This is a genomic window from uncultured Draconibacterium sp. (genome assembly GCF_913063105.1).
Lineage (GTDB): Bacteria > Bacteroidota > Bacteroidia > Bacteroidales > Prolixibacteraceae > Draconibacterium.
Genome location: NZ_CAJXYQ010000018.1, coordinates 1 through 57671, shown reverse-complemented (window position 1 = coordinate 57671; position 57671 = coordinate 1). Strand labels below are relative to the sequence as shown.

Genomic DNA, 57671 nt, shown 5'->3' with positions numbered 1-57671 from the left:
TGTTTACCACTAAAATTGTTTTTCCTTTGTAGGCATCCATTGTAATTTCTTTGCCTTGTATACTGTTTGCTTTAAATTGATAAAAACTGTTTTCCATTGTTCAATTTTATAATCGTGAATGAATAAATCGCTTGCGATACAAATATAGATAATAATTATTGTATCGCAAGCGATTTAAAAAAAATGAAAAAAATGGCAGAAATTGTTTGCACATAATAAGGTTGTTCGTATTTTTGCGAACAACGAACAAGAAGCAAATGGAAGTACAAATTTTTTCAGACGAGCAACAAAAGCTGGCACGTTACGCAAAAGCACTGGGGCACCCGGTTCGCGTGTATGTGTTGCAGTTATTAGGCAAACAAAGTTGTTGTTACAGTGGCGATTTAAGCAATGAATTACCCATTGCCAAATCTACACTCTCGCAACATTTAAAAGAATTAAAAGAGGCCGGTTTAATTCAGGGAGAAATTGAAGCTCCCCGGGTAAAATATTGTGTAAATAAGGAAAACTGGGAAGAAGCCCAGCGCTTGTTTAAAGGATTTTTGAATGTTTAAAAAATTTTGAATTAGTTGTTCGTTAATTGGCGAACGGCGAATAAAAAGAAAAAAAATATGGAAATTAAAGTATTGGGAACAGGTTGCGCGAAATGCAAACAGTTGGAGAAAATGACGCGCGAAGTTGCAGCCGAACTAAATTTGGATGCGAACATTGAAAAGGTAGAAGATATTTATAAAATTATGCAAGCCGGGGTAATGACAACACCTGCACTGGTAGTTGATGGAGAAGTGGTTTTAAAAGGGAAGTTACCTTCGGTAAAAGAATTGAAATCAATTTTGAGTTAGCCAATCTGAGTGGCTGATTAATAACCTTTAACTTGTAAAAAAATAAAAAACAAAAACAATCATGAAAAAACTACTAACACTTTTAGCGCTTGTAATCGTGGCCGGAGTTTATACCGCTTCAGCACAATGTTGTAATTCAAAAAATGCTTTGGCTGATGCCTCAATAACAGAAGCATGTTGTGATGCCAAACAAACCGACACGAATGTAAAAGCATACTATTTTCATGCAACTCGCCGTTGTGCAACCTGCGAAGCGGTAGAGAAAGTTACCAAACAAACTATTGCTGAAAACTATAAGGGAACGGTTGAGTTTGTGTCGATTAACCGCGAAGAAGCAGAGAACAAAGCATTGGTAGACAAGTATAAAGTTAGCGGACAAACATTGTTGTTGGTAAAAGGCGACAAAGCTGTAAACCTAACCAGCCCTGCGTTTATGTATGCCCGTAATAAGCCAGAAAAGCTGGAAGCTAAATTAAAATCGACAATCGACTCGCTGTTGTAGTTTCTGGTTCGGACACAGTTCAACTCTGCTTACAGCAACTGTTAATTCAGGTGTCAGTTAAAGCATAGTGAAAAGCTGAAAATGCAGTACAAAATTATGGAAGTATTATTAAACTTGTTTGAGAACTCGCAGGTGCCCATTCTGTCGGCATTTTTGCTCGGACTGATGACAGCCATTAGTCCGTGTCCGTTGGCGACCAATATTACTGCCATCGGTTTTATCAGTAAAGACATTGAAAGCAAGCGTAAGGTTTTTACCAGTGGTTTGGTTTACACATTGGGGCGCGGAATTTCATACACAGCAATTGGGATTTTATTCTTTTTGGGAGCCAGCCAGTTTAATCTCGAAGGATTTTTTCAAACCTGGGGCGAAAAAATACTGGGGCCATTATTAATTGTAATTGGGTTATTTATGCTGGGTGTGCTTAAATTGACGATTCCAGGAATTGGTTCATTAACCGAGAAAATGGAGAACAAGCAGAATAAAGGATTTTGGGGCGTGCTGTTGTTGGGTATTGTATTTGCCCTGGCCTTTTGTCCGTACAGTGGAGTGTTGTATTTTGGTATGCTAATACCCATGACCATAAGTAGTGCCAGCGGTTTGTATTTACCCATGGTTTTTGCGCTGGCCACCGGAATTCCGGTAATTATTTTTGCCTGGCTGATTGCATTTAGTGTTGGCTCAATAGGTGGCTTTTACAATAAAATGAAAAACTTCGAAATATGGTTCCGGCGCGTGGTGGCAGTGCTTTTTATTGGCGTAGGGATTTATTATTGCGTGGTTATGTTCTTATGAAAGATGATTAGAATTTGAATCGTTCAAATACCTTCTGGCCTCCCTTTTTTTGCGGATTGTCCACTTTCGGGGACAGGAGTCCTGAGGAAGCGACAGGGGTGAACAAAATGGCTGAATAATTTTGAAAGAGGAAAACACCTCAAAAATTTTTGACAACAATGTTCGTAATTCTACGAAAAACGAAATGAAAAAATGAATACGTATAAAATAGCAATTGAAAATAAGGAGGAGAAACATGAGAGGAGAAGACGGATTGGACTGATTGCATCAATTGCAGTAGTTTTACCGGCATTGTTAGGGGTATATTATTTTCTTCCGGGTTTTGTTGATTACCTGACCTATAACATATTTACCTTAAAACGGGAGTCGCACCTGGGAGAAGCCATAAACTTTTTTATTTACGACACCATCAAAATTCTGATTTTGCTTTTCCTTATCAGTACGCTTATGGGGGTGGTAAATGCCTATTTTCCGGTTGAACGTTTGCGCGTTTACCTGACTACCAAAAAAATGTATGGCCTTGAATATTTCTTTGCCTCGTTTTTTGGCGCGGTAACACCATTTTGCTCGTGTTCATCTATTCCTTTGTTTATTGGCTTTGTACAAGGCGGAATTCCCTTGGGAGTTACTTTTTCGTATCTCATAACTTCGCCCTTGGTAAACGAAGTTGCCGTTGCCATGTTCCTTGGGATGTTTGGAGTAAAAGCTACCTTAATTTATGCGTCAAGCGGAATTCTTTTGGGGATGACTGGTGGCTACATTTTAGGAAAACTAAAACTCGATCGTTATCTGAGTGATTGGGTACGTGAAATTCAACAAAATTCATCTGCCGAAAATGCCCGGTGGGAGGGCGAAAAAACACCGTTCATCGACCGATTACCGTCCATTATTAACGAAGGCTGGAATATTGTTCGAAAAGTGTTGTTATATGTTCTTATTGGTATCGCCATAGGAGCGGCTATGCATGGTTATGTACCTGAAGATTTCTTTACGGAATTCCTTTCAGCAGATAAATGGTATGCCGTACCGTTGGCTGTAATACTTGCCGTGCCAATGTATGCCAACGCCGCCGGAATTGTTCCGGTAATTCAGGTGTTTGTGGCTAAAGGCGTGCCCCTGGGAACTGCCATTGCTTTTATGATGGCAGTGGTAGGGCTTTCGTTACCCGAAGCTACTTTACTGAAAAAAGTAATGAAATGGAAACTCATCGGGATTTTCTTCGGAACAATTACCTTGTTTATCATCCTGCTGGGTTACCTGTTCAATTTTATCTTGTAAACTGCAAATAAATCAACCAAAACAAAAAAACTGAAACCAAAATGAAAACAAAAACCATTGGCTTTATCGGTGGCGGAAGGATTACCAAAATTTTTCTGCAGGCGTTTCAAAACAAAAACACAGTTTTTGATAACGTAAAAGTATTCGACCCTAACAGCGAAACGCTGAGTGAACTGAAAGAATTATTTCCGGAAATTGAATTAGCCCAATCGGCGGAAGAAGCTGCCGGTCAGCAAATGGTAGTTCTGGCTGTTCATCCACCTGTGATGGGGGAAACGCTCGCCAACATAAAAGATGTCGTCTCGGAAGAAACTCTGGTGCTTTCACTTGCCCCAAAATTTACCATTGAAAAGATAGCTGCAGTTTTAGGAAATGTAAAAATTGTACGAATGATTCCCAATGCAACTTCTTATATAAATAAAGGCTACAATCCGGTTGCTTTTTATCCTGAAGCAAAGAAAAAGTGTAAAAAGCAATTCATGAAAATGGTAAAAGCTTTAGGCAAAAACTTTGAAGTGGAAGAAGGTAAGTTAGAGGGCTACGCCATTGTTTCGGCCATGTTGCCTACATACTTTTGGTTTCAGTGGGAAGAAATGCAAAAGATTGCCGTAGCCACAGGCCTGGATGAAAAGGAGGCTGCAAAAACCATTGAGGCAAGCCTGAAAAAATCGATGGCTATCTTTTTCCATTCAGGATTATCGGCTGATGAAGTAAAAGACCTTATTCCGGTTAAACCAATTGGTGAAGCCGAGGAATCGATTAAAGAAATTTATCAAACCAGATTGATGGGGCTGTACAATAAAATTAAGGCCTAAATCCTGGTTAATATTTTTTTCACATTAACTTAATAATTTATTAAACGTATGTATACGTCAATATTGGATTTTGACGTATATTTGCGTCATAAAGAAAAGGAACAACAAAATGGTACAGTCAAAAACAGAATTGTTCGACCGGGAATTAACGGAGCAGGCTGCTTTTTTTAAAGCGTTGGCACATCCGGCACGCTTACGGATATTGCAATACCTATCAGAAACCGATACCTGTATAACCGGCGATATTTCAGATGAAATTCCGTTGGGAAGAACTACTGTAAATCAGCATATTAAAGAGCTAAAGGATGCTGGTTTAATTCAGGGGCACATTGAAGGCGTGAAAACAAAATACTGTTTAAACCCGGAGAAAATTGAGCTGTTAAAAAATTTGACCAGAAAATTCACTAATGGTTTGAATTGTTCCTCAAATACATGTAGTTAAGTTAAAATAATACGAATAAAAATATTAAATAGTTTAAAATGAAAGTACTAATACTTTGTACCGGAAACAGTTGCCGCAGCCAGATGGCACACGGCTTTTTACAATCGTTCGACAAACGCATTCAGGTTGAATCGGGAGGAACCGAAGCATCAGGAAAATTGAATCGGGGCGCGGTGAAAGCCATGGCTGAAATTGGTATCGATATCAGTGGACATAGCTCTGATTCGGTAAATAAATTTTTAAACGATGAGTGGGATTATGTAATAACAGTTTGTGGTGGTGCAAACGAAAATTGTCCGGCATTTTTCGGGAAAGTAAAAAACCGTTTGCACATGGGCTACGACGATCCATCGCATGTCGAAGGAACTGACGAGTTTATTTGGAGCGAATTCCAACGCATACGCGACGAGATTAAAGAAGGTTTCATCAAACTATACGAAGAGGAGATTAAGCCGCAACTTGCGTAAGTTTAGAGTTCAGAGTTAAAGTAGGCAGTCTTCGGTCGGCAGAATTGCTAATATTCGTTAGCACTTCACTCCGATTTTGTTTCCGAGTCTTTATTAAAGAGATACTGAAATAAGTTCTGTTTAACGGAAGATAATATTTGCCAATTGCAATCTTGCCTACTGCCAGTTTAAATCTAAAAATCTTGTGTCTCATAGTCTAAAAATCTAAAAAAATGCCATCAAAAAAACGCTTAAAATTTCTCGATCGTTACCTCACGCTCTGGATTTTCCTGGCAATGGCTGTAGGAGTTTTGTCAGGATATTTTTTCCCGGGTATTGCCGAATTTTGGGAAGGACTAAAACCTTCGGAAGAAAGTACCACAAATTTGCCCATTGCCATTGGTTTAGTTCTGATGATGTATCCGCCGCTGGCAAAAGTCAGGTACGAGGAACTGGGCGATGTATTTCGAAATTATAAGGTACTCACACTTTCCCTGGTTCAAAACTGGGTAATTGGCCCGGTGTTGATGTTTGCACTTGGGATTTTGTTTTTTAAACTTTTCCCGGGCGAGAATAATGCCAACCTGCCGTATATGTACGGAATTATAATGATTGGTTTGGCACGTTGCATTGCTATGGTAATTGTTTGGAACGACCTTGCCAAAGGTGACACACAATACGCTGCCGGATTGGTAGCTTTTAACTCCATTTTTCAGGTATTGTTTTTTTCGGTTTACGCTTACTTTTTTATTGCCGTTTTACCCGGCTGGTTTGGCGTTCCAACAAACAGCGCGGTTGAAAACATTACTATTGCACAAATTGCCGAAAGCGTTTTAATTTATCTTGGTATTCCGTTTGCAGCCGGTTTTATTACCCGTTTTGTGTTGGTACGGGTGAAAAGTAAACAGTGGTACGAACGAAAATTTATTCCTAAAATAAGCCCCGTAACATTAATTGCCCTGTTGTTTACCATTGTGGTAATGTTCTCGTTAAAAGGCGAGTACATTGTGAAAATTCCGCTCGATGTGGTACTAATTGCAATACCGCTGTTAATTTATTTTGTGGTAATGTTTTTACTTTCGTTTTTTATGAGCAAGAAAGTTGGTGCCAACTACGAGCAAAGTACAACCTTATCGTTTACAGCTGCCAGCAACAATTTTGAGTTGGCTATTGCGGTGGCTATTGCCATTTTTGGAATGAACTCGGGCGAAGCGTTTGCCGCCGTAATTGGCCCCTTGGTTGAAGTACCCGTAATGATTGCTTTGGTGAATGTGGCTTTGCGTTTTCGCAAAACGTATTTTAAGCATTAAGGCTGTTTGCAAAGGTTACCTGATTGTGGTTTTTGCCTTTGAAAACGTAATTGTGACAGAAGTTTCATGCACAACTTTTACCTTTGCAGCCTTTAAAAAATACACCAAAAATGATCGATTTTAAAATTGATAAAGCTAAATGTACGCAATGTGGCTTGTGTGCCGCTGATTGCCCGGTATTAATCATTAATCCAAAAAGTGAATTTCCTGAAATAAAGTACGGGAAAGAAGCCCAATGTATAAAATGTCAACATTGTTTGGCGATTTGTCCAACAGCGGCACTTTCAATCTGGGGCAAAAAACCGGAAGACAGCATAACGGTTAAAAAAAATATTGTAGAACCGGAAGCCCTGACTCAGTTAATAAAAACACGTCGCTCTATTCGCAAATTTAAAGTTGATGAGTTAGAACCGGCGTTTATTCACGAATTGCTGGCAACAGCGGCCTACGCGCCAACCGGACATAATAAAAATTCGGTATTGTTTTCGGTTACCGAAACAAAAAGCGAATTAAGTAAATTTCGCAACGCAATTTACCATGCGATTAAAGAAGCGAACGCTGCAGGAAAAATACCCGAGCGAATGGCTTTTTTAAACGATTTGCAACGTTTGTGGGAAAGCAAACAAATTGATGTACTGTTTCGCGATGCGCCGCATGTTTTAATTACATCGGCTCCAAAAAATGTGGCCTCACCCGATGCCGATTGTCATATTGCTCTTAGTTACTTCGAGTTGCTGGCCAATTCGTATGAAATAGGAACGCTATGGAATGGGTTTATAAAAATGGTATTGAAAGTTCTTGCTCCGGAGCTGGCAAGCCAAATTGGTATTCCTGAAAATCATGAGTTAGGCTATATTCTTCTTTTCGGAAAACCGGCAGTAAAATATGCCCGCTCTGTGCAAAGCGAAGGGCTTCATTTTAACAAAATAAACCTTTAGTGCTTTTAGACTGTTAAGCTCCATACATTTTGTTGCAAACCTGAAATGATATGTAATGGGCTTTTAATCCCAATTATCAACAAGTGTTATCTGTTCAATTGAAGATGTTTTTACGATTAAAACCTTCAGAAAGACCATCTTTTAAATAAGTAATTATATTTGCTTACTATTCGTGTTTAACTGAATACGAATATACCGATAGCTAAACGAAATAGAAGATGCACCATAATAACAGGTGTGTACAAATGTGTATGGAAAGACAACGAGTTGTAATAACCGGAATGGGTGCCTTAACACCAATCGGAAATACGATAAACGAATTTTGGGAAAATGCAGTGAATGGCACCAGTGGGGCTGTTCCGATTACCCGTTTCGATACCACCAAATTTAAAACCAAATTTGCCTGCCAGTTAAAAAATTATAACGTAAAAGATTATTTGGATCGAACAGACATTAAACGAACCGATCTGTTTTCGCAATATGCTTTAATTGCTACTCAGGAAGCCTTAAACGATAGTGGTCTCGATTTGCAAAGTATTTCGCCGTACGACATTGGCGTAATCTGGGGCTCCGGTCAGGGGGGAATGGATTACTACGAAAAAGAGGTGAAAATTTATGCAAAAACCGGCGAACCCCGTTTTAGCCCGATGTTGGGACCTAAAATGCTGATAAATATGGGAGCAGGAATGATCTCATTAAAATTTGGCCTAAAGGGAATGAGTTACACCACTGCATCGGCATGTGCAACTTCAAATACGGCCATTATGGATGCCTACAATTACATCCGTTTGGGTAAAGCTAAAGTTTTTGTAACCGGTGGCTCTGAAGCAGGAATTATTGAAATGGGGATTGGTGGTTTTAATGCCATGCGTGCTTTATCGGTTAATAACGAGCATCCTGAAAAAGCTTCTCGCCCGTTTGATGTGCAACGCGACGGTTTTGTGATGGGTGAGGGAGCAGGAACACTGATTCTGGAAGATTATGAACACGCCAAACAGCGAGGTGCAAAAATTTATGCTGAAATTGTTGGTGCCGCAATGACCTCTGATGCCTACCATGTGGCCGCATCGCACCCCGAAGGAGAAGGGGCTGCAAAAGCAATGGAACTGGCCCTGGCGGAAGCAGGTGTGGCACCCGATGAGGTGGATTACCTGAATGCACACGCAACTTCAACACCTATTGGCGATATAAGTGAGATAAATGCAATCCGTAAACTTTTTGGCGAAAGTCCTGAAAACTTGAGAATCAGCTCATCAAAATCAATGACCGGGCATTTGCTGGGAGCTGCGGGTGCGGTAGAGTCAATACTGTGCATAAAGGCCATTGAAACAGGCTTAATAACGCCAACAATAAATACTACTGAAATTGATCCTGTAATACCAAAATCGATAAATATTGTTACCGGAAAAAGTATTCAGGCCGAAGTAAAAGTGGCCATAACCAATAGTTTTGGCTTTGGCGGCCACAATGCCACACTGGTTTTTAAAAAATGGGAAGATTAAACCCGAAGTAGTCCGAATAAATAATTGGCCACTCCTTAAACTAAGCTGCATTTGCATACTTATTTTACGGAAGTAAAAAGCTGGTTTTTCCATCTGCCAAGTCCATCCATACGAGAAATGAAAAAATACCGGCCAATAGAATTATCAGATCTGAAAGCATAACAAAAATTATCATTCCAAACGGTCTTTTCCATTCGTTTTTTAATTTAAAGAATTGATAATGAGTGAATACTATCCAGGTTGGAAGCAATGCAAATTGAAGAACAAAAAGTATTGGTCTCAATATTTTGTAATCCGCAATTCCATCCAAAGAATTAGAAAAGAGAATAGTGTTAAAGCCAGGCACATTACAATTTGTATAAAAACCTGAATGAGCAGTCGGGGTGTCATTATCGTTTTCGTTGTATTTTTCCGTTTTTTGTTCTTGGAATTTTTTCCAGAAAGATAATTCGTTTGGGCCGTTCGTATTTGCTTAGGTACTTCTTGCAAGTGGCGCTAATTGCTTTTTCCAATAGTTCATCTTTTGCGTGTTCAACAAACAATACTATTTTTTCTCCCAGGCCATCATCGGGTTCTGATCCTACAAAAAAAGGCAGCAATAGCTGGTTCTCAAGTTTTGTTTCCAGCTGCTCTGGTATAAACTTCATGCCGCCGGAAATAATAACATTATCAATTCTACCTAAAATTTTAAATTGGTTGCCGGCCAAAATTTTGCCAAGGTCGTTGGTTTGAATTGAATTTCCGGGTAACCCAGGCATAAAAATTTTTATACAGCCGCGTTGGTCCAACTCAACTGAAATGTCCTCAAGGCACTGGTAATTATCTGTTTTATCCGGGCCGTTTAATTGTTGTAAAGCAATGTGTGTGGCAGTTTCAGTCATTGCATAGCTCGAATAGCACTGTGTTGAAATAGATTGCAGGCGTGTTTTTAAATCCTCAGTTATAGCAGAGCCACCAATAAGCAACTGTTGTATGTTGCGATGGGGAAGTGCCAGGTATTTGCTGACCTGGTTTATAACCATAGCTCCAAATTTTATGGGTTTCGCTGCACTCAGGTTGGTAAAATCCGATGCCGGATCAATTAGGTACAAATCCAGTTTGCCCAAAAGTGCACGCACTGTCATTAGCTTTCCGGCAATAAATTTATGGGGCAAACAATGTAAAATGCGGTCGCTTTCTATTAAATTAAAATAGCGGATGGTACGCATTGCGCTTGCTGCAACAAATTGTTTTTTCAATGAAATGGTTTTTGGAGTACCCGTACTACCTGATGTTTGCACTTCAATAAAATCGTTTTTGTTGTACCATTGTTTTAAAAAATCAATAAACTCTTGTTGCCAGGCAGTTTCGCCCGTTTGCTGCAACAGCTTTTCAACGCTTTGTTGGTGGCCGTTAAGTGTGATATTTGCAGGAAACAGCTCCATTAAATTTCAAAATATTTAGAGGGATTATACCATAGTTTTTCGCCCCTTATTTCAAGCGGAGAAGCAAAATTGTTGGTAAAAAGTTGACCGGTTCCCAGTCCCTGGTGCAAGGCCGATTGTTTGGTGAAAGCCCACTGCGCAATGGCATTTAAGCCGATATTTGATTCGAGGTACGAGGTAATCCACCAGCCAATTGCACGTTCATTAGCCAATTCAATCCATTCGTTGCAGCCCGATATTCCACCGTGCAAGCTGGGTTTTAGTACCAAAAACTGCGGTTGAATGGTATCGAGTAATCGCTTTTTATCATCTGGGGTATTGATGCCAATCAGTTCCTCGTCGAGGGCAATGGGTAGGGGAGTTGTTTGGCAGAGTCTGGCCATTTCTTTCCACTGTTCGGCCGCAATGGGTTGCTCAATGCTATGAATATCAAATTCGGCCAATTCTTGCAGCTTGTCACTTGCTTCGCCAGTTTTGAATGCCCCGTTAGCATCAACGCGCAGCATTATTTTATCGCTTGAAAACTGCTTGCGGATGGCAGCTAAAAGCGATAGCTCTTCTTTAAAACTTTTAGCACCTATTTTTAATTTAATGCAAGAAAAACCGGCCTGCAGTTTCTCGTGTATTTGTTGTTGCATGTGAGCAATTTCGCCCATCCAAATCAATCCATTAATTTTTATACCCGCTTTACCTGCCGAAAATGCGGATGGGAAGATAAGCTGTTTACCTCCGTTTTTCAGATCCAAAAGCGCTGTTTCTAAAGCAAGTTTTACCGAAGGAAATTCGGCTAATAAATCAATATTTTGTTGAAAGGTGGCGGGATTACTACAAAGCTTAACAAGCAACTTTTCAACATCGGCAGGAGTTTCTTTGCTTAATCCGGGCAAGGGAGCACATTCCCCAATTCCGGTAATTCCATTTTTTTCGATAAAAAGCAACCAAACAGGCCTTTTTTTTAACACTCCCCGCGAGGTGCCTGCAGGCTGTTTAAACAGTAAATCGTATTTTTTGTAGTATGCCTTCATTGTGCAATTAAAAAGCCTAATGCGAAAAGCAGTGTTAATGCCAATGTTTGTAGCGCCAACCGTTTAAGAAAAGGATCAAGCTGGCGTCCGTCTTTTATCTTTAAAATCTTGAAGAGGTCGAGTAAGGTAAGCGGCAAAATCAACACGAAAAGCCATTGTCCTAATGCCTTATGTTGTTGTACGGTAAACACAATAAGTGCCAGCCAGGCGAAAATAACCAGCAAGGCCTGGTAAATGCGACTGTAAACCGGCCCCAGTTTTACGGCAATTGTTATTTTCCCCGATTGTTTATCGTTATCGATATCGCGCGTATTATTCAGGTTTAGCACACCAGTGCTTAACAGGCCAATGCTAATGGCCGGGAGCCAAACGGACTGATCAATGGTTCCGGCGTGTAAAAAAAATACGCCAGTAACCGGTAGCAGCCCAAAAAACAAAAATACAAACAAATCGCCCAGGCCAATGTAACCGTACGATCGTTTGCCAGCCGTATAAAAATAAGCTGCCAGCAAGGCCAAAACACCCAAACCAATAAAAATAAAGAAAACCAGAGGCCCGTTTTGTCGGGTACCTGCAAAAACCAGGGCCAGGCCAAACAAAAAACTTAAGCTGCCAATTAGCCACATCCCTTGTTTCATTTCGCTAATGGTAATTTCGCCACCCTGCATGGTGCGGGTTGGGCCCAATCGTTGGTGGTTGTCGGTACCTTTTTTAAAATCGCCGTAATCGTTGGCAAAATTCGAAAATACCTGTATTAACGTGGCAGTGAGTAGCGCAAGCACAAAGATGATGGCGTTAAATTCTCTCCAAAAAGCTGCCAGGGCCGAACCCATTAAAATGCCCGATAATGCCAGGGGTAGTGTACGCAGTCGTGCTGCTTTTATCCAGCTTTTCGCTTTCGCCATAATAACTGAAATCTAATTTATTTATGGGAATTTTGGGTATTTGTTAAAGTCTGGTTTACGTTTTTCAAGGAAAGCATGTTTACCTTCCTGTGCTTCTTCGGTGAGGTAATACAAAAGCGTTGCATTTCCGGCAAACTCCTGTATTCCAATCTGTCCATCCAATTCGGCATTCAAACCAAGTTTTAACATTCGTAAAGCCAATGGGCTGTGTTCCTGCATTTTTTGTGCCCAGGCTACCACTTCATCTTCCAGCTGGCTGAGAGGAACAACTTTGTTTACAAGCCCCATTTCTAATGCTTCCTGAGCGGAGTATTGCCGACACATAAACCAAATTTCGCGGGCTTTCTTTTGCCCAACAATGCTGGCCAGGTACGACGAACCCAGTCCGGCATCGAAGCTGCCAACTTTTGGCCCTGTTTGTCCGAAAATGGCATTCTCGCTGGCAATACTTATATCGCAAACCACATGCAACACATGGCCGCCGCCAATGGCAAAACCATTCACCATTGCAATTACAGGTTTTGGCATACTGCGAATCTGTTTTTGCACCTCCAGAATATTGAGGCGAGGAATGCCGTTTTCGTCGATATACCCTCCTGTTCCTTTAACATTTTGGTCGCCACCCGAGCAAAAAGCTTTATCGCCGGCGCCGGTAAGTACAATCACATTAATGCGCTGGTCTTCACGACAAATTTGCAGGGCATCGCTAATGTTGTTAACGGTTGTTGGCCTGAAAGCGTTTCTTACTTCCTCGCGGTTGATGGTAATTTTTCCTATACCATCAAAGTAGTCGAAATAAATATCTTCATATTTCTTAATGGTTTCCCATTTACGTGCTGTACTCATGTTATTTTTTTTATTGTTTTACAAAGTTAAAAAGTCCGCGAAAGGTGTTTGTGTTCACTTCTGCGTCGGTAAAAATTTCTAAAATTGTGGGCTTCTTTCGCCCGGGATGATACAAATCATTCAAAGCGGTATTTAAGTTCGTTTCGTTGTCGGCGCATAAATAATCCAACCCAAATGTTTGGGCTATTCCTGCCGCGCTGTATTTATTTTCAGCATAAAAATACTGCTTAAATGCCGGCGATTCTCCAGGCCCTTTAATCAGGCTGAAAATATTTCCTCCACCGTTATTAATAACTACAATCCTTAGGTTTTTGCCCACATAGTTATTCCACAGTGCGTTAGAATCGTAGAAAAACGACAGGTCGCCAATTAAAACGGTATTTAATTTTTCTGATACGGATGCAAAGCCAACAGCCGTTGATAAGGAGCCATCAATTCCGCTGGTACCCCTGTTGCCATAAAACGTGATGGTAGTGTTAAAATTCGCCAGCAAGGCATAGCGAACAGGTGTGCTGTTTCCTAAATGCAGATCGCTGTATTCCGGTATTCTCCGGGCAAGTTCCAGAGTTACTTTCAGGTCGGAGAACGGAAGTGTTTCCACATATTTATTTTGCAGGCCAATTACTTCTTCTTCCTTGTTTTTCCAGCGCTGGAAATATGGGCTTTCTTGTGTAAAAATCTTAGAATGTAAGTGGCTGAAAAAGCTGGCTGCATCAGCTTGAATTACACGGGTTAGCGATTGATAGGTATCGTAATAATCGTTTGCTGGTGAAAGGTGCCAATGTGCACAAGCTTTATTTTTACGTAAAAACTGTTTTAATGATTTTGAAACAAAATGTCCGCCAAAGGAGATTAACAAATCAGCTTGAAAATCTTCCACCTTATTGTTTAATATGGCGGCCATCATTGTATCAATATTGCCGCAAAACTGCGTGCTATTCAAATTCGACAGGTGTTCTTTTAAAACAACTGCACCTGTTTTTTTTGCAAATGCGGTTAAAAGCGTATCCAACTCTTTGTTGGCATTCTGCTGCCCGGCAAGTATTACTATTTTTTTCGAGTTATTAATCTCGTCAACCAGTTTTTGCGTAAGATCCGCGTCAACTGTGGGTATGTTTTGCGGTTCATTTATTTCTTTTACATCAGGCAAATCAATGTCTGCCAATTGGTGCAATGGCTCCTCAAGCGGTACATTAATGTGCACAGGTGCAGGTTGTCCCGAAAGGCTAATGTTCAGGCATTGGTTTATCTCGTTTGCTGCCTGCCATAGTTCAGTTTCGGTTTCGCCAAGTGGCAGCTGGTATTCTTTTTTTACAAAATTTGAATAAATGCCTTTTTGGTTGATACACTGATTCTCGCCCTGGTCAATCCAGTATTCGGGGCGATCGGCAGTAATAACCACCAGTGGAACTTTCAAATAAAAAGCTTCGGCAACGGCTGGTGCATAATTTAAAGTGGCTGTGCCCGAGCTGCAAACAATTACCACCGGCTTTTTATTAGCCTGTGCCAAACCAAGCGCAAAGTATGCTGCGCTGCGTTCGTCAACAACAGTACGGCAATTAAATAAGCCCGAGCCGGAAAAGGTATGAATCATTGGGCCGTTTCTCGATCCGGGAGAAATCACAACATCGCTAATACCTTTCTGTTGCAGGAGCGCTGCCAGTTGCTGAACGTGTTTTTTGTCTGAAATCATTCTATTGTATAGCTTCTATTGCCGATAACAATGTTTTTGCCTTGTTATTGGTTTCTTCCCATTCTTGTTCGGGCACTGAACGCGAAGTAATCCCTCCGCCTGAATACAGCATGTATTGTTGAGGCAAAATTTCCATGCAGCGCAAATTTACAAATAATCTTACTGAATCTTTAAGTTGCCAGGGACCAAGAAACCCACTGTAGTACCTCCTGTCGTGTTTTTCAATCTGCCGTATAAATTTATCGGCTTTTTGTTTGGGATAGCCACATACCGCAGGCGTTGGATGCAATTCGGCAATAAAATCACCCAGACTGTCTTCAAGCTTCTTTTTTGCAAATTGGAAGCTGGTTACCAGGTGAGCGACTTTGCCGCTTTCGAGTGTTTCGGGGCCACGCGTGGTATACGGATGTATGTTAAACTGGTAAAATACATCAAGCAGGTAGCGCGAAACAAAGGCCTGCTCTTCAATGTCTTTGGTGTTCCATGCGTACTCTTTTTTATTATGGCGGGCTTGTGTTCCGGCCAGCGAAACAGTTTCCAGTGTTTTTCCTTCTGATTTTAGTAAAATCTCAGGTGTTGCTCCCATCCAAATGCCGGCTTTGGGCAGATTTACCAAATACACAAAAGCATTTGGGGTTTGGTTCAACAGCTGAACATATAATTTACCCAGCGATTCCTCGTTTCTTTTTACCGGAATAATACGTGAAACAATCGCTTTTGATAGCTTGGTGTTTTTTATGGTATGTACAGTTTCCGAAATGTCGTTCAGGTAGTCTTCTTTATCAATAATAAAATGAGATTGGCAGCCCTCATTCTTTTTTTGGCACCTTGGAATTGTTTCAATATCCAAACGAAGTATTTGCTGTATTCCTGTTTTGTAAATATCAGGTTTTAACAAAATAAGAGGTGTGGTTTCGCTAATGTGGTATGGGGCAAAAACAAAACCTTCCTGTCCGTTTAAACGGTTAAATTGCCTGGGATAAATAAGTGCTTCCTGGCATGAAATGAGCAACTCAAGTGTACTATCGCCGGGCACCGACCATAGCGCAAAGGAGCAGTTTTTTTCAAGAAGTTTATCAATAAAAAGTATCAGTTTTTCCTTATCGCTCATTCTTTTCAGTAATCATATTGGTAACACGTACAGCCGAAATCAGTTTCCCTTCCTGGTTAAAGATATCAACATTCCAGATGTGGGTTTGTTTGCCTTGGTGAATGATTTTTGCAAGGGCAGTGGCACTCCCGTTTTTTAGCACTCCGGTGTGGTTGCCATTTACCATAATTCCCAAAACGTCAAAGGCTTTCATATCTACCAATAACATACTGCCTAAGCCGGCAAGTGTTTCGCCTAAAGCCAGGTTTGCACCACCATGCAGAATGCCATCAGGACGTGAGTTTTTCGAAGACAAAGGCATCATGCCTTCAACTTCTCCTTCGCCAATTTTGGTAATTATTATTCCCAAACTTCCAATCAAACTGTTTTCAAGCGCCAGATTAATCAACTCAACAGGCGTTTCAAATGATAATTGTGTTATATCCATATATTTTGCTAAATCGAGCCTAAAATAAGCGATAGTTTTTGAAAATCGCTAAAATGGGTTTTGTAATTTTTCGCTTAATTCGATAAGCCGGTAAAAATCATCTATTTCAGTCGGCTATTGATTTTTTTAGATGGAAAAAGGGCAAAGATAAGAGTAGTGGCATAAAAGAGTTGAAGTTACCGAAAACTAGATTTGTTCGTATTGAGTGGTTTTAATGAAAAATCAATTCTGACGCAAGGTGAATATTACGGCTGCGCATTATACCTTTTTCGCAGTGTTTTTAGGGTTTTGCAGTACTTAAAATACTGCGCTATAAGCTGATTTTGGACATCATGAAATCATTCTTCCGGAGATAAAGAATCAGCTACTTCACTTTTATTTTGGAAATGAGGTGCTATAAACTAATACTTATTAAAAATGTGGCTGCAAATGCAATAATGGCATACAATTCAGGGAATACGGCCAGCACCATTGTTTTACCAAAAATGTCGTGGCCCGATCCAATACCCGCAATTCCGTTTGAGGTTACGCCGCCCTGGTTTAACGCTGAAAAGAAGCCAACAAATCCAAGTGTAAGTCCGGCAGCCAAAATCGCAACTCCCTGAAGCATACTCATTTCGGTGGTAATTATTCCCTGGCTGTTAATAATAAAAAAACCGGCAAAGCCATATAAACCTTGTGTGCCGGGTAAGGCGCTTAGTAAGAGGTAACTACCAAATTTGTCGGGTTTCTTTTTTAGAGCGCCAACGGTGGCATTTCCACCTTTCGATACGCCAACGGCACTGCCAATTCCAGATAAAATAAGCATTATGGCTAAGCCGATATAGGCTAAAATTACTGCTGTTGTCATAATTTAAATGTTTAAAGTTTATTGTATTTATTTGTATTTATTCGTTTTTTCTTCAATGCCATCAATTGTCTCAAAAGGTTGGTAAGCCTGCCCGCCACCGGAAAAACCTGCGCTTTTATAGAATTCAACAAATGTTAAGCGCATGGGGTGAACAAACGATCCGAGCGACGAGATTAAAATGTTTAAGGTATGTCCGAGCAACAGGAATATAACAAAGAAAACGGGGCCCAGAATTTTGGAGGATCCAAGAATTTGCAGGCCAATGTCGTTAATTACAAATCCGAGAATGGCACTCGATAAACCAAGGGCAAATAAGCGGATATAAGATAAAAGGTCGCCAAAAATACCTGTTACTGTTGAGTAAACATCCCAGATGCCTTTACCAATTCGCGCAAATAAATTTACTTCGGGATCGCTGAAAAAGAATATTAAAAAGCCACCCGTTCCTAAAATCAGGTAGATTATAAGTTTATTTTCAGGAATAATTTCGGTTGCTGATAGCATTACATAACAAATGCTGCCAATTAATATTATTAGCCACCCGCAGGTAGCCAGGGCATACCTAAAACCAAATTGTTTGGTTTGGTTGGCGGCTTTTATAAAAAGGCCGAAAATTATTTGAACGCCACCCAAAATGAGCGAGAGATTGAACATTTTATCCGGATTTAAGAACAGGTGCCTGATTTCTGCTGTTAACGAAAGTTCAGTAGTTATTAAATTGATGCCAAAGAAAGTGCCTGAAATAGCTCCGAATAAAATAGTTGCCACACCTAAAAACTGAATAAGGCTGAGGTAAGGTTTTATTTCAGTTTTTGCTTTTAATTTATACAAGCCGCCGCCAATTAGAAAAAGTAAACCGTAACCGGCATCTCCTAAACAAAAACCAAAGAACATCATAAAAAACGGGGCAAAAAAAACGGTCAGGTCAAGTTCAGCGTAGTCCGGAAGTGAAAACATTGCACCAATAGGCTCGAAAAGTTTGCTAAAACGGTTATTTCTGAGCAAAACCGGGGTTTTGTCGCCCGGCCGTGCTTTGCGCCACAAATGTACAATGTGCTCATGTTCGAGGTAATGGTTTAACAATAAAGTTTTCGATTTTGGTACCCACCCTTCAAGTAGCATTAATTTGTCTTCGGCTTTTTTTTGGGTGTTTTGTAGTATGCTTTCAAACTGTAGCGATTGAACGAGATTTTTGTGCTCACTTTCAAGTTGGTTTATGCAGTTTTGGGCGTAACAGTCCAATGTCTCATTAATTGTTTTAATTTGCTTTGTTATTGCCTCCAGTTTATCTTCAAGCTCTGCATAAGATTCTGCTGGCAACTGCATTGGTTCTGCATCAAATTGATTGGTTTGCCCATTGCTGTTAATGTGTACAAAAAGTACCTGGTTGCCGGTTTCCGAAACCTGAACTACGGTACTAAAACGGTTCTGAATGTGTTCAAACTTCTTTTTTGTTGTGCCGAAAAAATTTAAGCTAATCCCCTCATTCGTAATGCTTTTAATAAGCGGTGCTGAAAAATTACCCCAGGGCAGGGCTTTTTGTATTGCTTTTTTTACCGATTCCTGTTGAAATTCAAGTTCTTCCAGCTCATTTTGCTTGTTAATTAAGTCGGTAATAATTTCTTTGGTATTGGCTTCTATTGTTTGCCGGCATATCGGTGCTGGTCTTTTCTTCAGCCATGCAATTGTTTTTTCAAGGGTTTGCAGGTCGGCATATTTTTGTTTTGTTGGTTCGCTAAGCTCAATATCCTGAGTGACCACATGCAGTACGCCCAATTTTTGCATTTGGTGCAAAAACTCGTCGTATTCTTTATAAAATACCAGGAAAGTATATTTTAACATGGGAACAATCATGCGCTTAATGCTTTATGTTTCTGTTGTCGTTTTTTTACAATCTTTTGTGCCGATTTTGAAAGGTTTTCTTCATCCTCCAGGAAGCGTTTTATCTTTCTAATGGCATCTTCGTATCCCGGAATTTGTACTTTTTCGTAGAGGTTTACTTTTTGAGTAGTTTTTTTTCGGGCCTGGTCGAGTAAGGCCATTTTTCGTAAATAGAATTCACGCTCGGTTACCAAATTACCAAGTTGCTTTATCAGCAAAATTCCATGGGGAAACCAGCTTGGCTTGGCAAAAAGACTAAATTCTTTTTCATCAAAAACAATCTCTTCCAAAACGGGAATAGCTACACCTGCAATTTTTTTAGTTGATAGTTTAATTGTGGCAATTTTTATTAATTCGGGCAAAAATTCGTTCCAAAGTCCGGCCGATTGCTCCCGGGCTTTTATGGTGTTATTGAATTGTTGCTCAAGCATGCCCGCGTGGTCTTTTGCTTTTTTTACTTCGAGGCGCAGTGCTGCCTCCTTGTTTTTTAAAGTAGGCAGTGCCTTTAACCTGATGTTTAATTGTTTATTCAGGTGGTGCAGGGCTGTTTTGTTATATTGAAATTTAATAGTCAATTTGTTGAAATTCTTTTAAACCGGGAAAATTAGAATAGGAACATGTACTGTTTTAACCAGGGTTCTTACCAAATCTTTATGAAAAAGTTTGTACCAGGCCGAGTGTTTCATTTTTGATAGCGAAATGATATCGATGTCGTAACCTTCTACAAAACTTTCAAATCCCTTAACTATATTATCGCTTTTAAAAAGTTCGCATTTTATTTTATGTTGACTGTACTCGCGTATAAGCATTTTGTTTAGTTCAGCTACTTTTTCCGGGTGTTTCGGATTTTCTTTTAAATCGATGTGTACACAATGTATTTTTTTGTTGAATGGTTCTAAAATTTTGAGCAGTTTGTTTAGCGAAGAGTGGTCGGAATCATAAAAATCAGTAGCATACATTACATTAATTGTTTCTTTGTCTTTAAGCACGGCTGAATAAGGTACGGCTAAAACCGGATGCTGACTTTGCTCAATAACTTTAATGAGTGTTTTTCCCCGAAATTCACCTTCGGCTTTTTTTGACGTTTTGGCACCCATGAGAATAACATGAGGCTCGTATCGTTTACAAGCTGCCGTAATTACATTTACAGGTGAACCTTTCAGCATGCGGTAGTGTAGTTTTACCGAATTAAAAAGTTCTGCGGGTACCTGTTCCTTTAACTCTTTGCTAAAATCCACCAGTTTTAACTGCGCTTTTTGGTGCGCCTCTTTTAACTCCATGCGTACGTACTTTTCCCACGAGGCAGTATGCCGCTCGGGTTCGTTAAAAGTAGGGTCGGGGTACACATACAAGAGCTTAATTTCGGCATTCTGTTTTTTTGCCAGGCTAATGGCATATTTACAAATGTCAATGCAGTCTTTACTAAGTTTTACCGGCACCAATATTCTTCGTAAATCGGTAAAACTATTATCATCGCTAACCTTTTCAAGGTTATACTCGCCGTGTAATTGCAAAAGTCGGGCAACTGCTTTTTCTGATTGTCGGGCTTTTACTTTTAGAAGCACTTCATCGGGACTGTATTGTTCACCCTGGGTTAATCCTTCGTTGGTGAAAAAAACCTCAATCCCATGTTCTTCCAGCTTGTCTTTTACAAAAGAACCCAGCCGGGGTGTCTTAACTCTAAGGATTGTAACCAATTGATTTTCCATAACAACTCCATTTAATGTTTTACTTCATCTGTTTTACCGTATTTCTCTACCAAATTGGCTTTTATGCCGGTTTCGGCGTTCGAGAAATACTTGTTAAATAATTTCCAGGCGGTATCAATCATCGTGTTTATTTCAATATTAATATCAATGGCAAGCAGTTCGTTGGCATAGTCTTTTGCAAAGCTGATTGTGCGTTTGTCGTAATCTGTTAGGTCAAAGCCATTTTCAATTTTTGTTTTGGCATTGGCTGCATCAGCGTAAAGCCTAATGGCTGCATTCATCACCTGTGGATGATCTTCGCGTGTTTTTTTACCAATTACCAGCTGCTTTAAACGTGATAAACTTCTGAATGGATCGATAATGACTTTCCCAATATCCGTTTCTTTTCGCAGAAATAGTTGTCCTTCGGTTATGTAGCCGGTGTTATCGGGGATGGCATGGGTTATATCGCCGCCCGACAAGGTGGTAACGGCAATAATGGTGATTGATCCACCATCGGGGAACTGCACCGCCTTTTCGTACAGTTTTGCCAAATCGCTGTATAACGAGCCGGGCATGCTGTCTTTTGATGGTATCTGATCCATACGGTTCGATACTATACTTAAAGCATCGGCATACAGGGTCATATCGGTTAGCAGAACCAAAACATTCTGGTTTTTTTCCACGGCAAAATATTCGGCGGCAGTTAAGGCCATGTCGGGCACCAGTAATCGCTCAACCGGAGGGTCTTCGGTAGTGTTTACAAAACTTATAATACGGTCAATAGCCCCGGCATTTTCAAACAGGTTTTTAAAGAAGAGGTAATCGTCGTTGGTAATTCCCATTCCTCCCAAAATAATTTTATCGGCTTTGGCACGCAATGCCACCATGGCCATTACCTGGTTGTAGGGTTGGTCGGGGTCGGCAAAAAACGGTATTTTCTGACCGGTTACCAGCGTGTTATTCAGGTCGATACCGGCAATTCCTGTGGCAATGAGCTCCGAAGGTTGTTTGCGGCGTACCGGATTTACCGACGGCCCTCCAATTTCTGTCATAATTCCATCAACTAACGGGCCTACATCAATTGGTGCTCCATAAGCATTAAAAAATCTTCCGGCCAGCTCGTCGCTAACTGCCAGTTGTGGCGCATGTCCCAAAAATACAACTTCGGCATTGGTAGGGATCCCCTCGGTACCCGAAAATACCTGCAGGGTAACCAGGTTGTTTTCAATTTTAACAACCTGTGCAAGACGATTGTTAACCATGGCCATTTCTTCGTTGCCAACTCCGCTTGCATACAAGGAACATGTGGCTTTGGTAATCTGATCAATCTTGGTATGTATTTTCTGAAAAGCTGTTGTTTTCATACGTTTGTTGTTACTATTTGTTGGTTTTCAGCAACGGCCTTTTCTTCAATTATATTTGCTAATTCTTTTTCGAATTTTCTGAACTGCTGTGACTCAAATTCTGAGTAATTCATTTGTTTTAAGACATTTATAATTTTTTTGAAGTAAGGGTTTACTTCTTCAAATTTTACAAACTGAAAGTTGGTGCTGCTTATTTTTAGTACCAAATTGAGCATGTATTTTTGACGGTTTATGGGGGTTGAAGCATCAACTTTATCGAAGGCATCTTGTTGCAGAATAACAAAATCGATAACTTCTGATTTCCAAAAGGTTTCGTGGTACTCAATGGGTACTCCATCGTCGCCAAGTATATTTATTTGCTCGTAGGCTTCCTTTCCGCAAATAAGAAAATTTCGTGCCTGCAAAATGTTGTTTACCCAATCGGGCGAAATTACTTTGCTCACATATTCCTGGTATTCAGGATATTCCAGGTACTTCGAATAACTCTCAACAGCATCAATGGCCGGATAGCGTTTACTGTCGGCTCTTTTTTGCGATAAAGCATAAAAACAACGTGCAGCTTTTTTTGTCGCTTCGGTAACCGGTTCTTTTAGGTTTCCGCCTGCCGGCGAAACGGTACCGATAAAAGTAACTGAACCTGTTTCTCCGTTGTTAAGGTGCACAAAACCGGCACGCGAGTAAAAGTTAGAAATTATCGCAGGAAGATCCATCGGGAAGGCATCAGGGCCTGGCAGCTCTTCCATTCTGTTCGACATTTCGCGCAGAGCCTGTGCCCATCGCGAGGTAGAATCGGCCAGGAGTAACACTTTCAACCCCATCGAGCGGTAATATTCGGCAATGGTCATGGCAGTGTATACCGAGGCTTCGCGTGCAGCAACCGGCATATTTGAGGTGTTGGCGATAATGCTTGTACGTTCCATTAACTTTCTGCCGGTTCTGGGATCGTCGAGTTTCGGAAATTCGGCAAAAATCTCTACCACTTCGTTGGCACGTTCGCCACAGGCAGCTACCACAATCATATCAGCATCTGCTTGTTTTGATAAGGCGTGTTGCAGCACTGTTTTTCCTGTGCCAAAAGGGCCGGGAATAAAACCGGTACCTCCTTCAACAATGGGTGTTATACTGTCGATAACACGAATTCCTGTTTCTAAAAACTTTGCAGGTCGAGGCTTGTTTTTGTAGGCTTTTATTGGGATTTTAACAGGCCACTTTTGTGCCATGGATATCTGGTGGTCATGGCCATCCTGGTCGGTAATTTTGGCAATGGTGTCGTAAATTTTATAATCACCGGCATTTACTATCTCTTTAATCGTGTAGCTGCCTTTAAATGTAAAGGGGACCATTATTTTATGTGCAATCCAGTTTTCTTTAACTTCTCCAAGCCACGATCCTGCAACAACTTCTTCGCCAACTTGTGCCAATGGTTTAAAAGTCCAGGCCTTATCTTCTTCCAGCGGCTGCGTATAGTCTCCTTTTTGCAAAAATATGCCTTGCATTTTATCAAGGTCGTGTTGCAAACCATCAAAATTCTTTGATAATATTCCGGGACCGAGTGTAGCTTCCAGCATGTGTCCCGTAAATTCAACAACTGTTCCGGTTTTTAATCCGCGTGTGCTTTCAAAAACTTGTATATAAACATGTTCGGTGCCAATGCGGATAACTTCTGCCATTAGGTCTACGCCACCGTGATGGATGTAACAGATTTCATTTTGAGCAACCGGTCCATCCACATGAACTGTTACGAGGTTTGCTATTATGCCGGCAACTTTACCTGTTGTAGCCATATTTATTATTTTATTTTGTCAAACTAAATTCCGCAGGGAATTCATAATTTGATTTTATTTCATCCATTATTTTTTTCAGTAATTCCTTACCCGTTTTATTGTCCAGCATCATCCAGCGTTCCATAATTTGCAGTTTTATAGTAAATGCTAAAATTCGCTCGATGGTGAAAAAATGAAAAAAGGTGTTTTCTTCCAGGTAGTGCCATTTCAATTTATCAATGGCTTTTTCTTTTTCAATCATTTCAATATCAGTCTCTGCAATTCTGAACACATCTTCAGCAAAAGGAAGCAATTCTTCAAAGTAGTCGGCTTTAAACCGATAGTTTGTTAGAAGAGTGTATTCTTCTTCTACTTGTTTAATATCAATTAGTTGTGTTTCAGGTTTGTAGTGGTGTTTTTGGCAGTTAAAGGCGCACAGCACGTTTTTTATGTTGAGCGTAAACCTAAACCACTGTTGTAGAAATGCATTTGGGCAACGCAGGGCATATTGAAAGAACAAGGTGTTTAAAAGCCGTTCGGCTTCCATGTTTGTCAATTTGGTTTCGGTTGTTTTTAGCTGGTTTAAAAACTGCAGCATGTATGCAGGCAGTTTTATGTCTTCATTTTCGGGAGCGAGTTGTTGTTCTAATGCTTGCCTGCTTAATGTGCCCGGGTAAAATTTTGTAGCTTGTTTTTTGGCGATGCTGTTTAGTAAGTTTTGATTGTCGAGAGGTAAAAAGAGATAGTTAACCAGCTTATAATCTGACGGTATAAGTAGGAGTTGCAGTTCTTCCCTAAAATTTATACTGCTTACAACAGATTTGTTCTCATCGAAAAACAAATCGGGAAGCCCCGCTATTAAACAATGATATTCTCTTTTTAGCATAACCGAATTTTAAATGGTTTTCAAATCATTTAAAGCCCGGCGTATCTAACGCTTTAATTTATTTCTATCACAACATTAACAGGTACCTATAAATGCTAAGCATTACCGGTGCCATTAAAAAGAAATTCTTTTGTTTTGTCTTTAAAGTATGGTTTAAAGTAATTGGCAAAATCTTGTGCGGTAAAACTAATGTGGTAAGTCCCATCTTTTGGACCTATTTTAAAACCTGTTTCCAGCTTCGGATCCATGGAAATTTCAAGGCCTTTATCCATGGCATCTGTAGCTTTTAACTGGAGGAATTCTGTTAGTTCCTTTTGCAGCCTTGCCGGAAGAACAATTTTTAAATTCATTTCTTCGGCACTTTCCGGATGCCATTTTTCAATGCTTGTTAGCATAAGTTTTTGTATAAAAGCTGTATCATTAAATGCTTCGCGAACAGGATTGTCAGCTTGAACGGTACATATAAGATGGGTAATTTTTTGTTTCAGGTGGCTCATGAATTGCCGGGCAGCTAGTTGTAGTTCTGCTTCAGTATGCTGTTTCTTCTCCTGAGCCTTTTTTTGTGCATCGCGAATAATTTCTTCGTGGGTTTTTTGCGCAGCCGCTATTATTTCTTCTGCTTTGTGGCGGGCATCAGCCATAAGCTGCTCTGCATCGCTTTTTGCTTTTGTAATGCCTTCGTTGTAAATTTTTTGTGTTATTTCTTCAATACGGTCGGTCATTGTGTTCTATCTGGTATTTTTATTTTGAATGCATATTGAAACTTTGGGTTACGCCCCCAACGGTTAATACCGGTGTGGTGCAGCCGTGTATAATTTCTGAAACAAATTTGCCAATTTTTTTACCCGTAAACCTTAACTCCTGGTGTGTGCGCATAATAATCATGTCAGCTTTTGTTTTCTCAACATATTGCAAAACTGCTTTGTGTTTTTCCTGCTCGTAAACTTTTATTATCTCCACATCGCATTTTACGCCCCGCTCTTGAAGCATCTTTTTTATCTTATCTGCATTTTTGTAGGCCAAACTTTTTCGTTCTTCAATATTTACATTAAGTGCCGAAACGATATGAATGGTTGCTTTAAATTTTTGCGCAAAAAATGTTGCCCAATAAAGTTTCTTTTTGGTGTGCAAAGAAATATCGATGGGAATTACAATATTTTTAATGCTTGTTGTTGGATGATCTTTATGAATCGTTAGTACCGGGCAAAACGATTTACTTACGAACTTATCAATATCATTTAGGGTAAGCTTTTCACTATTGTTGTGTTCGCTTTTGTCGAGCAATACAAACTCGTAACCACCATGTTCTGATTCAGAAATTAAATTAGTAACGATTTTGCCCCAAGCAATACGTAAAATTATGTTATTCGGGATGTCGGAATCAAGGCTTTTTTTAACAAATTCGGTAAACCGGTTTAAAGCTCCCCGGTGTCGGATTTGGTTTTTTTTTGATTTAGGGTTATGCAGAAATCTTGATCCCGTTTTTATTACATCAAGAAGAAAGATTCGCATGTCCAGCGCATTGGTAAAGAATAGGGCTTGTTTTAATATTCTTTCACCATCGCGGTTTTGAGGGATGTGTGCTAAAATGCTATTTGATCTGTAGTTCATAGCTAAGCTTGTTAAAAGTTGTATCCCAATGCAATAAGCCAACGGCAGCCATTATGGCCTTTTGTTTAATCATATACGAAAATTGGGGAATTAGTTACATCATTCTGATGTAAAACAAATAAAATAATGATGTTAAAACACAGTGCTTAAACAACTGTTGTAATAGAGCTTAGTTGGGCAGAAGTCGCTTGTTTATTTTAAATGCCTGTGCCGGATTAACCACAAAAAGTTGGTGAATATCGGGTTGACTTAAACCACTTTCAAGCAGCGCCGGAATAAGAAAGTTATCGATAGCTGTATAGCCTCTGAACGTTCCTCCGTTTGGTTTGGCCGGATCAAACCAACCGGCATCGTGCGAAAAAAGAACTTTGTCAAGAAGTCCCTCTTTTTTCATCAGTAAAGCAAAATCCACGTACTCTTTCAGGTCTTGCTCCATAAATTTATCAAAAGCAATCCATGCACCCATCCGGGCAGCCTCAATGTGCTTGTTGTTGTCTTTTTCGTTGTTGGCGTGGGTCCAAATAAAAGCCGAAGGATGAACGCCGTATCTTTTTAGAATCTCGATCTGTTGAAAAGCCGGTACGGCCAGGCCGGTGTGCGACATAATGGTTAAACCGGTTGCTTTGTGGGTGAGGCAGGCCGCTTCAACTACTTTCGCATTAATAGGTTTTAGCGGGGCACGTTCAACTGCAATTTTAATAAAGCCGGGATAAACTTCGCTGTCTTCAATGCCATTAGTGGCCTGTTTTATCCATCTGTCAGCAAGTTGCAGGGGCGTTTCTGAATAACAATGCTTGGGTAAAAATTTGCCGTTCCAAGGGCTGTAATATCCAACATTGGTAATTATCTGAAGGCCTGATTTTTCAGAGAGTATTTTTAGTAACTCCGGATCGCGGCCAAGATACTCCGGTGTACATTCTACCAGCGTTTTGTACCCCATTTGTTTAATCTCCAGCAAATAGGGTAGTACTTTTTTAACCACCTCGCTTTTGTTCCAGCGATGATAGCCGGTGCTGTCGGCGCCAATAAAATCAACTAAAATGTGTTCGTGATGCAAGGTTTTTCCTATTTCGCTGGCCGGGATGGCTCCATTAACAGTAATAATCTGAGATTCCTGAGTCTGACAGGTCATTAAAAAAACAGGCAGCAATAGAAAGAGTAATGTTTTTTTCATCACAATTTTCTTTCTAAAATACAAAAACTATTGCTTCTTTGTTTTTTTAGCAACAAGTATGGCCCCTGAAAATACGAGCAATGCTCCAATGATGGTAATTAAAGAAAAGCGTTCGTGCTCTACCCAAGAAACGTTTAATTGGGTTAAAATTCCCATGGTAATAAAAGTAATCATCGGGTTTAAAATAATGATTATACTTACTTTGTTGGCTTCGGTATATTTTAGTGCTTTGCCAATGCAGGTGTAGGCAATAAAAGTATTGGCTCCTAAAAAGAAAAGCAAAAACCACCAGCTCCAATGCAAGGATAACAGTTGCTGAAAGTTAACAAAAGGCAGGTATATTATAGCGGGCAAACCAAAAAGCATCAGGTTTAAGCTATCAACCGAATAATTGCGAACCAGTATTTTTTGAAGAATGGCATAAACTGCCCAGGCCAGGGCGCCTGAAAGCGTAAACAGAATACCAAGTTTGTAGGTTCCGGCAGTCTCGAAAAATGCCTGTAACTGGTCGCGGTAAAAAAAGGAAAAACCCAGAATGGCTATGGTAAAACCTATGATTTGGTTACGCAGTAATTTTTCTTTAAAAATTACAAAACCGGCAATGGCTAAAATAAGCGGACCGGTTTGAATAAAAAGCTGAGCATTGCTTGGTGTGGTATGATGAATGCCAAGCATGTAACCCATATAGTTCCAGGAGAGAGCCAGCGCTGCAAAAATAAGCAGTAAGGGAGGTTTTGTGAGAATTTTAAAAGCTTGTGGATTACTTGCCGCTTGCCATACAGAAAGCATAACAAAGGCAATAACAAATCGTATCCATACCACCGTTACCGGATCAACTTTACGCACTGCCACCTTTAAGGCAATGGCCAGAAAACCCCAAAAGAAAGCTGTTATTGCAGCGTAAACTATTCCTTTTGTATGGTTTTGCATTTTCTAAATGATTGAAAACAAACATCCCGGATAAAATCCGGGATGCGTGCTCTATATTTCGTGTATAAATTAACGCAGTTCGGCGCCTAATTCTCGGTTGAAGGCCTGAATTAATTTCTGCATGGTTTTGTCAATCTGTTTATCCTTTAACGTTTTATTAACGTCGCGCAAAATAAAACTAATGGCATACGATTTTTTACCCGCAGGTACACCTTTTCCCTCGTACACATCAAACAAATCAACCTCGCGTAGTAACTGGCGTTCCATTTTAAAAGCAGTAGCTTTAATCTGGCTGAACTTAACTTCCTTGTCGATTAGCAGGGCCAGGTCGCGGCGCACCGCAGGGAATTTAGGCAGCTCGTTAAACAATACTTTGTGTTTTTTATGCGCCTGGAAAACATTATCCCAATTAAAATCGGCATAATAAACCGGGTTTTCAATGTCGAATTTCTTTAGCCATTTTCCGGCAACAATTCCCATATTCAACACTATTTTATTGTTGAAAGAGTAGCTCAGCCCTTCGCTAAATAGTTCGTCTTCGCAGTCGCTAAGCTGCATTTTATCTGTTGCAAGTCCCAGTCGTTTTAAAATATTTTCGGCTTGCGATTTTAAGCCGTAAAACGATACCGGTGCTTCTTTTGTTGTCCAGCTTTCAGCTTCTTTATTTCCTGTTACAAAAAGAGCCAAATGGTTTTCTTCCCAATAGTTATTGGCCGGTTGGTCTTTTAATTGAGTTCCTTTGTAAAAGTAGGTATTCCCAAACTCATAAACCTTCAGGTTTTTGTTTTGTCGGTTGGCGTTATATGCTATGCTCTCCAATCCTCCGAAAAGCAAGGTTTGCCGCATTCCGTTTAAATCTGCACTTAAAGGGTTCAGCATTTTTACCGTCTGCTCTTCTTTGTAATCTTTAAGCCCCTCGTAGTAGCTTGCTTTAGTTAAGGAGTTCGACCAGATTTCGTTATATCCCTGAGCCGTTAACATTTCGGCAACAAGGTTTTTAACGCTATCGGGGTTTGGTTTGTTGGCTGTTTGCAACGACGAATTTACCTGTGTTGGTATTTCAATATTATTGTAGCCGTAAATTCTAAGTATTTCTTCAATTACATCAGCTTCGCGCTTAACATCAACACGGTAAGCCGGAACCAGCAGTTCCAACCCGGTTTCATCTTCGTTCTCTATTTTTATTTCTAAAGATTCCAGAATGTTTTTTACTGCCTGGTTGCCCAAATCCTTGCCAATTAAACGGGTAATGTTGGCATACGATACGTTTACCTTAAAATCTTCAATTGGCTTGGGGTAAATATCAATAATGTCAGAAGAAATAGTTCCTCCGGCAATTTCTTTAATAAGGAGCGCTGCACGCTTTAGCGCATAAATCTGGCCGTTCGGATCAACACCGCGTTCGAAACGAAACGATGCATCGGTATTCAGGCCATGACGACGTGCTGTTTTACGAATATAGACCGGATCGAAATAAGCGCTTTCAAGAAATATATTTTTTGTGGCAGCTTTTACCCCCGACTTTATACCGCCAAAAACACCACCAATGCACATGGCTTCTTCGGTGTTGCATATCATCAGGTCGTTTTCATCAAGCTCGCGCTCAAGCTCGTCAAGCGTTGTAAATTTTGTTTTTGCCGGAAGCGTTTTTACCAATACTTTGCCACCGGTAATTTCATTCGCGTCAAAAGCATGTAAAGGTTGGCCGGTTTCAAATAACACGTAGTTGGTAATATCAACCACATTGTTTATTGGTGTCAATCCAATCATTTTTAGCCTGTTTTGCAACCACTCCGGCGATTCTTTTACTTTTACTCCCGAAATCGTTACTCCGGCGTAGCGCGGACAGGCTTCTGAGTTTTCTACCTCTACCGGAATAAGCAGGTCGTTGCTGTCAACTTTAAAGCTATCAACTGATGGTTTTGTGTATTCAATATCCTGTGTCTTTTTCAGGAAAGCGGCTAAATCGCGGGCAGCTCCAATGTGCGATGCCCCGTCGATTCGGTTGGGTGTAAGGTCAATCTCAATTACCCAGTCCGATTCGATATTAAAATAATCTTTTGCAGGTGTACCCACTTTTGCATTCGGGTCGAGTACCATAATGCCATCGTGGTTAGTGCCTAATCCAATTTCATCTTCGGCGCAAATCATACCCATCGATACTTCGCCACGTATTTTCGACTTTTTAATTTTAAATTCCTGATCGCCATCGTAAAGCGTAGTGCCAACTGTTGCAACAACCACTTTTTGTCCGGCCGCCACGTTGGGAGCACCACAAACAATTGGCAATGCCTCGTCGGTGCCAACGTTTACCGTTGTTTTGCTCAAGTGGTCAGAATCAGGGTGTTTTTCGCAGGTAACTACTTCGCCAATTACCAAACCGGCAAGGCCGCCTTTTACTGTTTCTACTTCTTCTAAACCGCCAACTTCAAGACCGGTTTGTGTTAATATGTCGCATATTTCTTCAGGCGATTGTTCAAGTTTAATGTAATCTTTTAACCAGGAATATGAAATTTTCATTGTGTTCTGATTTTTCTTTCAATTTTTGAATCGCACAAAAGTACTGATTTTTATTACATATACATCAGCAGGTTTGGGCTAATCGCAAAGAATTAAAAAACGCTTTCCGCAGTGCTTGGTATTTGCACTGCCGGAAAGCGTCTTTTTTTAGAAGTCGGCCAAAATGGTCCTTTATTCATCAACTGTCATGGAGTAGGGATAGCTTTCGTTTGTGATGCCACGCTGTTTATTGGGCGTGGCGGCCATATCAAAAACAAGCGTTCCTCCGTTCTGAATGTCAGCATGTTTTATGTAGTTTTTGTTGTAGGTTTTTCCATTCAGCAGCACTTTGTCGAGATAGATGTTGGCTTTTGAATTGTTGGCAGCATCAATTACAAACTGCTTGCCGTTTTCGAGAGTGAGCGTAAGCTTGCTAAACAGCGGCGATCCCAATACATACTCATCGGTTCCGGGGCAAACGGGGTAAAATCCCATAGAGCTGAAAACATACCAGGCCGAAGTTTGGCCATTGTCTTCATCGCCGCAGTAGCCATCGGGGTGGTACGAATATAGTTTGGAGAGTACCCGGCGCACGTGTTCCTGGGCTTTCCAGGGTTGATTGCTGTAGTTGTACAGGTAAATCATGTGCTGAATGGGCTGGTTACCATGTGCGTAGTTGCCCATGCCGGCAATTTGCATTTCTCTGATTTCGTGAATTGGAAAACCATAGTACGAGTCGTCGAAAATTGGCGGAACAACAAACACCGAGTCAAGCATAGCCACAAAAGCATCGTTACCTCCCATCAGTTGTTTTAAATCTTCAATGTCCTGAAAAACGCTCCAGGTGTAATGCCAGCTGTTTCCTTCGGTAAATGCATCGCCCCATTTGTAGGGACTAAACGGCGATTGAAAAGTACCGTCCTGGTTTTTGCCACGCATGAGTTTGTTTTCAGTATCAAATACATTTCGGTAATTGCGGGCACGTTTTTTAAACAGCTCAATCTCTTCTTCAGGTTTGTTAAGTTCTTGTGCCAATTGCCAGATACAGTAGTCGGCATAGGCATATTCCAGTGTGCGTGCAGTGTTTTCATTCACTCCCACATTGTAAGGTACATAGCCCAGGCGGTTGTAAAACTCGGCCCCAAACCGGCCAACCGACGTAACTTTTTCGTTGTGTCCGTTGGTGTTTTTTAATATGGCCTCGTACAAGGTTTCAATATCGTAACCGCGTATGCCCTTTAAGTATGAGTCGGCAATTAATGATGCCGAATTAGACCCAATCATGCAACCGCGGTGCCCCGGACTTGCCCATTCAGGGAGCCAGCCACTCTCTTTGTACGTGTTTACAAGTCCCTGCATAATCTGGCTGTTTAACTCGGGGTACATGAGGGTGAAAAATGGAAAAACAGCACGAAAAGTATCCCAGAAACCATTGTCGGTAAACATATATCCCGGCAAAACTTCTCCGTTATACGGACTGTAGTGAACTATTTTATTGTCTTTGTCGAATTCGTAAAATTTGCGTGGGAAAAGTAGCGTTCGGTAGAGGCACGAGTAAAACGTTTTTTGTTCGGCTTCTGTGCCCCCTTCAACTTGAATGCGTCCCAGTTCCTTTTCCCAGCTTTGTGCCCCCTCGGTTTTTATTTCGTCAAAGGTTTTGTTGCCAATTTCTCGTTTTAAATTCAATTCGGCCTGCGCTAAACTAATAAACGACGAGGCCACCTTTACATTTACTTTTTCTCCTTTTTTTGTTTTAAACCCAACAACTCCACCTACATGGAAACTCTCTGCTTCAGTCGCTTCCTGCAGGTTTTCGTCTTTCCAGGTTTTTACCAATTCAAAATCCTTATCGAATTCGGCTACAAAATAATTTTTAAAATTAGCCGGTACCCCACCGTGGTTGTTCTGGCAGTAGCCAATTATCTTGCGTTCTTCGGGAATAATTTTTACCATCGATCCGCCATTAAACGCATCCAGCAATATGAATGAATTTTCGCTTTGAGGAAAGGTGAAGCGGAATGAAACTGCTCGGTCGGTCGGTGTAAATTCAGTAGTTACGTCGTAATCGGCCAGGTAGACTTTATAATAATGAGGCAGGGCTGTTTCGGCTTTATGCGAAAACCACGAAGCGCGTTCGTCTTCGTCAAATTTAAGTTCGCCGGTAAGCGGCATTAGCGAAAAAGCGGCGTAATCGTTAATCCATGGACTGGGCTGATGGGTTTGTTTAAAGCCTCTGATTTTGTAGTGGTCGTAGGCGTAGCACCAACCGTCGCCCATTTTTCCGGTTTGCGGTGTCCAAAAATTCATTCCCCATGGGCGGGCAATGGCCGGGTAGGTGTTGCCGTTGGAAAGGGCAAACTCGGAATCGGTGCCCATTAAGGGGTTAACCAATTCTACCAATTTTTTTGAATTAGCTGGTGGTAAAGTACTGTTCGTATCGCAGGTGCAGCTAAAAAGCAGGGCCAATGCAAAAAGTAGAAGAAGTTTTTTCATTTTTCAATTAGTTTAGTGTTTTAAAAACCCAGGTATATTTTTGCTTTCTCTTTAGAAAAAGATGAGCGTTTAAACGGATGGGCCTCGGTATTAAAAACGTAATCGTCTAATATAAACTCACCCGTGTTGAACGTAAAAGTAAGGTAAAAGTATTTTAGTGTTTCAGCAAAAAAGAAGGTAGGCATATAATCTTTTTTTTGCATGGTTCGTACATCCTCAACCGATGAGAATGCCACTTCTGTTTTGCAATATTTTTTTATATCGGCCCAATATTGTACCACCATTTTAAGGTAGTCGTCTTTTCCGGTGTAATGATACAGGTAGTAAGCCGATTCGATAATTTCAGGATTGAGGTCGTAAACCGGATAGGTTGGTTCACCGGCATCAAAATCGTAAATCATTGGTTCCAGTCCGTAGCGGTTCCACAACCAGTTCCACGTAGCCTGATTTTTTTCGGCACGTTCCAAATCGCCAGCCAAAGCCAATACTGCCGGGAAAAATGCGTCGTACAGCGTTACAATGCCACCTTCAATAACCGAGGAATTGTCGGCATAAATCGGGTTGGTACGTTTTAATCCGGTGTGCATATCAACGCGCTTGTACCAAAACGAGGTGTCGCTTTCTTCAACCAGGTAGGTGTTAATGGCAGTCAGGCTTTTCTCCCAAATCGGTTTTAAATCAGGGTCTCCAAAAAGCAGGTAGCTTTTTAGCAGGTATTCGTAATACGAGTCGATACCTGCGCAAATGTGGCTGCTTGTGTTTAGCCATTTGCCGGTTTCCACATCAATATTTTCGCCCACCAGATGAATTTCAGAAACGCGTTCCCAAACAGCAAGGTTAGCTTTTTTCGCTGCCTGGTAAAAAACGGGATTCTTTGTATAGTAACTCAGTATGCCCATTTCGAACATATAGGAGGCTGCCTCGGCAACATTAACTTTGGCTCCTTTTGTTTTGCCGGTTTTTAAATTAAACCAGTAGTAAGGAATGCCGGTTGGCGAATCGAATGCCTTTAACATACGTTTGCCAAAATCTTCGGTTTTGTCTAGGATTTTTTCATCGCCCGTGTATTCGTACATGGCCAGAAGTCCTCCCAAAATACGGATATTTACCTCAAAGGTTTTTACAAAAAGGTCTTTCTCCCAACTGATGCTGTCCACAACGTAGTGCTCCACTTCTTTAGCGTAGTCATCAAGTTTCATCACTTTCATGGTGCTGTAGGCATCAATAGGAGAGATATGCAGCGACTGCTCGTACCAGTCCTGGTAGCCTTTTGACAGAGGGAGCAAAACATCATGCCCCCAGGCATATTTTTTATAGGCCTCCCAGCTTCTTACAAATTCATTGCGAACATCAGTGGATAGGTTTTGGGTCTGGGTATTCTCATTTTTTTTGACCGAAGGCGATTGACAAGCAAAAAGGATTATTGCAAAAAATGATAGAATCACGCTCTTTAGCAATTGGTTTTTCATAATTAGTTAGCTGATTTTGTTGGTGTTTTTATCGATGATGGTAACCCGATTTTGGCCGGTCTTCTGCCGGTGCTCCAAATGTGTAATTTGGTTTTGGCCCCATCGTAAATTCCAAAACGCCACCTTTCATCAACTCCTCGTGGGTGATGTATGATTTAGAGTAGGCTTGTCCGTTTAAAGTGGCCGATTGAATATAAATGTTGGTTTTATTGAGCTCTTTTGCCATTACCTGAAAGGTAAGTTGGTTGGGGAGTTCAATCTCAGCCGATTCGAAGAGCGGGCTGCCAAAAACATAAACGCCATTAGCCGGGTTTACCGGGTAAAATCCGAGGGATGAGAAGACATACCACGCCGACATTTGGCCACAGTCTTCGTTACCACACAAACCATCAGGTTGGTCGGTATACATTTCGTTTAAAATAAAATTAATGCGCTCGGCCGTTTTCCATTGTTGGCCCGCAAAAGCATACATGTACGGAACATGGTGGCCGGGTTCGTTACCATGAGCATACATGCCAATTAAACCAGATATATCCACCGATGCGCCTTCCTGTAACTTTTCTTCACTGATGAAGAGCTGGTCAAGTTTTTTTATAAAGCTTTCTTCGCTGCCAAACAGGTTAATTAATCCGTTAATATCATGCGGAACCAGCCAGGTGTACTGCCAGGCATTGCCCTCGCAATAATCGTCGGCACGATGTTTCGAATGTACAGGATCGAAAGGAGTGCGCCAGCTGCCATCAGCCATTTTTCCGCGCATAAAATTTGTTGATGAATCGAAATAGTGCCGGTAATATTCTGCCCTTTTTGCAAAATGGTTAAAGTCTTCTGTTTTTCCCATTTTTTTCGCCATGGCTGCAACAGCCCAGTCGTCGATGGCATATTCGAGCGCCATGGCTACCGATTCAATAAGCGAATCGGCAGGGATATAACCACGTTCTTTAATAAAGTTCAGGCCGCGTTCATCCATTAACATGGTCGACTTTATGGCTTGAAATGCACGTTCTGCATCAAATCCGTTGTATCCTTTTAGGTATGCATCAACAATAACCGGAATGGCGTGATTGCCTACCATGGTATTGGTTTCGTTTCCGTGCAGATGCCAAACAGGTAATTTCCCTTGTTCGTCGAAAATATCCAGAAGGTTATTAACGATGTCGTTCACCTTTTCGGGCTGCGTTAGTGTAAATAATGGGTGGGCAGCACGATAGGTATCCCAAAGCGAGTAGGTAGTGTAGGTGTTGTAACCGGGATTCGGGTAGTTTTTTCCATCGGCACCCCGATAATCTCCATTTTCATCGTTAAAAACCGATGGGGCAATCATGGTGTGGTAGAGTGCCGTGTAGAAGGTAGTTTTATTTTCAGAGCTGGTACTTTCAACTTTTATTTTTCCCAATTCGTGGTTCCATTTTTCACGAGCAGCAGCTTTTGTTGCTTCAAAGTCCCAATGGTCGATTTCGCTTAATAGGTTGTTTTTTGCGCCGCTGGTGCTTACCGGCGAAATGGCTGTTTTAACAAGTAGTTCGCCATTACCTTCAAATTCCAGCATTACTGTGTTAATTCCTTTGTCGTTTTGTTGAATTGTTGAAATGTTTTTTATGGCTTTGGAAAAACGGGTGTGGAAGTAAAGCTTTTGATTTTTGGCCCAACCGGTGGAGTAACGCAATCCTTCAATACTATTGGAATCAATTTGTTTTATTTCAGCCTTGGTAAGAGCATCCCAGCCGGTTCCGTACGAGAGGTCGATAATAAGTTTTGAATTGCCTGTTGCCTTATAGTCGTATTTATGAAAGCCAACACGTTCGCTTGCTGTAAGTTCGCTTGTTATGTTGTATTTGTTGATGTGCATCTTATAATACCCGGGTCTCACTTCTTCGTTAGTGTGGGTGTATTTGGCTTGCCAGGGGTAGGGCATTGTTACCGAATCGGTAAACTGAAAATCGGATGAAACAGGCATAAACAACAGGTCGCCCAAATCGCCAATTCCGGTTCCACTTAGGTGAGTGTGTGCAAAACCAATTAAAACCGAATCGGAATAATGGTATCCCGAGCACCAGTCCCAGGTTTCGTTTGCATTGTTTGGGCCGAGCTGAATGGCTCCGAACGGAACGTTTGCCCCAACAAATACATGGCCATGGTAATCGCTGCCGATGTATGGGTCTACATAAGCTGAAAAATCTTTAGGTTCAGGTGCTTGAGAGCACGAGAATACGAAGAGTGCCAAAAATGCATTAGCTGCAAAAAGAATTCGGTTCATTTTGTTGAAATAGGTATGCAATAATAATGAATAATACGGGAAAAGCAAACCGGCAATGCCGGTTGCTTAACCCGTAAATTAAATCTAAACTAGACTATGCGAGTGACTTAAAAGTTCGGTTCTCCGGTATCCCACCATAAACGGGTACTTATTAAATCTGGCCCACTCATAGTGGCAACAGCGGCTGCTACAGCATCAGGGTTATTTGATCTTTCGCTTTCAACAAATGGCATTCGCTTAATCCATTCATCGGCAGGAATTACACCCCAGTCTTCGTTACTATCGTTTTGGTAAACCAATGGAAGTTTCGGATATCCTGTTCTGCGGAAATCAGCCCAGGGCTCGTTTGGATTTGTGAATCCGGCGATCCATTTCTGAGTAATGATTTTTTCCAGTTTTTCTTCGCTCGTAGCTGCTTCATCCCATGCAACAGTAACGGTAGAACGTGATACAAAGTCGTTCACGTCGCCATCGTACGCAGCGTCGTTATAATCAATTGGTGTACTTGTTGCATCAGCAAGGTATGTATCAACACCACCAGCGCCCCATTCTGCAAACGAAGCACGTACCCCAGCATCGTAGTTGTCGGCAGCGCTTCCTGCACCAGTCCAACCGCGTAATGCTGCTTCGGCTAAATCAAAATAAACTTCAGCTGCCGAGATGTATGGTCTTTTTTCAATTGTTTTGAAACTCTCGTTGATTGTAGAGCATGCGGTATGGTCGCCTTTGGCAATTAGTTTAGCACCGTTACGGATTCCTTTGTATGGAACTTCAGGGTGATCAACTACCAATGCATCATCAGTGGCAGGATTAAAATAAGTTTCGATACGTGGGTCTTTTAAACCAACAAGGAATGATTCCATTCCTGCCGACATACGTGTGTCGTTCCATCCAAAACAAATTAACGAAAGGTAAAGGTCGTTACCGTATAGTGATACTTTAAAGTTATCGTCGTTGCTGGTAATCAAACCTGCAGCATCAGCAATGGCTTTTTCACCTTGTGCCTTAGCCAACGCAGGGGCTACCTTCGAAATACGGATGGCTAAACGCAAACGCATTGAATTTACTAATTTTGCCCATTTTGTGATGTCTCCATTGTAGCTTGCATCGAATGTTTTTATACCTGCGTAATCACTGTTGGCAGCAAAAATTGCCTGTATTTCATCAAGATCAGCAAAAAATGCATTGTAAAGTGCCTCTTCACTATCGTACGAAGCATCGGCTTGTCCGTAAGTAGAGTAAATTACCGGTCCGTGGTAAGTAGTAAGGCGAGACATACCCAAAATACGGATTAATTTGGCCCAGGCCGAAAATACATCGTAACCACCGGCATCTGCAATGTCGATAACCTGACTTGCCGGAGCCATAATGCTATTGTAAACTCTGTTCCAATACGTATTCCAACGAATGTAGTAAGTTGTATTGTTAACACCGCTTACAAACGGTGTTGGCGTAGCCATATAGTCGCAGAAGGATTCTGCTACCAGGTTCTCTTCAATTTGGTGTCCAAAAATATTATACAATAAAGAAGGATAGAATGACCCAATGTGGTTAAAATCCTGCTCTAATGATTCATCCGTTATCTGGTACGGATTTACATTGGCCTCCTCAAAGCTGTCGGTACAGGCGTTGGCCAAAAATGCTATTAAAAATATAAATAGTAATTTTTTCATGATTCTTCAGTATTAGAAGGTGAATTTAAGGTTGAAACCATAAGAACGTGTTGCAGGAACACTAAAGTTATCCAACGATTGAGAGTTCATATCTGTACTCATACCCAGTTCCGGATCGAATGGCGCTTTTTTGTAGAAGAAGAACAGGTTTTGTCCTACTAAAGCAATGGAAGCTGATTTAACTGGTAACCCAATTCTTTGTACATCAAGATCATAAGACAAAGCCAACTGCGTTAACCGGATATTGGTTCTGTCGTAAACATACAATTCTGAAACACCGTTACGACCGCCTACACTTGTGTAATACGTTTTTGGATCTAATTCGGTGACAGCAGTTGTTCCTTGAATAGCATCTACTGAAACATAACCCTGGTCGCGCGCATCGGCTGTACGCTGGCTTACACCCCAACCGTCGAGAATTGATTCGGTTTGGCTATAGGCTTTTCCTCCAATTTTTGCATTGATAAGGAAGCTCAGGTTAAATTGTTTGTAATTGAAGTTGTTACTCCAACCTAAGCTGAAATCGGGTTCCAAACTTCCTAAGTAAGCTTCATCTTTGTTTGCGTAGGTAATTTCAGAAGGAGTTCTTAGCGGTTTTCCGTTGTCGTCCAACATGATTTGGCCGGCTTCATTTCTTTTTAACTTGTACCCATAGATATCGCCAATTGAACCTCCTGTAAATACACGTGCATAGTAACCTTCAGAAGATCCTAAGTCAATGTATTTTGTTTCATCATCAGGATAAAGTTCAACTACCTCATTGTTATTTTTAGAGAAGTTTAATACGGTGTTCCAGTTGAAATCTTTTGATTCAACAGGTTTTCCACTAAGCACTACTTCAACCCCTTTATTTACAATTTCGCCTGCGTTAAAATATTCGTAAGTATAGTAGTTGTCTTGCTGTCCACCACTAAGAGGGCGAGACAAAGCTTGATTTGTACTTGTAATGTGATAATAAGTAAAGTCTAAACCTAAACGACCATCAAATAAACGCCAGTCGGTACCAAACTCCAGTGTTACCAGTTCTTCTGGCTTAGCATCGGTAAATGGTTTTCCTGTGTTACGACTAACACCGCCACTTGCGTTAATACTGTGATTTACCTGGATTAAGCCCCAGGGAACTTCGTTATTTACCTGAGAACCTGATAAACGTACTTTTGCAAATGAAACTGCCTCAGGCATTTCAAACATTTCTGTTAAAATTCCAGATACACCAACTGAAGGGTAGAAATAAGATTGGTTGCCGGTTAAGGCCAATGTTGAAGACCAGTCGTTACGTCCCGAAAGATCCAGGAATAGCATGTCTTTGTAACCTAACTGTACGTTTCCTAATACACCTTGTTTAATGATTTTTCCTCCGTAGGTAGAGTTGATTGAAACATTGTCAGGAATATTCTGGAAATAAAATTCGTTTGGATAAATAAGCGAATTAGTCCCGTTATTTACACTAACTCCATTTCTAAACTCTGATTCCTGGTATGTGGCACCTGCAATTACATTTAAGCTTACATCTCCAAAGTTGTCTGAATAGGTAAAAATACCATCAGCATACACCTGCTTGTCTTCGTATTTCTGGTAATCCCAACGTCCGTTTGGTGAGATGTTTACTTTATTACCGCCTGCATAGTATTTTTGCTCGTACTTTTTGTTGGCGTAGTCAATACTTCCGCGAGCTTGAAATTTCAGTTTTTCGCTAATTTGGTAATCAAGAGCTAAGCTTGCAATAACACGTTTTGTTAGGTCTTCTTTAGGCTGCTTGTTGATTAGCCAATATGGATTTGAAGTAAAGTGGTCGCCTTCAACAAACCAGTTTTGCCAGTACATGTTACGGTCTTCTCTAAAATACTGGTAGTTTTCTTTATAATCGGCAAAATCCAAATCCCTTGGGAAAGTATATAAACTGGTAATAGGGTTAAGGTAATAACCTGCAGTTGCTCTGTTTTTAGTTTTCTCTGAAGTTAACATTACATTCGAAGTAATTTTCAGGTTATCCAATAACTGAAGTGATTGCTTGAATGTTACGTTGTTTTTCTGATAACTATTATTCGGCACTACTCCTCCTGAACCCGTGTTACCATAAGAGAAGTAAGTTGACATTTTTTCGCTACCACCACTAACTGTAACGGTATTGATTAGGTTGTAACCTGTTTCGAAGAAATCGTCAACATAACCATTCGCATAATTTCCTTTAGTGTACGACCAGCTTTCTGCCGACCCGTTTTCGCCACCATAAGAGAACTGCATGTCTGGTGTTTCAATAATGTTTTCGAAAGTCGCAGTCGAGCTGAAGGTAACATTTGTTTTTCCTTGTTTACCTTTTTTTGTGCTGATAATGATAACACCATTTGCCCCATCGCTACCATATAATACGGCAGCTGTTGCTCCTTTTAATACCGAAATACTTTCGATATCGTCAGGGTTAAGTTGCGACAAACCATCACCTTGGTCTGTACCACCCCACATACCCGACTGACCACCTTTGTTGTTAACCATCGGGATACCATCGATAACATAAAGAGGATCGCTTACCTGGCGAATTGATTTGCTACCACGTAATACGGTACGAGTAGAACCACCGGCGCCTGAAGTACTTTTCCTGATTTCCAAACCAGCAGTTTTACCATTTAACCCACTCATGAAGTTTACGTCTCTGGCTTTCATAATTTCATCGCCGGTAACTTGTTGAGAAGAGTAGGTTAGTGTTTTCTTGTCGCGTTGAATACCTAAAGCTGTAACAACAACCTCGTCAAGATTTTGGGTGTCGCTAAGAAGCTTTACGTTTGCTGTAGCTTGTCCGGTAAATGCTACTTCTTGAGTAATCATACCAATAAAGCTAAAAACCACCACATCACCTTCGCTAACGTTTTGTAATGTGTACTCACCATCGAAATTTGTAGTTGTTCCGTTTGATGTACCTTTTACAACTACAGTAACGCCTGGAAGCGGCGCGTCGGATTCGTCTGTTACTTTGCCTGTTACTTTACCTTGTTGTGCCATTACGGCAAAACCTGATAAAAGAAAAATCATGGTAACAGCAAATTTAGAAATAGATAGCCTTTTAGTTAGTTGGCTAATCGTTAAAAAACAATTTTCCATAAAATTTGTGTTAAGTTAAAATATCAAAATTTTGAGCCAAATTAACTATTGTCGATTTATTTGCGATTAACTACCGATTAATGTCTCAGAATTTGTTGTTAATGCTGATTAATTATTGATTAATAATTTTGCAAGTATCATAAGTACAATAAGTTATTGGTTTGTGTTTTTTAATAGAAAATTAAAGATTGATGGCTTTAAAAGCAAAAAAAGTTGTTTGTAGGGATGTTTTTATACCTTTTCTGCTAATGAGGATAAAAATATCAGTGTGTTATTGTTACACATTAACAATAAAAAGCAACTTTTAACTACTTTACTTGCTGGTTTAAGTAGGTCGATAGCGCGAAAATTATACATTTGTGTTTCATTTAGCTAACTGATGATGCGCGTACTTCTAATTTTTACTTTGCTCATTTTTTTATGGATTGGTAAAAGTATTGCCAATGAGCATCGTGGTGTGTTTTTTAAATCGAAAGAAGTTAGCCTCGAAAATCGCACAGGGCTCGATCTTACGTGCAAAGGAGCCATTAATTATAGCAACAGTTTCTCCATCGAATTTGATATCTTGTTTCGCGATCTCGACGAGCGTTATGGTTATGTGTTACAACTTAAAGAGAAAAAAGGCGGGCATCAGTTTGATTTAATTTACAACATCGACGGACGTTTTCCCGATCTATTTATTGTTCTCGATAAAAAGGAAACCAATCTGCAAATGGCGTTAACACGCGAGCAGATTGAACTGGTTAACCGTTGGCACAAGTTGAAACTTGAATTTAATGCTGTTTCGGGTGAGGTTGCCATGACTTTTGAGGGAAAAACTGTAAGCGATAAAATTGATTTGCCTGCTTCATCTGAATTGGAATGGACCTTTGGAATTGTAAATCGTTATGGTTTCGAGATTGATGAAGTGCCTCCAATGTCGGTGCGTAACATCCGGTTTTCGGAGCAAAATAACTTAAAATACTTTTGGCCGCTTGATTACACTGGAGATTTTACTGTTAAAGATTCGGTTGATGGTAAAAAGGCAGAGATTATTAATCCTGCCTGGGTGGTTGAGCAGCATCACAACTGGCAAAGTGTAAAAAGTTTTGAGTTTGCCGAGATGCCACAGGTTGCTTTTAACCGCCAAAACGAGACTTTTTATTTTGTACAACGCAAAAATGGATTAATCCGTTTTAATTTAAACACCAGGAAGGTAAGCACGGTAAATTATAAGGCAGGAAATCCGTTTTACGAAGATGCCCAACAGGTATTTTTTGATAAGGATAACCGCCTGCGTTCCTACTCTAAATACAAAAGCTTAGCTCCGGAGTTTAACGAAGAAAAAGGAAGGTGGAACAACACTTTTGATACACTGGCTTATCTGCCAAAGTATTGGCACCACAATAGTCTTTTACATCCTGCAGATGGATCGTTTACAGCCATAGGAGGTTACGGTTTTTTTACCTATTTCAATACCATACGGAAATTAAACGATGATACAAAAAGGTGGGAAGAGCTAAACTTTAAAGGCGAATTGTTTGAACCACGTTACCTTGCAGCACTTGGCAAGAGTAAGACCGATAGCAATTCTTTCTACTTGTTTGGTGGACTTGGAAATGCTTCTGGAAAACAAATTCTGGGAAAGGAATTTTATTACGATTTGTACCAAATTAACTTTGAGCAAGATAGTATTATTAAGAAGTGGGAGCTTGACGAAATTGATGGTGAAAGTTATACCCCGGTAAATTCGTTGATTGTTGATGAAGAGAACGATTGTTTTTACACGCTCTGTTTTTCGCACAGTAATAACGAAACAGCGTTACAACTTTTAAAAGCCAAACTTTCTGAAGCAGATTGTAAGTTTATAGGAAGTAAAATTCCTTATATTTTTTACGATATAACATCGTTTGCCGATTTGTATAACTGGGTTACCCATAATAAGTTATTGGCACTTACTATGCATCGCCTTTCCAATGGAAGGTTTCGAGTAAATATTTATTCGTTAAACTATCCTCCATCAGAAATTGATTTGCGTGCCAAAGCAAAAAAAACAGCATATACTTTTGATAGTCTTTTGCTTTTTTGTGGTGCACTACTGGTGCTGGCAGTATTACTAACTGTTTTAATTCTTTTAAAACGTAACCGGAAAAAAAGTGCCCCAAAAACACCCGCAGTTAAATTGCAGATAGATACACCTCTTGTTGATGAGAAAATGCAGGGAGGTGTATATACTTTTGGTGGATTCCAGGTTTTCGATCGTAAAGGCAAGGACATTACATACCGATTTTCACCTACCTTAAAAGAACTGTTTTTGCTGATTGTTCTGAATACTTTGTACGGGAACAAGGGCATTTCATCAAAAAAAATACAAGAATACCTGTGGCCGGATAAAGCAGAGCACAAAGCTAAAAACAACCGGGGAGTAAATATTAAAAAATTACGATCAATACTGGAAGACGTCGGTGATATAACCATATCGTTTGATGGTAATTACTGGAGAATAAACCATGGCGATGAAGTTTTTTGTGATATTGAATTTATTAAAAAGTATAATGAATCTGGTTTTGATATCAATCAACCCGTGGAGTTTGCAAAAGTGCTTACTATTTTGAAGCGCGGAAATTTTTTACTAAACACGGATGCAGAATGGCTTGATATGTTAAAAGACGAAATTTCCGGAAAGGTTGTTGGCCGTTTGGAAGACGTTTGCACATTATTGGATATGCGCAAAAATGAGCATGAACTGATGGAAATTGCAGAAGTTCTGTTTTCCTTCGATCAAATGAATGAAAAGGCCTTGCAGCTAAAATGCTACATTTTAAACCAGCAGGGAAAACACAGCCTGGCCCTTGAGGTTTATAATCACTACATCCGCTTGTATAAAAAACTCTACAATGAAGACTTTAATCGTTCGTTTAAAGCCTTACTTTCCGGTCAGTTATAACTCCGGAAACCTTTTTGGTTCTACCTCCTGCATCAGCTCATAAACATTTCTGAACAATAGTTCAACATTAGGTTTCGAAAAATATTCGCCATCAATACCATAAGCCGGACGATGTTCTTTTGCGGGCAATGTCCTGGGGGCAGTATCAAGGTAATCAAAAGCTTTCTGTTCTTCAATTACCTTCTGCAGCATGTAAGCAGTGCCTCCTCCGGGTACATCTTCGTCCATAAAAATTACCTTTCCCGTTTTTTTTACCGACTCCAGTATCCGATGGTTAACATCAAAGGGCATTAAAGTTTGTACATCAATTACTTCAATTGAAATTCCCTTAAAATCCTGTAATAATTTTGCAGCTTTTATTGCATGATGCACGTTCCATGCATAGGTTACGACCGTAACATCAGTTCCTTCGTGCACAATTTCGGGTACCCCAAGCGGAACTTTATATTCGCCATGGTTAAGTGGGAGTTTTTCTTTTACATTATAAGCTTTTAACGGCTCAATTACCAATGCCGGGTCGTTACTCTCGAGCAGGGTATTGTACATGCCTGCCGCCTGGGTAAGGTTGCGCGGAACACAGAGGTACATGCCACGCATAGAGCCTAAAAGCATCTGCATGGGCGATCCGGCATGCCAGATTCCTTGTAGCTGGTGACCTCGGGTGCGAACAATTACAGGCGCTGCCTGCCTGCCTTTTGTTCGGTATTGCATGGTTGCCAGGTCGTCGCTTAATTGCGATTGCGCATAAATCAGGTAATCGAGGTATTGTATTTCGGCAATCGGGCGAAAGCCTCTCAAGGCCAGCCCTATGCCTTGCCCAATTATGGTTGCTTCGCGAATGCCGGCATCGTCAACCCGTATTTTGCCATATTTTTCCTGCATGCCTTTCATCCCCTGGTTTACATCGCCTAGTTTGCCGGTATCCTGACCAAAAGTTACCAGGTTGGGGTATTTATTAAAGAGCGCATCAAAATTTTTATTAACCACAACCGAGCCGTTTACTTCATTCGGATTTTCGTTGTAGGTGACAGGTGCTGGTTTTACACTCAGGGCTGAGTCGGGACCTGTGCGGTGTAACGAGCTGTTGTAAAAACCAGCAGTACGTTCCTCAAACCTGTTTATCCATTCTTTAAGTTGGTCTCTTTCGTTTTTAAGGGAATTGCTAAGGTGCATCTCCAGCTTTAGGCGCTTGGCAAAACTAAGGTGCGAACGTCGGGTGGGAAAAAACTTATCGGTAACTTTCTCAAACCTGCGTTGACTTTGTAAATCACTTTTTCCATCAATTTGCTTTAAAATATGCAGCAAATCTTTTCGTTCGTTCTGATAGCCCTGGGTATAATTGTTCCAGGCATTATTTTTGGCTTGTTTTGCTTGTTTTTGTGCCGATTTCTCAATTTCCACCAACATTTCCTCGTCGGCAATTCCTGAACTAAGCAGCCATTTACGCATTTGGTTAATACTGTCGTATTCGTTTTCCCAGGCCAAACGCTCTTTGGTTTTGTAACGCTCGTGCGAGCCCGAGGTGGAATGTCCCTGTGGTTGGGTAACTTCGTAAATATGAAAAACTACAGGAGTGTGTGTGCTCCGGCAAAAGTCAATCCCTTGTTTAAATGTTTCAATTAATTCCGGATACTGCCAGCCCTTGCATTTAAATATTTTTACGCCATTGCTCTTATCTTTTTTTTCAAAACCTTTTAAGGCTTCCGAAATACTCGATTTGGTGGTTTGTAGTTCAATGGGAACACTTATTCCAAAGCCATCGTCGTAAATGGCTACTGCCATTGGTACCTGCAAAACTCCTGCAGCGTTTATGGTTTCAAAAAAAATTCCTTCCGAGGTGCTAGCATCACCAATACTGCCAAATGCCACCTCGTTGCCGGTAACATTATTGTTGAGGTGTTTTTTTAACTCGGGTTGTTGCCGTACCATTTTGCTGGCCTGCGCCAAGCCGAGCAGTCGAGGCATCTGACCGCCGGTTGATGAAATGTCGGAAGCCGAATTGTATTGACTGGCAAGATCTTTTATCTCACCCAACTCAGAAATATTTCTGGTGCTGAAGTGGTTGTTAAAATTACGGCCTCCGGTCGAGGGATTTATTTCATCATCGGTATCGCCATAAATCATGGCAAAAAACTCCTCAGGTTCAAGCAGTCCCAGTGCCAGCATAAAAGTCTGGTCGCGGTAATAGCCCGAACGCCAGTCACCCTTTTTAAAGTTTTTTGCATATGCAATTTGGGCCACTTCCTTTCCATCGCCAAAAATACCAAAGTGTGCGCGGCCATTGTGTACCTCGCGACGACCCAAAATACTTAACTGACGACTTAAAATGGCAATGTAATAATCCTGAAGGGCTTCTTTTGCTTCAACGTTATTTTGTGTAACCGGTTTTTCTTTTTCTAAATACATATACGCTTCTTGTTTAACTGCTGTCGGGATTAGAACGGTTTTTAGTTTGAATTGTTTAGCTAAAGTTCTTATTTAGAATGCACTAAAAGGTGCATGGATTTAAGAATTTTTGTTTTATTGGTCGTAATTCTAACTATTTGAAAATTAACGAAACCAACAGCTTGTTATTTGTTGTGCACAAGGCAAAAAGATTTATTATTCGAAAATTGTTTTTAACTTTGCTCCACTTCATTTATTGAGATTAAATATCAGAAATACTCCATTCGGAGTTGATTTACACAGGCATAGTTTTGTTTGTGTGATGTTTTTTTATATCAAATTATTTTACTCATTAGTTTAATTGCACAAAAAATGAAACTCAATAAATTACTGGCTAACAGCCAAAAACAAAAACTTTACGAGCCGGGTACTGCAATCATGTGGACCGACACACACATTTCGAAACAGCTTTTGCAAGTGCACCTGAACGAGCATGTGGATTTAGCAAGTCGCAAGCCGGAAACGATAAAAAATACGGTGAACTGGATATCAGGCAAATCAGGAGGAGAAAAGCTGAATATACTTGATTTGGGATGTGGCCCAGGTTTGTATTCAACCTTGCTGGCCGAGAAAGGCCACAAAGTTACGGGTGTTGATTTCTCGCAAAGTTCGATTGGTTACGCAAAAAAGAAAGCAGAAGAGAATGGACTTGCAATTCGTTATATCCGCAAAAATTACCTTGAACTGGAATTGCCTGAACAAAGTTTTGACTTGGTTTTGTTGATTTATACTGATCTGGGGGTTTTGCTGCCACAAGACAGGGCAAAATTGCTTCGGTTTATATACAAGGTTCTGAAGCCCGGAGGTAACTTTATTTTCGATGTGTTGAACGATAAGGATCTGCCTAAAAAAGTAGCTGCCAAAAACTGGGAAGTTGCCGAAAAAGGTTTCTGGAAACCGCAGCCTTATCTGGCACTTTCGGAATCGTTTTTATATGAAAAGGAAAAGGTAATTCTTTATCAGCACCAGATTGTTGATGAAAATGAAGGTGTTTCTCTTTATCGTTTTTGGACGCACTTTTTTGCAGTTGCTGATTTGAAAAAGCTTCTGGCTGAAAACGAATGGCAAGATATTGAATTTTTCGAAGATGTTTTACCGGGGGGGAACCTGTTTGGTGGAAAGCATGTAACTTTTACGGTTGCCCGAAAAAAGCAGTAAAAATTAAAGGGCACGAACTTAGCTCGTGCCCTTTAATTCTATTATTCTACAATAATTTCATCAACAAATAGCCAGCCTGGTTTTCCCTCGCCGGCATGGCCTTTGGGGCAACTTGTTAAATGCGCTGCGGTAACACGTACATAACGTCCTTTACCTTTTTTGTTTAGCACCAGTTCTTGAGTCTGACGCTCCCCGTCTTTTGCGCTAACCTTGTTTTTTACTGTCCCCAGTTTTTTATAGTTCTGTCCGTCTTCCGAAACTTCAACTGTAACATGTGTTGGGTAAAAAATCCATGCGCCGTTATCCTGAAGTACTCCGGTGCTTACTTTTGAAAACGATTGCGACTGTTCGAGGTCGATCGTTGCCACCAGATCTTTTCCGTTAAATCCTTTCCAGTTGCCATCGTGATGGTCTTTGGAGCCTTTAATTCCGTTTACCAGTGCAAATTCACCACTTGATTCGTAGCTTTTGCTGTTCGGGTATTTCTGGTTCACTTTGCAGGCAATGGCTTTATGAATAATAAAATCGGTGGCCAGTGGCTGCGATTTCTGTTTTCCGTCCTGAATAACAACAGCTTTCACAGTGCCTGATTTCGTGATCGAAAATGCCTGAGTATACTTATTTGATTGTGCGTTTGGTTCCGATCCGTCAATCGTATAAAAAATGTCGGGATTCCATGCATCGGTGCTTAATGAAACTTTTACCGCCTTGTTTTCAGTATCAAGTTCCGGTTTTGCCGAAACCTGAAATGCACTGGTTGCATAGTTGATTCCCAATTTGTCGAACCGTTGGTATTGACTTTTCATTCTTTTTGAGAAATCGCCCCAGTCTTTTGCCTCTTTTGGCGACCATAATACTTCTGAAAGGGCGCTCATACGCGGCATAATCATGTATTCCACATGGCGTCCGTTTGGCATATATTCTGTCCAGATGTTGGCTTGGGCACCAATAATATGTTCGGCTTCTTGTGGACTCAATTCTTCGGGCACAGGTTCGTAATGGTATACTTTTTTAAGGGTGATGTTTCCGCCAAAAGCTTTTGGCTCAAGCGAAGGATTACCCTGATAATAATCAAAATAACAATGAGATGTTGGCGACATTACCACATCGTGACCGGCTTTTGCAGCCCTTATGCCCGGATCGGTACCACGCCACGACATAATGGTTGCTGTCGGATCCAATCCGCCTTCCAGAATTTCGTCCCAGCCAATTAACTGACGGCCGTTTTTATTCAGGAATTTCTCGATTCGTTTTATAAAATAAGCCTGCAATTCATGCTCATCTTTTAAGCCTTCGTTGCTCATGCGTTTTTGGCAGAGCGCACATTTCTCCCATTCGGTTTTCGTGGCTTCATCGCCTCCAATGTGGATGTATGTTGATGGGAAAAGTACCATAACTTCGGTCAGTATGTCTTCCAAAAAGTTAAACGTTTCTTCTTTTCCGGCACAAAAAATATGCGTGATTGGCCAAACGCCGCCCGGAGGAACAGGTTTGTATTCGCCGGTACACGAAAACTCGGGATAAGCTGCCAGCGCCGACATCACGTGAGCCGGCATTTCAATTTCAGGAATTACCGTAACGTGTTTTTTTCGGGCGTATTCAACAATGGCTTTCGCATCTTCCTGCGAATAAAAGCCGCCGTATTTTGGTTCATTCTCCTTTACCGGTTCTTTTCTTGAGTTCCAGTCAAGGTGCGCACGATCGGCGCGCCAGGCACCAATTTCAGTAAGTTTGGGATATTTTTTTATTTCTATTCGCCAACCCTGGTCATCCACCAAATGCCAGTGGAATACATTCATTTTATGCATGGCAATGTAGTCGATGTACTTATAAATAAACTCAACAGGCATAAAGTGGCGCGAAACATCGAGGTGCAAACTGCGCCAGCCAAATCGTGGATAATCGGTAATTTCCATGCAGGGCAGGGTAGTGCCTTCGTTTGCGGTTAAAAGCTGCCAGATACTTTGCATTCCGTAAAATAAACCGGCAGTAGTGTTGGCGTTCAAAAAAACATGGTTGGGCTGAATAGAAAGCGTATAACCTTCGTTCCCGATTTTTGTGTGGAGTGGATTGTTTAGCTGAATAAGAATATTACCTTTTTTGTTCGATGTTGGTTCTGCAAATTTCGGTGCATTGCCCGTTGCGTTTTTTAAAATGTCACTCGTCAAATCAGCAAATTGTTTTTCGATATCGTTTGTAGCATTAAAAAGAACTTTGGTGTTGTTGGTAATTTTAAACTCGCCCTCGCTTGTTACTACCGAAACCGGCTTTGGTACCATGTTGGCAGATTGGGCAAAGGTGCCAACACTGATTATCATCGCTAAGATGGAAATAAATAGTCGCATCATTATTTTGTTTTTATGTGATTTCTGTGAATTAAAATATCGGCTCAATTGTAAAACTGTACTGGTAATCTTTTGCCCGAATCTGGTATTTATCCATCGGCTGTGCTCCCCATGAATTATCGCCGCCAACTCCCATCTGAATCAGGTCGGTACAAATAAAAACACCATCTTTCTTTACAATGTCGTTAGTGTGGCGATAATCGTCCATGTCTTCCATGTCAAAATCTTCAATAGGATTGTGCAGTGCAGAAAATCCAACTACCGGATTGCCCGAAATTTTTAATCCCAGGCCATTTTCGTTTCTCAACTCGAACCAGCGTACATCGGTTTTGTACCCGTTTTCCTGTGGTCGTACATAGTGAAAATACTGATCCTTTACTTTACTTTCGTAAAGGCCAACAAAGGCACTGCTGTTTCTATCAATATAATTTTCGTGTGGCCCGCGGCCAAAATATTTCAGATTGTCGAAATTTACCGGCATTTCCCAGCGCATGCCAATACGTGGTATATTTGGAAGTTCAGTATTTGATGTTTCAAAACTACTTGAAACCTCAATTCTGCCTGTGCCGTCTACAATCTGTACAATGGCCTGAGTGGCGTCTATCTCCTCAAAAGTGTATTTTGTAGTCAGGTAAGTTTTACCGTCTTCTGTTTGGAATGCAGTAACGGCTTCTGGCTTTAAGTTTCTTGAAACTTTTCGCCAAATTCCCATCCGTTCAAGCATGTTGCTGCCTTTGTCATTGTCGTTGGCAGGGCGCCAGAAATTCACCTGCGGACCTTTTTGAATGAGCTCGGTGCCGTTCATTTTATACGATGAAATTGTGCCGGTGGCTTTGTCGAAATGAATAGTAAATTGTTGACCAGTAATGATAAATTCGTCGTTTGTTTTTTCCAGTTTCAGCTCCGGGTAAGTGGATTCCTTATCATTTGTATTGTTCACAATAACTTTCATTTTAGGAGCAAATTGCTCATGAGCCACTTCAAAACCGGCTTTTCTGAATGGTTTGTCAACTTTTAGTTTTACCGAAAAGTCAGTGAGAAATTCATGCGATTCCGGATCATCGAAACTTATTTTTGCCCCGGTGTCAATAAATATATCCCTCGATTCTCCGGGTTTTAAATTGAAATCCTCAAGAACACCTGAACTCCAATATTTGCCATCGCGGGTGGTAACCCAGCTTATTTCATAATCGCTTAAATCAATAAAATCAAACATATTGGTAATTCTGAACTTTCTGTCAATCCTTCCAAACTGCACGTTTTGATAGGCATATTTTACTTCCCAAATAGCAGGATGTGGCGTGTAGTCGGCCGAGATAATTCCGTTGCAAACAAAGTTATAATCGGTAGGCATGTTTTCGCCGTAATCGCCACCGTAAGCCCAGAACTCAGTTCCGTTGTCGGCCTTTTTTACCAAGGCCTGATCGATCCAGTCCCAAATGTAACCACCTTGCAGCTGGTCGCTACGGTCGCGGTTAAACACCTCCCATAAATCAACCAAATTGCCATTGCTGTTTCCCATGGCGTGTGAATACTCACTGGAAATGTATGGTTTGGTCTGGTGTTTCGATGCGTAATTCTCCAGTGCCTGAACACTTGGGTATTGCGGACAGAAGATGTCGGTATTATCACCCATAATCGCACGCTCGTATTGAACTGGCCGCGAAGGGTCGCGTTCTTTTATGGCTTTATAAACTGCAGAGAAAACTTCACCGTCGCCGGCTTCATTTCCCATCGACCATACAATTACACAGGGGTGATTTTTGTCGCGCTCCACCATGCGCATGTTCCGGTCGATGTGTGCTGCAGTCCATTCCGGCTTTTTGGCCAGCGAATGTTCGCCGTAATACATGCCATGAGATTCAATATTTGCCTCGTTGGTTACATATAAACCGTATTTGTCGCACAAATCGTAAAAACGCTCGTCGTTGGGGTAGTGGCTGGTGCGCACGGCATTAATGTTGAATTGTTTCATCAAGGCAATTTCTTTTATCATTGCCTCTTCACTAACAACATGCCCCTTATATTGATCGTGTTCATGGCGGTTTACCCCTTTTATTGTTACAGGAACGCCGTTGATGTGAAACACCTCGTTAATAATCTCCATCTTTCGGAAACCTATTTTTGAACTCACAGCTTCAACCGTGTTTCCGTTTTCATCGATTAAACTAATTACCAGCGTATATAAATTAGGTGTTTCAGCAGTCCATTTACTTACATTTTGAATTACACCATCAGAGAAATGGACAGAGGCATTTTCCTTTCTATTAATTTTTACCTCTTCTTCTCTACTCGATAAAGAATAACCCCCTTCATCAAAAATGTCGTATTTAACGGTATAATTTCCTGATTTCAATTTTGCGGTGTGATTACTTAAATCAACATCAAGGCTAAACAGTCCGTTTTTGTATTCTGCGTCAAGGTCGGGGTGGGCAAAATAGTCGCGGATTCGAACTTTTGGTGTTGAATAAAGATATACATCGCGTTCAATTCCGCTTATTCGCCAAAAATCCTGTGCTTCCAGGTACGAACCATCCGACCAGCGGTACACTTCTGCCGCCACAATATTTTCACCTTCTTTTAAATATCTTGTGATGTCCCATTCAGCCGGAGTTTTACTTCCTTGCGAGTAGCCAACTTTTTGGCCGTTAATCCATAAGTAAAAAGCCGATTTAACAGCTCCAAACTGGATAAAAACCTGGCGGTCTTTCCAGCTTTCGGGAATAGAAAAGGTTCTTCGGTACGAACCAACCGGATTATAATCGTGTGGTACTTTGCCCGGTTCTGCCGGATATATATCATCAACAAATTTCATCTCAGGCGAAACAGGTCGTTTGTAATCCGAAAATTCATACTGGTGATTCACATAAATAGGAAAACCATAACCTTCCAGCTCCCAGTTGGCAGGAACAGGAATGTCATCCCAGCTGGAAACATCGTAATCAGGTTGGTAAAAATCCTTCGGCCGGTCGGCAGGTTTTCTTACCCAATTGAATTTCCAGGTACCACTTAGTGTTTCATAATAAACTGATTGATGCGGTTTTTGGGTAAAAGCAGCCAACACCGATTCAAATGGCATTAAGCTGGCATGTGGTTTTTCTTTGTTTTTGTCAAATACTGCAGGGTTTTCCCAGTCGTTTGTTTGATTTTGGGCGAAAACGTTGCAAAAATGAAAAACTGCAAAAAGTAAGATGCAAAATTGTTTCATGGTTTTAAAAAAATTTTCAAAGCAGTATCAAGATAGTCTAATAAATTCCAAAGATAGTTTTTTTTGGGTGGATTGTTTAACTTCATTTTGAGGGAATTTACTACCTCCCAAAAATTTGTTTTAAGTTTTATGTGTTTTTAAGTTTTTTTAACAAAGCTGCTTATTGTTCAAGTTTCAGTATATCAGGTGTTTAATGTTTTGTTCGTTTTGGCTTGAATGATTTTAAACAGTATTTAAAATTTGTGAGATTTAAAATATAGTTCTACTTTCGTGCACGTACACGGAAAATTATTTTTCAAAATAATATAACTAAACTAGTATCATGGAATTCGGAAAATACAGTTTTGGAGTGGGCGACCGCTTCAATCATGAAGGAGAAGCACAACTTCGTGCATTAATTAGAGCTAATCAAAAAGGAATTGCGGTTACCCCGGTATGGAATAAATCAAACCGCGAACACGACATTGTTCATTCAGAACCGTCTGGAACTCGTGTTGAAGCAGATGAAGCAACAAAAGCTTTGGGCTGGGATAAGCCCTATTTTGTGGATGCCGATCATATTAACCTTGGTAATGTAGATCGATTTATTGCTCATTCCGACTTTTTTACACTTGATGTAGCCATGTACATTGGCAACGAGTCTTCAGCTGATGATGTAGATGCTTTCAAGTCATCATGCGCCGCATTGGGGGCCAAAGTTACTATTCCGGGAATTGATGAAGCCATTGAGATTTCGGAACAACTATTGGAGGAAGTGGCCACAAAATACCTTGCCGCGATTAAAGAAGCCGGAAAAATATATCGCCACATTGAAGCAGCTAAAGGCAAAGGAAACTTTGTTACTGAAGTATCGATGGATGAGGTAGAAGCACCGCAAACACCGGTTGAACTATTTTTTATTTTGAAAATGATTGCCGACGAAAATATTCCAGCTCAGACAATTGCGCCAAAATTTACAGGGCGATTTAACAAAGGTGTTGACTATGTAGGTGACGCCACTCAGTTTGCCAAAGAATTTGAACAGGACGTGTTGGTAATTGATTATGCGGTTAAAGCCTTTGGTTTACCCTCTGATTTAAAACTAAGTGTACATTCAGGTTCGGATAAGTTTACCATTTACCCCATAATGGCCGAAATAATAAAGAAATACGACAAAGGATTACATGTAAAAACTGCCGGTACAACGTGGCTGGAAGAGGTAATTGGCCTGGCAATTTCGGGCGATGAAGGTTTAGTGGTAGCCAAAGAGATTTATACCAAAGCACTGCAACGAAAAGAAGAACTTTGTGGGCCTTATGCCGATGTAATTGATATAGACGATGCACAACTGCCTTCGGCTGAAGAGGTTGCTTCATGGTCGGGAGAGAAGTTTGGTAACACATTGCGCCACATCCCGGGGCATGCCGATTACAATGCAAATTTCCGTCAACTCATACATGTAGGATATAAAGTTGCAGCCGAAATGGGTGAAAATTATACCGGTCTCTTAAAAAAACACGCCGATGTAGTTGGTGGCTGTGTTGAAGAGAATATTTACGACAGACATTTAAAACGTTTATTTGATTTATAAAAATCTGAATTTTCGGGAAGCCGAATTCTTACTTATATTTTTGTTATGAAACAATTTATGGAAAAAGATTTCCTGTTGCAAAGCAATGTTGCGAAGGAATTGTACCACGATCATGCGGCTAAAATGCCCATTTTTGATTATCACTGTCATATTAATCCAAAAGAAATTGCAGAAGACAAGCAATACAATAATATGACTGAAATATGGTTGTATGGCGACCATTATAAGTGGCGCGGTATGCGAACCAATGGTGTTGATGAACGGTATTGTACAGGTGATGCCAGCGACTGGGAAAAATTTGAGAAATGGGCGGAGACTGTGCCACATACCCTACGCAATCCTTTATTTCACTGGACACACCTGGAACTGAAAAAGTTCTTTGGAATAGATAAAGTACTAAGTCCGGCAACGGCCAAAGAAATTTGGGAAGAATGTAATGCCAAATTACAAACACCAGAATATTCTTGTCGGGGAATTATTAAAATGGCAAATGTACATACCATTTGTACCACTGATGATCCGGTTGATTCTTTGGAATACCACCGTGCCATTAAAGCCGATGGTTTTGAAACTGCAGTTTTACCAGCATGGCGCCCTGATAAAGCCATGGCTGTTGAAAATGCAGCAAGTTATAACGATTACCTGAAACAGTTGGAAGAAGCTGCTAATATGAATATTGGTAGCTTCGCCGACCTGATGGATGCTCTGGATAATCGTCATGAATTCTTCCATCAGAATGGCTGTCGTTTAAGCGACCATGGTCTTGAAACCGTATTGGCAGAAGACTATACAGAAGCTGAAATTGAAAAAATATTTGCTAAAGTGCGGTCGGGCAACGAGTTATCAAAAGAAGAAATTTTGAAATTCCAGTCGTGTATGTTATACGAATTTGGGATTATGGATCATTCCCGTGGCTGGACTCAACAGTTCCATCTGGGAGCCTTAAGAAACAACAACACTCGTTTGTTTAACAAACTTGGCCCCGATACCGGATTTGATTCAATTGGTGATTTTGAAGTTGCACGTCCACTTTCGAAACTATTGAATCGCCTTGACTTGGAAGATAAACTGTCAAAAACAATTCTATACAACCTTAATCCGCGCGATAACGAACTAATTGCAACAATGATAGGGAACTATCAGGATGGTTCTGTGCCTGGAAAAATGCAGTTCGGATCCGGATGGTGGTTTCTCGATCAGAAAGACGGAATGGAAAAACAAATGCAGGCCTTGTCGAACCTTGGTTTGCTGAGTCGTTTTGTAGGAATGTTAACCGATTCGCGCAGCTTTTTATCGTACACCCGCCACGAGTATTTCCGCAGAACCCTATGTAACTTGCTGGGTAATGATGTTGAGAACGGCGAAATTCCATACAACAAGGAATTGTTGGGCAACATGGTTGAGAATATTAGTTTTAATAATGCCAAGGCTTATTTTAATTTTTAGTAAAAACGATTTGATTTTTAACGACTTTTAAGCGTTATATTTTGGTGGAAGTATATTTTTGCAATCGATTGCATTGCGGAGTATCCCAAATCTTTGCAAGAGAGAAATAAATTCTGCTTCGTTGGGATAAGTTCCATCTTATATCTATAGAATAAAAACAACATGACTAAAATGAAAATCAAATCAAAATCAGAATGCACTTACGATTGCATCTCGTTGGGTGAAGTAATGTTAAGGCTCGACCCGGGCGAGGGCCGTATAAGAACAACCCGACAGTTTCGTGCCTGGGAAGGCGGTGGCGAATACAATGTATCGCGTGGACTGAGAAGGTGTTTTGGCAAGAAAACAGCAATTATTACAGCGCTGGCCGATAACGAAGTTGGTGCTTTGGTTGAAGACTTTATGCTGCAAGGCGGCCTTGATACTCAGTTTGTAAAATGGGTGCCTTACGATGGTTGTGGGCGAACAGTTCGCAACGGGCTGAATTTTACCGAACGTGGTTTTGGTATCCGTGGTGCCAAAGGTGTTTCCGACCGTGGCAATACAGCTGCGTCACAGCTAAAACCGGGCGATATTGACTGGGAATACATTTTCGGAACACTTGGTGTACGCTGGATGCACACGGGTGGTATTTT

43 protein-coding genes and 1 pseudogene (1 of these 44 running past the window's edge) are annotated in these 57671 nt (G+C 40.7%); 16 read left to right on the top strand and 28 right to left on the bottom strand.

What is annotated here, in order from left to right; genetic code table 11:
- A protein-coding gene (locus tag QZ574_RS15775; RefSeq protein ID WP_297091267.1) for a glutathione peroxidase crosses the window boundary here: on the bottom strand, nt 1–97 show its start. 386 nt of this gene lie to the left of the window's left edge; the window shows 97 of its 483 coding nt (coding positions 1–97); its start codon is at nt 95–97; its stop codon lies off the left edge, out of view.
- Between the two features lie 160 nt (nt 98–257).
- Between QZ574_RS15775 and QZ574_RS15770 the strand changes: the two genes are divergently transcribed.
- The 11 genes from QZ574_RS15770 (at nt 258) to fabF (ending at nt 8870) form a co-directional block, all read left to right on the top strand.
- Nucleotides 258–554, top strand: a complete 297-nt coding sequence (locus tag QZ574_RS15770; RefSeq protein WP_297091265.1) for a metalloregulator ArsR/SmtB family transcription factor — start codon at nt 258–260, stop codon at nt 552–554.
- Nucleotides 555–611: 57 nt separating this feature from the next.
- Nucleotides 612–842 carry a thioredoxin family protein gene (locus QZ574_RS15765; protein ID WP_297091262.1) on the top strand — a complete coding sequence of 77 codons (231 nt, stop codon included), beginning with the start codon at nt 612–614 and terminating at the stop codon, nt 840–842.
- 61 nt (nt 843–903) lie between these two features.
- Nucleotides 904–1344 carry a nitrophenyl compound nitroreductase subunit ArsF family protein gene (locus QZ574_RS15760; RefSeq protein ID WP_297091260.1) on the top strand — a complete coding sequence of 147 codons (441 nt, stop codon included), beginning with the start codon at nt 904–906 and terminating at the stop codon, nt 1342–1344.
- Nucleotides 1345–1440: 96 nt separating this feature from the next.
- Nucleotides 1441–2139, top strand: coding sequence for an aromatic aminobenezylarsenical efflux permease ArsG family transporter (locus QZ574_RS15755; RefSeq protein WP_297091258.1), 699 nt, complete (start codon nt 1441–1443; stop codon nt 2137–2139).
- Between the two features lie 192 nt (nt 2140–2331).
- Nucleotides 2332–3417 (top strand): permease, encoded by a 1086-nt coding sequence (locus QZ574_RS15750; RefSeq protein WP_297091256.1) that lies wholly within the window; start codon nt 2332–2334, stop codon nt 3415–3417.
- 41 nt (nt 3418–3458) lie between these two features.
- Nucleotides 3459–4232, top strand: a complete 774-nt coding sequence (locus QZ574_RS15745) for an NAD(P)-binding domain-containing protein (RefSeq protein ID WP_297091253.1) — start codon at nt 3459–3461, stop codon at nt 4230–4232.
- A 109-nt stretch (nt 4233–4341) separates the two neighbouring features.
- Entirely contained in the window at nt 4342–4674 is a 333-nt protein-coding gene (locus QZ574_RS15740; RefSeq protein ID WP_297091251.1) for a metalloregulator ArsR/SmtB family transcription factor, read from the top strand.
- Between the two features lie 38 nt (nt 4675–4712).
- Nucleotides 4713–5141, top strand: a complete 429-nt coding sequence (locus tag QZ574_RS15735; RefSeq protein ID WP_297091249.1) for an arsenate reductase ArsC — start codon at nt 4713–4715, stop codon at nt 5139–5141.
- A 212-nt stretch (nt 5142–5353) separates the two neighbouring features.
- Complete coding sequence (gene arsB, locus QZ574_RS15730; RefSeq protein ID WP_297091247.1) at nt 5354–6430, top strand: ACR3 family arsenite efflux transporter; 1077 nt, start codon at nt 5354–5356, stop codon at nt 6428–6430.
- Between the two features lie 110 nt (nt 6431–6540).
- Nucleotides 6541–7368, top strand: coding sequence for a nitroreductase family protein (locus QZ574_RS15725; protein ID WP_297091245.1), 828 nt, complete (start codon nt 6541–6543; stop codon nt 7366–7368).
- Between the two features lie 251 nt (nt 7369–7619).
- Nucleotides 7620–8870: a beta-ketoacyl-ACP synthase II gene (gene fabF / locus QZ574_RS15720; RefSeq protein WP_297091243.1), complete on the top strand. Its 1251-nt coding sequence runs from the start codon at nt 7620–7622 to the stop codon at nt 8868–8870.
- A gap of 389 nt (nt 8871–9259) precedes the next feature.
- Here fabF and QZ574_RS15715 read toward each other — a convergent pair whose 3' ends face one another.
- The 24 genes from QZ574_RS15715 to QZ574_RS15600 form a co-directional block, all read right to left on the bottom strand.
- Nucleotides 9260–10294, bottom strand: coding sequence for an AMP-binding protein (locus tag QZ574_RS15715; protein ID WP_297091241.1), 1035 nt, complete (start codon nt 10292–10294; stop codon nt 9260–9262).
- Nucleotides 10294–11319 carry an o-succinylbenzoate synthase gene (menC, locus tag QZ574_RS15710; protein WP_297091239.1) on the bottom strand — a complete coding sequence of 342 codons (1026 nt, stop codon included), beginning with the start codon at nt 11317–11319 and terminating at the stop codon, nt 10294–10296. Before menC ends, QZ574_RS15715 begins: the two co-directional genes overlap by 1 nt.
- Nucleotides 11316–12224, bottom strand: a complete 909-nt coding sequence (locus tag QZ574_RS15705) for a 1,4-dihydroxy-2-naphthoate polyprenyltransferase (protein WP_297091237.1) — start codon at nt 12222–12224, stop codon at nt 11316–11318. The genes menC and QZ574_RS15705 overlap by 4 nt, the downstream gene beginning before the upstream one ends.
- Before the next feature lie 21 nt (nt 12225–12245).
- Nucleotides 12246–13070 carry a 1,4-dihydroxy-2-naphthoyl-CoA synthase gene (menB, locus tag QZ574_RS15700; RefSeq protein ID WP_297091235.1) on the bottom strand — a complete coding sequence of 275 codons (825 nt, stop codon included), beginning with the start codon at nt 13068–13070 and terminating at the stop codon, nt 12246–12248.
- Between the two features lie 10 nt (nt 13071–13080).
- Nucleotides 13081–14763 carry a 2-succinyl-5-enolpyruvyl-6-hydroxy-3-cyclohexene-1-carboxylic-acid synthase gene (menD, locus tag QZ574_RS15695; protein ID WP_297091224.1) on the bottom strand — a complete coding sequence of 561 codons (1683 nt, stop codon included), beginning with the start codon at nt 14761–14763 and terminating at the stop codon, nt 13081–13083.
- A gap of 1 nt (nt 14764) precedes the next feature.
- Entirely contained in the window at nt 14765–15874 is a 1110-nt protein-coding gene (locus QZ574_RS15690) for an isochorismate synthase (RefSeq protein WP_297091222.1), read from the bottom strand.
- Nucleotides 15864–16301 carry a PaaI family thioesterase gene (locus QZ574_RS15685; protein WP_297091220.1) on the bottom strand — a complete coding sequence of 146 codons (438 nt, stop codon included), beginning with the start codon at nt 16299–16301 and terminating at the stop codon, nt 15864–15866. The genes QZ574_RS15690 and QZ574_RS15685 overlap by 11 nt, the downstream gene beginning before the upstream one ends.
- Nucleotides 16302–16695: 394 nt before the next feature.
- Nucleotides 16696–17151: a V-type ATP synthase subunit K gene (locus QZ574_RS15680; RefSeq protein ID WP_297091218.1), complete on the bottom strand. Its 456-nt coding sequence runs from the start codon at nt 17149–17151 to the stop codon at nt 16696–16698.
- 27 nt (nt 17152–17178) lie between these two features.
- Nucleotides 17179–19005, bottom strand: coding sequence for a V-type ATPase 116kDa subunit family protein (locus QZ574_RS15675; RefSeq protein WP_297091215.1), 1827 nt, complete (start codon nt 19003–19005; stop codon nt 17179–17181).
- Nucleotides 19002–19607 (bottom strand): V-type ATP synthase subunit D, encoded by a 606-nt coding sequence (locus QZ574_RS15670; RefSeq protein ID WP_297091213.1) that lies wholly within the window; start codon nt 19605–19607, stop codon nt 19002–19004. The genes QZ574_RS15675 and QZ574_RS15670 overlap by 4 nt, the downstream gene beginning before the upstream one ends.
- Nucleotides 19608–19622: 15 nt before the next feature.
- Nucleotides 19623–20741, bottom strand: coding sequence for a universal stress protein (locus tag QZ574_RS15665; protein ID WP_297091212.1), 1119 nt, complete (start codon nt 20739–20741; stop codon nt 19623–19625).
- Nucleotides 20742–20752: 11 nt separating this feature from the next.
- The gene (locus QZ574_RS15660) at nt 20753–22087 is read right to left on the bottom strand and encodes a V-type ATP synthase subunit B (RefSeq protein WP_297091210.1); all 1335 of its coding nucleotides are present in this window, start codon (nt 22085–22087) and stop codon (nt 20753–20755) included.
- Nucleotides 22084–23871, bottom strand: a complete 1788-nt coding sequence (locus QZ574_RS15655) for a V-type ATP synthase subunit A (RefSeq protein ID WP_297091208.1) — start codon at nt 23869–23871, stop codon at nt 22084–22086. The genes QZ574_RS15660 and QZ574_RS15655 overlap by 4 nt, the downstream gene beginning before the upstream one ends.
- A 10-nt stretch (nt 23872–23881) precedes the next feature.
- Nucleotides 23882–24736 carry a DUF2764 family protein gene (locus QZ574_RS15650; protein ID WP_297091206.1) on the bottom strand — a complete coding sequence of 285 codons (855 nt, stop codon included), beginning with the start codon at nt 24734–24736 and terminating at the stop codon, nt 23882–23884.
- Between the two features lie 95 nt (nt 24737–24831).
- Nucleotides 24832–25458, bottom strand: a complete 627-nt coding sequence (locus tag QZ574_RS15645) for a V-type ATP synthase subunit E (RefSeq protein WP_297091204.1) — start codon at nt 25456–25458, stop codon at nt 24832–24834.
- Nucleotides 25459–25477: 19 nt separating this feature from the next.
- Nucleotides 25478–26347, bottom strand: coding sequence for a universal stress protein (locus QZ574_RS15640; RefSeq protein WP_297091202.1), 870 nt, complete (start codon nt 26345–26347; stop codon nt 25478–25480).
- Nucleotides 26348–26516: 169 nt separating this feature from the next.
- Complete coding sequence (locus QZ574_RS15635; RefSeq protein ID WP_297091199.1) at nt 26517–27521, bottom strand: phosphotriesterase; 1005 nt, start codon at nt 27519–27521, stop codon at nt 26517–26519.
- A gap of 27 nt (nt 27522–27548) precedes the next feature.
- The gene (locus QZ574_RS15630) at nt 27549–28451 is read right to left on the bottom strand and encodes a DMT family transporter (RefSeq protein WP_297091198.1); all 903 of its coding nucleotides are present in this window, start codon (nt 28449–28451) and stop codon (nt 27549–27551) included.
- Between the two features lie 69 nt (nt 28452–28520).
- Entirely contained in the window at nt 28521–30971 is a 2451-nt protein-coding gene (pheT, locus tag QZ574_RS15625) for a phenylalanine--tRNA ligase subunit beta (protein ID WP_297091196.1), read from the bottom strand.
- A gap of 171 nt (nt 30972–31142) precedes the next feature.
- Entirely contained in the window at nt 31143–33443 is a 2301-nt protein-coding gene (locus QZ574_RS15620; RefSeq protein ID WP_297091194.1) for a GH92 family glycosyl hydrolase, read from the bottom strand.
- A gap of 20 nt (nt 33444–33463) precedes the next feature.
- Entirely contained in the window at nt 33464–34912 is a 1449-nt protein-coding gene (locus tag QZ574_RS15615; protein ID WP_297091192.1) for a glycoside hydrolase family 47 protein, read from the bottom strand.
- A 28-nt stretch (nt 34913–34940) separates the two neighbouring features.
- The gene (locus tag QZ574_RS15610) at nt 34941–37169 is read right to left on the bottom strand and encodes a GH92 family glycosyl hydrolase (RefSeq protein WP_297091191.1); all 2229 of its coding nucleotides are present in this window, start codon (nt 37167–37169) and stop codon (nt 34941–34943) included.
- Nucleotides 37170–37276: 107 nt separating this feature from the next.
- Nucleotides 37277–38842, bottom strand: a complete 1566-nt coding sequence (locus tag QZ574_RS15605; RefSeq protein ID WP_297091189.1) for a SusD/RagB family nutrient-binding outer membrane lipoprotein — start codon at nt 38840–38842, stop codon at nt 37277–37279.
- 12 nt (nt 38843–38854) lie between these two features.
- Entirely contained in the window at nt 38855–41869 is a 3015-nt protein-coding gene (locus QZ574_RS15600) for a SusC/RagA family TonB-linked outer membrane protein (protein ID WP_297091187.1), read from the bottom strand.
- 448 nt (nt 41870–42317) lie between these two features.
- Between QZ574_RS15600 and QZ574_RS15595 the strand changes: the two genes are divergently transcribed.
- The gene (locus QZ574_RS15595; protein ID WP_297091185.1) at nt 42318–44864 is read left to right on the top strand and encodes a hypothetical protein; all 2547 of its coding nucleotides are present in this window, start codon (nt 42318–42320) and stop codon (nt 44862–44864) included.
- Here the strand turns inward: QZ574_RS15595 and QZ574_RS15590 are convergent.
- On the bottom strand, nt 44859–47270 hold the full coding sequence (locus QZ574_RS15590) for an alpha-ketoacid dehydrogenase subunit alpha/beta (protein WP_297091183.1): 2412 nt from the start codon (nt 47268–47270) through the stop codon (nt 44859–44861). The two genes, QZ574_RS15595 and QZ574_RS15590, sit on opposite strands and share 6 nt — an antisense overlap.
- 351 nt (nt 47271–47621) lie before the next feature.
- Here QZ574_RS15590 and QZ574_RS15585 point away from each other — a divergent pair, with 351 nt between their 5' ends.
- Nucleotides 47622–48467, top strand: coding sequence for a class I SAM-dependent methyltransferase (locus QZ574_RS15585; RefSeq protein ID WP_297091181.1), 846 nt, complete (start codon nt 47622–47624; stop codon nt 48465–48467).
- A gap of 41 nt (nt 48468–48508) precedes the next feature.
- Here the strand turns inward: QZ574_RS15585 and QZ574_RS15580 are convergent, their stop codons facing one another.
- Both QZ574_RS15580 and QZ574_RS15575 read right to left on the bottom strand, forming a co-directional pair.
- Nucleotides 48509–50815, bottom strand: coding sequence for a family 20 glycosylhydrolase (locus QZ574_RS15580; protein ID WP_297091179.1), 2307 nt, complete (start codon nt 50813–50815; stop codon nt 48509–48511).
- A gap of 28 nt (nt 50816–50843) precedes the next feature.
- Nucleotides 50844–54020, bottom strand: coding sequence for a glycoside hydrolase family 2 TIM barrel-domain containing protein (locus tag QZ574_RS15575; RefSeq protein WP_297091177.1), 3177 nt, complete (start codon nt 54018–54020; stop codon nt 50844–50846).
- Nucleotides 54021–54342: 322 nt separating this feature from the next.
- Here QZ574_RS15575 and QZ574_RS15570 point away from each other — a divergent pair, with 322 nt between their 5' ends.
- The 3 genes and pseudogenes from QZ574_RS15570 to QZ574_RS15560 form a co-directional block, all read left to right on the top strand.
- Entirely contained in the window at nt 54343–55590 is a 1248-nt protein-coding gene (locus QZ574_RS15570) for a tagaturonate epimerase family protein (RefSeq protein ID WP_297091175.1), read from the top strand.
- Between the two features lie 45 nt (nt 55591–55635).
- Nucleotides 55636–57036, top strand: coding sequence for a glucuronate isomerase (gene uxaC / locus QZ574_RS15565; protein WP_297091173.1), 1401 nt, complete (start codon nt 55636–55638; stop codon nt 57034–57036).
- 171 nt (nt 57037–57207) lie between these two features.
- Nucleotides 57208–57671 (top strand): annotated as a pseudogene (locus QZ574_RS15560) (sugar kinase); the annotation flags it as partial.

Coding starts and splice junctions, on each gene's coding strand:
- QZ574_RS15770 (WP_297091265.1), top strand. CDS start 258: ATGGAAGTACAAATTTTTTCAGACGAGCAACAAAAGCTGGCACGTTAC.
- QZ574_RS15765 (WP_297091262.1), top strand. CDS start 612: ATGGAAATTAAAGTATTGGGAACAGGTTGCGCGAAATGCAAACAGTTG.
- QZ574_RS15760 (WP_297091260.1), top strand. CDS start 904: ATGAAAAAACTACTAACACTTTTAGCGCTTGTAATCGTGGCCGGAGTT.
- QZ574_RS15755 (WP_297091258.1), top strand. CDS start 1,441: ATGGAAGTATTATTAAACTTGTTTGAGAACTCGCAGGTGCCCATTCTG.
- QZ574_RS15750 (WP_297091256.1), top strand. CDS start 2,332: ATGAATACGTATAAAATAGCAATTGAAAATAAGGAGGAGAAACATGAG.
- QZ574_RS15745 (WP_297091253.1), top strand. CDS start 3,459: ATGAAAACAAAAACCATTGGCTTTATCGGTGGCGGAAGGATTACCAAA.
- QZ574_RS15740 (WP_297091251.1), top strand. CDS start 4,342: ATGGTACAGTCAAAAACAGAATTGTTCGACCGGGAATTAACGGAGCAG.
- QZ574_RS15735 (WP_297091249.1), top strand. CDS start 4,713: ATGAAAGTACTAATACTTTGTACCGGAAACAGTTGCCGCAGCCAGATG.
- arsB (WP_297091247.1), top strand. CDS start 5,354: ATGCCATCAAAAAAACGCTTAAAATTTCTCGATCGTTACCTCACGCTC.
- QZ574_RS15725 (WP_297091245.1), top strand. CDS start 6,541: ATGATCGATTTTAAAATTGATAAAGCTAAATGTACGCAATGTGGCTTG.
- fabF (WP_297091243.1), top strand. CDS start 7,620: ATGGAAAGACAACGAGTTGTAATAACCGGAATGGGTGCCTTAACACCA.
- QZ574_RS15715 (WP_297091241.1), bottom strand. CDS start 10,294: ATGGAGCTGTTTCCTGCAAATATCACACTTAACGGCCACCAACAAAGC.
- menC (WP_297091239.1), bottom strand. CDS start 11,319: ATGAAGGCATACTACAAAAAATACGATTTACTGTTTAAACAGCCTGCA.
- QZ574_RS15705 (WP_297091237.1), bottom strand. CDS start 12,224: ATGGCGAAAGCGAAAAGCTGGATAAAAGCAGCACGACTGCGTACACTA.
- menB (WP_297091235.1), bottom strand. CDS start 13,070: ATGAGTACAGCACGTAAATGGGAAACCATTAAGAAATATGAAGATATT.
- menD (WP_297091224.1), bottom strand. CDS start 14,763: ATGATTTCAGACAAAAAACACGTTCAGCAACTGGCAGCGCTCCTGCAA.
- QZ574_RS15690 (WP_297091222.1), bottom strand. CDS start 15,874: ATGAGCGATAAGGAAAAACTGATACTTTTTATTGATAAACTTCTTGAA.
- QZ574_RS15685 (WP_297091220.1), bottom strand. CDS start 16,301: ATGGATATAACACAATTATCATTTGAAACGCCTGTTGAGTTGATTAAT.
- QZ574_RS15680 (WP_297091218.1), bottom strand. CDS start 17,151: ATGACAACAGCAGTAATTTTAGCCTATATCGGCTTAGCCATAATGCTT.
- QZ574_RS15675 (WP_297091215.1), bottom strand. CDS start 19,005: ATGATTGTTCCCATGTTAAAATATACTTTCCTGGTATTTTATAAAGAA.
- QZ574_RS15665 (WP_297091212.1), bottom strand. CDS start 20,741: ATGGAAAATCAATTGGTTACAATCCTTAGAGTTAAGACACCCCGGCTG.
- QZ574_RS15660 (WP_297091210.1), bottom strand. CDS start 22,087: ATGAAAACAACAGCTTTTCAGAAAATACATACCAAGATTGATCAGATT.
- QZ574_RS15655 (WP_297091208.1), bottom strand. CDS start 23,871: ATGGCTACAACAGGTAAAGTTGCCGGCATAATAGCAAACCTCGTAACA.
- QZ574_RS15650 (WP_297091206.1), bottom strand. CDS start 24,736: ATGCTAAAAAGAGAATATCATTGTTTAATAGCGGGGCTTCCCGATTTG.
- QZ574_RS15645 (WP_297091204.1), bottom strand. CDS start 25,458: ATGACCGACCGTATTGAAGAAATAACACAAAAAATTTACAACGAAGGC.
- QZ574_RS15640 (WP_297091202.1), bottom strand. CDS start 26,347: ATGAACTACAGATCAAATAGCATTTTAGCACACATCCCTCAAAACCGC.
- QZ574_RS15635 (WP_297091199.1), bottom strand. CDS start 27,521: ATGAAAAAAACATTACTCTTTCTATTGCTGCCTGTTTTTTTAATGACC.
- QZ574_RS15630 (WP_297091198.1), bottom strand. CDS start 28,451: ATGCAAAACCATACAAAAGGAATAGTTTACGCTGCAATAACAGCTTTC.
- pheT (WP_297091196.1), bottom strand. CDS start 30,971: ATGAAAATTTCATATTCCTGGTTAAAAGATTACATTAAACTTGAACAA.
- QZ574_RS15620 (WP_297091194.1), bottom strand. CDS start 33,443: ATGAAAAAACTTCTTCTACTTTTTGCATTGGCCCTGCTTTTTAGCTGC.
- QZ574_RS15615 (WP_297091192.1), bottom strand. CDS start 34,912: ATGAAAAACCAATTGCTAAAGAGCGTGATTCTATCATTTTTTGCAATA.
- QZ574_RS15610 (WP_297091191.1), bottom strand. CDS start 37,169: ATGAACCGAATTCTTTTTGCAGCTAATGCATTTTTGGCACTCTTCGTA.
- QZ574_RS15605 (WP_297091189.1), bottom strand. CDS start 38,842: ATGAAAAAATTACTATTTATATTTTTAATAGCATTTTTGGCCAACGCC.
- QZ574_RS15600 (WP_297091187.1), bottom strand. CDS start 41,869: ATGATTTTTCTTTTATCAGGTTTTGCCGTAATGGCACAACAAGGTAAA.
- QZ574_RS15595 (WP_297091185.1), top strand. CDS start 42,318: ATGATGCGCGTACTTCTAATTTTTACTTTGCTCATTTTTTTATGGATT.
- QZ574_RS15590 (WP_297091183.1), bottom strand. CDS start 47,270: ATGTATTTAGAAAAAGAAAAACCGGTTACACAAAATAACGTTGAAGCA.
- QZ574_RS15585 (WP_297091181.1), top strand. CDS start 47,622: ATGAAACTCAATAAATTACTGGCTAACAGCCAAAAACAAAAACTTTAC.
- QZ574_RS15580 (WP_297091179.1), bottom strand. CDS start 50,815: ATGATGCGACTATTTATTTCCATCTTAGCGATGATAATCAGTGTTGGC.
- QZ574_RS15575 (WP_297091177.1), bottom strand. CDS start 54,020: ATGAAACAATTTTGCATCTTACTTTTTGCAGTTTTTCATTTTTGCAAC.
- QZ574_RS15570 (WP_297091175.1), top strand. CDS start 54,343: ATGGAATTCGGAAAATACAGTTTTGGAGTGGGCGACCGCTTCAATCAT.
- uxaC (WP_297091173.1), top strand. CDS start 55,636: ATGAAACAATTTATGGAAAAAGATTTCCTGTTGCAAAGCAATGTTGCG.